A 56,313-nucleotide genomic window follows, 5' to 3' on the forward strand; every position below is an offset into this window, starting at 1 on the left:
GTGACGACGCCGGTCACGGGCTACGACGCGATGACCGCGCGGATCACCAACGCCTTCATGGTGCCGAGCCGCGACAACCTCCTGAACACCCTGAAGACGCAGCAGTCGAACCTGTGGCACTACCAGTTCGACTGGGCCCAGCTGCCGCCGCCCTGGAACGAGGTCTATGGCGCGGCACATGCCTTCGACCTGGGCTTCGTGTTCGGCAATTTCGGGCCGTCGCTGTTCTCCAACGCGAGCTTCAGCGCCGCCAACCGGCCGGGCAGGGAAGCGCTGTCCAACGCCATGATGGGCAGCATCGCCGCCTTCATGCGCAGCGGCGACCCGAACAGCGCGGCACTGGGCACGACCTGGGCGCCCTGGCCCTCGCGGCTGCTGCTCGACGCCACCCCCGGCGCAGCCAGCATCTCGACCCAATAGCCGGCCGTTCGCAGCCGGTCTCCTCGGGGACCCGACTGCGGGTTTCTGGCATTGCACTGCAACACGGATTTGAAGGATTCTCGGGACCAGCAGAGCGCCGGTGGTTACATTGGCTTTCCCCTCAGAATTACCAAGAATACTTACGCAAGGAGCTGATAGATGCTGGGTTTGATGCAGGACCAACCGTTGCTGATCTCGTCGCTGATCGAGTTCGCCGAGCGCCACCATGGCGACGCCGAAATCGTCTCGCGGCGGGTCGAGGGCGACATCCACCGGACGACCTGGCGCCAGGTCGCCGCACGTTCGCGGCAGGTCGCCAACGCGCTCGAGGACGAGCAGCTGCTGTTCAGCGACCGGGTCGCCACGCTGGCCTGGAACGGCTACCGCCACCTCGAGCTCTACTACGGCGTGAGCGGCTCCGGCCGCGTGCTGCACACGATCAACCCGCGGCTGCATCCCGACCAGATCGCCTGGATCGCGAACCACGCCGAAGACCAGATCCTGTGCTTCGACCTGTCGTTCCTGCCGCTGGTGCAGGCGGTCCACGCCAAGTGCACCACGATCCGGAAATGGATTGCGCTGTGTGATGCCGACAAGCTGCCTGCCGACACTGGCGTGCCGAACCTGGTGAGCTACGAAGCCTGGATGGGCCAGCGCTCCGATGTCTATCCGTGGCCCAGCTTCGACGAAAACTCGGCGTCGAGCATGTGCTACACGAGCGGCACGACGGGCAATCCGAAGGCCGCGCTCTACAGCCACCGCTCGACCCTGCTGCACGCCTACGCCGCCGCGCTGCCCGACGTGATGTGCATTTCGGCGCGCGATTCGGTGCTGCCGGTGGTGCCGATGTTCCACGTCAACGCCTGGGGCATCCCGTATTCGGCGGCCCTGGTCGGCGCCAAGGTAGTGTTCCCCGGCCCGGCGCTGGACGGCAAGTCGGTCTATGACCTGATCGAGGCCGAGAAGGTGACCTTCGCGGCCGGCGTGCCGACCGTCTGGCAGATGCTGCTGGGCCACCTGCAGGCCAACGGCCTGAAGTTCTCGAGCCTGAAGCGTACCGTGATCGGCGGCTCGGCCTGTCCGCCGGCCATGATCCACGCCTTCCAGGAGCTCTACGGGGTCGACGTGCTGCACGCCTGGGGCATGACCGAGATGTCGCCGCTCGGCACCCTCTGCACGCTCAAGAACAAGCACTTGGCGCAGAGCCCCGAGCAGCAGACCGCGATCCGCATGAAGCAGGGCCGCGCGATCTTCGGCGTCGACATGAAGATTGTCGACGGCAATGGCGAGGAACTGCCCTGGGATGGCAAGGCCTACGGCGACCTGCTCGTCAAGGGTCCGTGGGTGGTCAAGGAATACTTCAAGGGGGAGGGCGGCAACCCGCTGGACACCGACGCCGAGGGCCGCGGCTGGTTCCCGACCGGCGACGTCGCCACCATCGATGCCGACGGCTTCCTGCAGATCACCGACCGCAGCAAGGACGTGATCAAGTCGGGCGGCGAATGGATCAGCTCGATCGACATCGAGAACATCGCGGTGGCGCACCCGGCGATCGCGATGGCGGCCTGCATCGGCGTGTTCCATCCCAAGTGGGACGAGCGGCCGATCGTGGCGGTGGTGAAAAAGCCGGGCGGCGAAGTCTCGCGCGACGAACTGCTCGCCTTCTACCAGGGCAAGACCGCCAAGTGGCAGATCCCCGACGACGTGGTGTTCGTGGAGGCGATTCCGATCGGTGCCACCGGAAAGATCCTCAAGACCAAGTTGCGCGAATTGCTGCGCGACTACAAGCTGCCGGGGGTCTGAAAACGAGCCCATCCTACCGCCGAGTAGCACCAGCCCGAACGGGGCTGTCGCATGGGTGATAGAAACCGCCCCGGCAGCCTCGTCCTTACGGGCATTCCCTGACGGGCGGGTCCTCAAAGACTTGTAATCTCGCCCAGCCCTGACAGCCTGAACTAGGAGACAAGAAATGAAATTCACCCTCAAGATCGCCACCGCCGCCATCCTCGTCGCGAGTGCCACCGGCGCCTTCGCCCAGAAGGGCGAGACCGTGAAGATCGCCTGGCTCGATCCGCTGTCCGGCCTGATGGCCGCCGTCGGCACCAACCAGCTGAAGACCTTCCAGTTCCTGGCCGACGAGTTCAACAAGAAGAACGCGGCCGGGGTCAAGTTCGAGATCATCGGCATCGACAACAAGCTGAGCCCGCAGGAAACCACCAGCGCCCTGCGCTCGGCCATGGACCAGGGTGCACGCTACGTGGTGCAGGGCAACGGCTCCGGCGCCGCGCTCGCGATCATCGACGCGCTCGAGAAGAACAACGCCCGCAACCCGGGCAAGGAAGTGCTGTACCTGAACTACGCGGCGGTCGATCCCGACCTGACCAACAGCAAGTGCAGCTACTGGCACTTCCGCCTCGACGCCGACACCTCCATGAAGATGGAAGCGCTGACCACCTTCATGAAGGACCAGCCGGACGTCAAGAAGGTCTACCTGCTCAACCAGAACTACTCGCACGGCGTGCAGGTGGCCAAGTACGCCAAGGAGAATCTGGCGCGCAAGCGGCCTGACGTCCAGATCGTCGGCGAAGACCTGCATCCGCTCGCGCAGGTGCGCGACTTCTCGCCGTACATCGCCAAGATCAAGGCCTCGGGCGCCGACACAGTGATCACCGGCAACTGGGGTTCCGACCTGTCGCTGCTGATCAAGGCGGCCAACGACGCCGGGCTCAACAACGTCAAGTTCTACACCTACTATGGCACGGTCAGCGGCACGCCGACCGCCATGGGCGCGGCTTCGGACGGCAAGGTGTTCCAGGTCGGCTACGGACACTACAACATGGGCGGCGAGATCCAGCGCCTCTCCGTCGACTTCAACAAGAAGTTCAAGGAAGACCTCTACACCTCGGCCGCCTACACCTCGCTGCAGATGCTGGTCGACGGCTTCGTCAAGGCCAAGTCGACCGATCCGGTCAAGGTGGCGGCAGCCCTCGAGGGCATGCGCTTCAAGAGCTTCAACGGCGAGGTCGAGATGCGCAAGACCGACCACCAGCTGCAGCAGGGCCTTTACGTGTCGAAGTGGGAGAAGGCCGGCGGCAAGTTCCCGATCGACTCCGAGAACACGGGCTACACCTTCGTGCCGGTCAAGTACTACGAGCCCTACGTCGCCAGCACGCCCACCACCTGCGAAATGAAGCGGCCCAGCCCCTGAGGCATGACTTCGCGCTGACCGGTCGAGGCCCGACTTCAACACTCGGGCCTCTTTTCTTTTCCACGTGACCCCGAGGACCGATGAACGTCGAATTTTTCGTCATCTCGCTGCTCAACGGCGTGAGCTACGGCTTGCTGTTGTTCATGCTGAGCTCTGGCCTGACGCTGATCTTCAGCATGATGGGTGTGCTCAATTTCGCGCACACCAGTTTCTACATGCTGGGGGCCTACGTGGCCTACACGCTGTCCGGCATCATCGGCTTCTGGCCGGCGCTGTTCATCGCGCCGCTGCTGGTCGGGGCGCTCGGCGCCGGCTTCGAGCGCTACAGCCTGCGGCGGGTCCACAAATTCGGCCATGTACCCGAACTGCTGGTGACCTTCGGTCTCTCGTTCCTGATCCTCGAGGTCGTGCAGCTGGTCTGGGGCCGCTCCACCGTCCCCTATGCGCTGCCGAGCCAGCTGCAGGGCCCGCTGTTCACGATCTACGGCACCCAGTTCCCGAAGTCGCGCTCCTTCATCATGCTGGTCGCCTTGTTGATGCTGCTGTCGGTGTGGCTGCTGCTCACGCGCACCCGCATCGGCCTTGTGATCCAGGCTGCGCTCAAGCATCCTGAAATGGTCGAGGCGCTCGGCCACAACGTGCCGCGCGTCTTCATGCTGGTGTTCGGCGGCGGCGCCGCGCTGGCCGGGCTGGCCGGCGTGGTGGGCGGCAACACCTATGTCACCGAGCCGGCCATGGCCGCGTCGGTGGGCTCGATCATCTTCGTGGTGGTGGTGGTCGGGGGCCTCGGCTCGCTGGCCGGCGCCTTCCTGGCGTCGCTCCTGATCGGCATCGTCCAGACCTTCGCGGTGGCGATGGACCAGTCGATGGCCGGCGGCCTGCAGGCGATGGGCGTGGCGGTGACCGAAAGCAGCTTCGGCTACCCATTGCTCAAGCTCACCATCTCGCAGGTGGCGCCGATCCTGCCCTATCTGTTCCTGGTCCTGATCCTGATCTTCAGGCCCAAGGGCCTGCTCGGCACGCGCGAAGACTGATCCGATGACGAATACGCAGTACTACCGCTTCAAGCCCCTGAACCTCGGGCGCTTCTTCATCTGGTCGCTGTTCGCGATCGTCCTGATCGTCGCGCCGATGGTCTTCAAGACCAGCCTGGCGCTGACGATGCTCTCGCAGATGGGCTATCTCATCATCATCTGCCTGAGCTACAACATCCTGCTCGGGCAGGGCGGCATGCTGAGCTTCGGGCATGCGGTCTATGTCGGGCTCGGCTCCTTCATCGCGATCCATGCGATGAACCTCGCGAGCAAGGGCGCCTTGCCGATCCCGCTGGTGCTGATCCCCGTGGTGGGGGGGCTGGCGGGCATGTTCTTCGCGATCATCCTGGGCTTCGTCACGACCAAGAAGTCGGGCACCACCTTCGCGATGATCACGCTGGGCATCGGCGAGCTGGTGGCGTCCATGGCGCTCATGTTCCCGGGCTTCTTCGGCGGCGAGGGCGGCATCACGACCGACCGCGTCTACGGTCGGCCCTTCTTCGGCCTGACCTTCGGGCCGCAGATCCAGGTCTACTACCTGATCGCCGTCTACTGCTTCATCTGCACCGCGCTGATGTACGCCTTCACCGGCACGCCGCTGGGCCGCATCCTGAACGCGGTGCGCGACAACCCGGAGCGGGTCGAGTTCATCGGCTACAACACCCAGCGGGTGCGCTACTTCGCCTTCATCATCGCCGGCTTCTTCGCTGGCGTCGGCGGCGGGCTGGCGGCGATCAACTTCGAGATCGTCAACGCGGCCGACAGCCTGAATGCGCTGCGCTCGGGCAGCTACCTGCTGTTCACCTTCCTGGGCGGGGCGATCTTCTTCTTCGGGCCGATCATCGGCGCGGTGCTGCTGGTCTTCGCCGCGGTGCTGCTGTCGGAGCTCTCCAAGGCCTGGCAGCTCTATTTCGGGCTGGTCTTCGTCTTCATGGTGATGTTCGCGCCGGGCGGCATCGCCAGCCTGGTGATGATGAACCTGCGCGTGGCCAAGTTCGGCAAGTTCAAGCAGTTCTGGCCGCTCTACGGCGGCCTGCTGGTGGCGATCATCCCGGTGGTGATCGGCGCCGCCGCCCTCATCGAGATGATCTATCACATCCAGCTCAATTCGGCCCTGGGGCCGAGCCTCCCGTTCATGGGCGTTTCGCTCGACACCTCCGGCGTGGCCAGCTGGCTCGGCGCGTCGCTGATCCTGGTCATCGGGCTCATCGCGCTCGAGTTCGCGCGGCGGCGCTTCGTGCGGGCCTGGGGCACCGCCCAGGAGCAGATCGAGGCCGAGATCAAGCGGAGGGAGCTCGCATGACCCACGCCCTGGAACTCAAGTCGCTGCGCAAGAACTTCGGCAAGACCGAGATCATCCGCGGCGTCGACCTGGCCGTGGAGGCCGGTGAGCGGATCGCCATCATCGGCCCGAACGGCGCCGGCAAGTCGACCCTGTTCAACCTGATCAGCGGCCGGCTCGCACCCAGCAGCGGCGAGGTGCTGCTCGACGGCCAGCGCATCGACGGCAAGAAGCCGTTCGAGATCAATCGGCTGGGCCTGTCGCGCAGCTTCCAGATCACCAACATCTTTCCGAAGCTCAGCGTCTTCGAGAACCTGCGCTGCGGGGTGCTGTGGAGCCTGGGCTACCGCTACAGCTTCCTGCGCTTCCTGTCGAACCTGCACGATGCCAACGCGCGGACCGAGGAACTGATCCACCAGGTCGGCCTCGACCGCAAGCGCGACGTGCAGGCCGTGAACCTCACTTATGCCGAGCAGCGGGCGCTGGAGATCGGCGTCACGATCGCCGGCGGCGCCAATGTCATCCTGCTCGACGAGCCGACCGCCGGCATGAGCAAGACCGAGACCTCGCACTTCATCGCGTTGATCAAGCAGGTGACGGTCGGCAAGACGCTGCTCACCGTGGAGCACGACATGGGGGTGGTGTTCGGCCTGGCCGACAAGATCGCGGTGGTGGTCTACGGCGAGGTGATCGCCTTCGACACCCCGGCCGCGGTGCGCGCCAATGCGCGCGTGCAGGAGGCCTACCTGGGTTCCTCGGTGGCCGATGCGCAGGGCGGAGCACACTGACATGCTGAAACTCCAAGACATTCACGCCTATTACGGCAAGAGCCATGTGTTGCATGGTGTTTCGTTCGACGTCGGTCCCGGCGAGATCGTCGCGCTGCTGGGCCGCAACGGCTCGGGCCGCTCGACCACCGCCAAGGCGATCATGGGCCTGGTCCATGCCGAAGGCACGCTGCGCTGGAAGGACAAGGACATCCTGCGCAAGAAGGCCTACGAGGTGGCGCACATGGGCATCGGCTACGTGCCCGAGAACCGCGACATCTTTCCCAAGCTCACGGTGCACCAGAACCTGCTGCTGGGCCAGAAGGGCAACGGCCGCGGCAGCCGCTGGTCGTTCGACGACATGTACGGCATGTTCCCGCGGCTCAAGGAGCGCCAGCACACCGAGGCCGGCGTGCTGTCGGGCGGCGAGCAGCAGATGCTGACCCTGTGCCGCACGCTGATGGGCGACCCCGACCTGATCATCATCGACGAGCCGACCGAGGGCCTGGCGCCGAAGATCGTCGAGCTGGTCGGCCAGTACCTGCGCACGCTCAAGGACAAGGGCATCTCGGTGCTGCTGATCGAGCAGAAGCTGACCATCGCGATGCAGATCTCCGACCGGGCCCTGGTCATGGGGCACGGCAGCATCGTGTTCGACGGCACGCCCGACAGCCTCAGGGCCGATGCCACTACCCGGAAGGAATGGCTGGAGGTCTAATCCTCCTCGGCGCCTTGTCCCGGCAGCGACTTGGCATGGTTGCCCGGTCCCTCGAAACGCCTAGAATTCGATAAAAAAGAACACTCGTGCTTTTTGTGAGCGGGGTCTTGGCGTCTGATCGCGCCATGGCCCTCGAACCCGTTTTTTCGATCCTCTCCCATCCCAAAGGAACGCAGCATGACGGCTGAATACAAAGTGCTCGGCGACGTCGCCGTGATCACGCTGAACAACCCCCCGGTCAACGGCCTCGGCTTCTCGACCCGGGTCGGCATCACCGACGGGCTTTCCAAGGCCATCGACGACCCGGCCGTCAAGGCGATCGTCATCACCGGCGAGGGCAAGGCCTTCTCGGGCGGCGCCGACATCAAGGAATTCGGCACGCCCAAGGCGCTGCAGGAGCCCAACCTGCTGAGCGTCATCCTGGCGCTCGAGGCTTCCACCAAGCCGATCGTCGCGGCCATCCATTCGGTCTGCATGGGCGGCGGCCTCGAACTGGCCCTGGGCTGCCACTACCGCGTTGCGGCACCCGGCACCAGCGTCGCGCTGCCCGAGGTCAAGCTGGGCCTCCTGCCCGGCGCCGGCGGCACCCAGCGCCTGCCGCGCGTGCTGGGCGTGGAGACCGCGCTCAACATGATCGTCAGCGGCGAGGCCGTCAAGAGCGAGGTGCTGGCGTCGATGCCCGGCCAGAAGCTGTTCGACAAGCTCTCGGGATCGGCCGAGTCGCTGTTCGACGAAGCGCTCGAACTCGCCAGGCACGTGGCCGGCAAGACCGGCGATGCACTGCCGCTGGTGCGCAACCTGCCGTGCAAGCACCCGCAGGGCGACGCCTACTTCCAGTTCGCCAAGAACATGGTCGGCGGCATGTCCAAGAACTACCCGGCGCCGCTCAAGTGCGTCGATGCCGTGCAGGCCGCGACCCAGCTGAAGTTCGACCAGGGCATGGCCGAGGAGCGCCGGCTCTTCACCGCGCTGATGTTCACGCCCGAATCGATGGCGCTGCGCCACCTGTTCATGGCCGAGCGCGCGGCATCGCGCATTCCCGATGTGCCCGAGGACACGCCGCAGCGCGCCATCAAGTCGGTCGGCGTGATCGGCGCCGGCACCATGGGCGGCGGCATCTCGATGAACTTCCTGAACGCCGGCATCCCGGTCAAGATCCTCGAGATGAAGCAGGAAGCGCTCGACCGCGGCGTGGCCACCATCAAGAAGAACTACGAAGCCCAGGTCAAGAAGGGCAAGCTCAAGCAGGACAAGTACGAGCAGCGCATGGCGCTCTTGAGCACCACGCTGAGCTACGACGACCTGAAGGATGTCGACCTGGTCATCGAGGCCGTGTTCGAGGAACTCGGCGTCAAGGAAGCGGTGTTCAAGGAACTCGACCGCGTCGCCAAGTCCGGTGCCATCCTGGCGTCCAACACCTCGACGCTCGACGTCGACAAGATCGCCGCCTTCACGAAGCGTCCGCAGGACGTGGTCGGCATGCACTTCTTCAGCCCGGCCAACGTGATGAAGCTGCTCGAAGTGGTGCGCGGCAAGAAGACCGCCAAGGACGTGCTGGCGACGGTGATGTCGCTGGCCAAGAAGATCAAGAAGACCGCGGTGGTCTCGGGCGTCTGCGACGGCTTCATCGGCAACCGCATGATCGAGCAGTATTCGCGCCAGGCGGGCTTCCTGCTGGACGAAGGCGCGACGCCGCAGCAGGTCGACCGCGCGATCGAGAAATTCGGCTTCGCGATGGGCCCGTTCCGCATGGGCGACCTGGCCGGCAACGACATCGGCTGGGCCATCCGCAAGCGCCGCGCGACCGAGATCGCCGACATGAAGTACAGCCGCACGGCCGACAAGCTCTGCGAGCTGGGCCGCTTCGGCCAGAAGACCGGGGCAGGGTGGTACGACTACCAGGCCGGCAAGCGCGATGCGATCCCGTCAGAGCTGGTCAACAAGATGATCGAGGACCACCGCAAGGAGCTCGGCATCACGCCGCGCAAGATCTCCGACGACGAGATCGTCCAGCGCCTGGTCTATTCGCTGGTCAACGAAGGTGCCCGCATCCTCGAGGACGGCATCGCCTCGAAGTCGGGCGACATCGACATGGTCTACCTCACGGGCTATGGCTTCCCGATCTGGCGCGGCGGCCCGATGCACTACGCTTCGCAGGTCGGCCTGTTCAACGTGGCCGAGTCGATGAAGCGCTTCGCGAAGAATCCGCGCGACGACGCGAGCTTCTGGCAGCCGGCCGCGCTGATCCAGAAGCTGGTGGCCGAAGGCAAGAACTTCAGCTGAAGACGGAAGGCGACCGCTCATGGTGAAACGCGTCTTCCTGGCGTTGCTGCTGGTGCCGGTGGCGCTGGCGGCAGCCGTGGCGGTCAATACCTGGCGCACGCCGTCGCGGCAACTTGCCGTGGCGCCGGCGCCGAAGCTCGCGATCGACGTCCAGGCTGCCGCCAGGCGGCTGGCGGGCGCGATCCCGTTCCGCACGGTGTCCAGCCTCGACAACCCGACCGGCAACGACGCCGAGTTCGACAAGCTGCATGCCTACCTGGCCGAGCAGTTCCCGAAGGTCCATGCCACCCTCAAGAAAGAGGTGGTGGGCCAGAAGGCGCTGCTCTACACCTGGGCCGGCAGCGACCCGACCGCCAAGCCGATCGCGCTGATGGCGCACCAGGACATGGTGCCGATCGCGCCGGGCACCGAGAAGGCCTGGTCGGTCGACCCGTTCGGCGGCGCCATTCAGGACGGCTTCGTCTGGGGCCGCGGCACGCTCGACAACAAGGGCAACCTGTTCGCGCAGATGGAAGCCATCGAGTTGCTGATCGGGCAGGGCTTCAAGCCCACCCAGACGGTCTATCTCGTGATGGGCGACGACGAGGAGGTCAGCGGCCTGCGCGGCGCGCTGCCGATCGCCGAACTGCTGAAGTCGCGCGGCGTGCGCCTGGACTGGGTGCTCGACGAAGGCCTGCTGGTGCTGGACGGCGTGCTGCCCGGGCTGTCAAAGCCGGCGGCGCTGATCGGCCTGGCCGAGAAAGGCTACGGTACCTTCTTCCTCTCGATCGACACCGCCCCCGGCCACTCGTCGATGCCGCCGCGGCACAGCGCGATCGGCAGCATGAGCGCCGCACTGGCGCGGCTCGAGGCGAAGCCGATGCCCGGTGGCATCCAGGGCGTGGCGGCGCAGATGTTCGGCGCGCTGGCCCCCGAGATGAGCGGCCTGAACCGCGTGATGCTGTCCAACCTGTGGCTCACCGGGCCGCTCGTCGAGGGGCAACTCGAGAAGAGCCCGAGCAGCAATGCGATGCTGCGCACCACCACAGCGCTCACCATCGTGCGGGCCGGCAACAAGGACAACGTGCTGCCGGGCCGCGCCGAGGCGGCGGTCAACTTCCGCATCCTGCCGGGCGACTCGATCGACAGCGTCGAGAAGCACCTCAAGGGCGCGCTCGGCAACGACGCGATCCAGGTCAAGCGCTACCCGGGCAATTCCGAGCCGTCGCCGGTGTCGCCGACCGACAGCACCGGCTACCGCGCGATCGAGCGGGCGGTGCGGCAGACCTTCCCGGACGCGGTCGTGGCGCCGGGCCTGATGACGGCCGCCACCGACTCGCGCCACTTCAGCCTGGTGAGCGATGCGGTCTACCGCTTCTCGCCGTTCCGGGCCAAGGCCGAAGACCTGCCGCGCTTCCATGGCACCAACGAGCGCGTCTCGATCGCCAACTACGGCGAGATGATCCAGTTCTATCAGCAACTGCTGCGCGATACGCAACAGCCCCAGTAACCGTCATTCCTCTTTCTCAAAGGACCTCACCATGACCCGCGCCGTCATCGTCTCCACCGCCCGCACGCCGCTCGCCAAGAGCTGGAAGGGTGCCTTCAACATGACGCACGGCGCCACGCTCGGCGGCCACGCGGTGCAGCACGCGGTGCAGCGCGCCGGCATCGACCCGGCCTCGGTCGACGACGTCATCATGGGCTGCGCCACGCCCGAAGGCGCCACCGGCTCGAACATCGCGCGCCAGATCGCGCTGCGCGCCGGCCTGCCGATCACGACCTCGGGCATGACCATCAACCGCTTCTGCTCCTCGGGCCTGCAGACCATCGCCACCGCGGCCCAGCGCATCATCGCGGGCGAAGGCGAGGTCTACGTGGCCGGCGGCGTCGAGAGCATCTCGTGCGTGCAGAACGAGGCCAACAAGCACATGCTGGCCGACCCCTGGCTGGTGAAGCACAAGCCCGAGATCTACTGGAACATGCTGCAGACCGCCGAGCAGGTCGCCAAGCGCTACAACATCGGCCGCGACGCCATGGACGAATACGGCGCCGCCAGCCAGCAGAAGGCCACCGCCGCGCTGGAAGCCGGCCGCTTCAAGGACGAGATCGCACCGATCACCGTGCTGGCCGGCGTGGCCGACGCGGTGCTGGGCCTGCGCACCAAGGAAGTCACGATCGAGAACGACGAAGGCATTCGTCCCGGCACCACCAAGGAAGGCATCAGCGGCATCCGCCCGGCGATCCCCGGCGGCCTGATCTCGGCCGGCAATGCCAGCCAGTTCTCCGACGGCGGCGGCGCCTGCGTGCTGGTCGACGAGAAGTACGCCGAGCAAAAGGGCCTGAAGCCGCTGGGCCGTTTCCTCGGCTTCGCGGTCGCCGGCTGCGAGCCCGACGAGATGGGCATCGGTCCGGTGTTCGCGATCCCGAAGGTGCTGAACCGCCTGGGCCTGAAGGTCAGCGACATCGACCTCTGGGAGCTCAACGAAGCCTTCGCGGTGCAGGTCATCTACTGCCGCGACAAGCTGGGCATCCCGGCTGACCGTCTCAACGTCGACGGCGGCGCGATCGCGGTCGGGCATCCCTACGGCGTGAGCGGCCAGCGCCTCACGGGCCACGCGCTCATCGAAGGCAAGCGCCGCGGCGCCAAGAAGGTCGTGGTCACGATGTGCATCGGCGGCGGCATGGGCGCGGCCGGCGTGTTCGAAGTCCTCTGACGGGCGAGCCTCGCGGGCAGGTCCGTACCTGCGAGGCCTTCACGGTCAACGACGGGCAAAAGAAGCCCTGGGCGCTCGCCCGGGGCACCATTGCACATCTGCCATCGGCACCGGATGCTGCGGCAGAATCGAAATCCAACCTCTCGCCCAGCGATCCTCGCCATGAGCCTTCGTCCCACCCTCGACTTTCTTCTCTACGACTGGCTCGACGCCGAGTCGCTCAGCGGCCGCGAGCGCTTCGCCGACCATTCGCGCGAGACCTTCGACGCCGTGCTCGACACCTGCGAGCGGATCGCGCGCGAGAAGTACGCGCCGAGCAACCGCATCGTCGACACCCAGGAGCCGCACTTCGACGGCGAGAAGGTGATCCTGCCGCAGGCCACCCACGATGCCCACAAGGCCTTCGTCGAATCCGGCATGCTGAGCGCCGCCCAGGACTACGACATCGGCGGCATGCAGCTGCCCTACACCCTGTCGGCGGCGGCCAACAGCTTCTTCGCCATGGCCTCGGTCAGCATCGGCTCGAACATGCTCACCAGCGGCAATGCCAACCTGCTGATGGTGCATGGCACCGAGATGCAAAAGGAAGTCTTCGCCAAGAACGAGTTCGCCGGCCGCTGGTCGGGCACCATGTGCCTGTCGGAGCCGCAGGCCGGCTCCAGCCTCAGCGACGTCGCCACCCGCGCGGTGCCCGACGGCCCCGATTTCCAGGACGATCCGCTGGGCCCTCGCTTTCGCCTCACCGGCAACAAGATGTGGATCTCGGCCGGCGACCACGAGCTGACCGAGAACATCGTGCACATCGTGCTGGCCAAGATTCCCGACGAGAACGGCAAGCTGATTCCGGGCACGCGGGGCATCTCGCTGTTCATCGTGCCGAAGAAGATGGTCGGCACCGACGGCCAGCTGACCGGCGAGCGCAACGACGTGGCACTCGCCGGCCTGAACCACAAGCTCGGCTGGCGCGGCACCACCAACACGCTGCTCAATTTCGGCGAGGGCAAGTTCCCGGTCGGCGGCAAGGCCGGCGCGGTGGGCTACCTGGTCGGCCAGCCCGGCAAGGGCCTGCACTGCATGTTCCACATGATGAACGAGGCGCGCATCGGCGTCGGCACGGCCGCGACCATGCTCGGCATGGCGGGCTACTTCGCCTCGCTCGACTACGCGAAGAACCGGCCACAGGGTCGGCCCGCGGGCCCGGCCGGCAAGGACGCCGCCAAGCCGCAGGTGCGGATCATCGAGCACGCCGACGTGCGCCGCATGCTGCTGGCCCAGAAGGCGTACTGCGAAGGCGCCCTGGCGCTGGAGCTCTATTGCGCGCGGCTGGTCGACGAGCAGAAGACCGGCGACGCGCAGGCGGCCGACGATGCGCGGCTGCTGCTCGAGGTACTGACCCCGATCGCCAAGAGCTGGCCCAGCGAATGGTGCCTGGAAGCCAATTCGCTGGCGATCCAGATCCATGGCGGCTACGGCTACACGCGCGATTTCCCGGTCGAGCAGTACTGGCGCGACAACCGTCTCAACATGATCCACGAAGGCACCCACGGCATCCAGGCGGCCGACCTGCTCGGACGCAAGGTGCTGATGGAAGACGGCCGCGGCTTGCAGCTGCTGGTCGGACGGGTCGGCCAGACGATCGCCCGCGCCGCCGCGGTGCCGGCGCTGGCCGCCCACGCCAAGGCGCTCGGCGAGGCGCTCGAGCGCGTCGGCTCGGCCACCCGGGCCGCCTGGGCCACCGGCAACCCGCAGGAGGCGCTGGCCAATGCGGTGCCGTACATGCAGGCCTTCGGCCATGTGGTGCTGGCCTGGATCTGGCTCGATGTCGCGCAGCACGCGCTGGCGCGCGACGGCGCCAAGGCCTTGCCGGCCACGGTCGGGCGCCTCGGTGCGGCCGACTTCTTCTTCCACTATGAATTGCCGAAGATCGGTGCCTGGCTGCAGGTGGTCGAGCGCCGCGACCCGACCTGCGCGGCGCTGCCCGAGGAGGCCTTCTGATGGCCGGCGCGTCCCAGGCGAAGCCGCATGCGACGCTCGAGAAATGGATCTGGATCCTGATCTTCGGCGGCCTCTTCGGCGTGGTCATCGGCATCGCCGTCGGCCGTGCCGACGAAGCGCTGGGCTGGGCCCTGGCCGTGCCCGGCGCCGCGCTGGTGGCCGTCGGCGTGGTGCTGATCTATGTCCGTTCCCGGTTCCCCGACAGCAAGGATTCACCATGATCAAGCACGTCGTGATGTGGAAGCTCAAGAACCCCAAGGACGCCGCCGCGTTCAAGGCCCGGCTCGACAGCTGCCAGGGCCTGGTGCCGGGCATGCGGCAGTTCGAGGTCGGCGTGCGCACGCCCGGCCTCGAGGCCAACTGCGACGTGGTGCTGAACTCGGCCTTCGACGACGAGGCGGCGCTGCAGGCCTACCTGGAGCACCCCCGGCACGTCGAGGTGTCGGCCGTCCTCGGCAGCCTGCGCGAGTCGCGCAGCGTGCTCGATTATCAAACCCCCTGAATTTCCCGGAGACACCATGACTGCACGCAGCATCCAGAAGCTTTTCGACCTCAGCGGCAAGACCGCGCTGATCACCGGCGGCTCGCGCGGCCTGGGCCTCCAGATGGCCCACGCGCTCGGCGAGGCCGGCGCCCGCATCATGCTGAGCTCGCGCAAGGCCGACGACCTCGAGCAGGCCACGGCCGAACTGCAGGCCGCCGGCATCGACACCCGCTGGATCGCGGCCGACTGCTCGAAAGAGGAGGACACCCGCCGCCTCGCCACCGAGACGCTCGAGCGCATGGGCGCGATCGACATCCTGGTCAACAACGCGGGCGCCAGCTGGGGCGCGCCGGCCGAAGACCATCCGGTCGAAGCCTGGGACAAGGTGATGAACCTCAACGTCCGCGGCTACTTCATCCTGGCGCAGCAGGTCGCCCGCGCCTACATGATCCCGAAGAAGGCTGGCCGGATCATCAACATCGCCTCGATCGCGGGCCTCAACGGCAACCCACCCGAGATGCAGACCATCGCCTACAACACCTCCAAGAGCGCGGTGATCGGCTTCACCCACACGCTGGCCGCCGAATGGGGCAGGTACAACATCAACGTCAATGCGATCTGCCCGGGCTTCTTCATGACCAAGATGGCGGCGGGCCTGATCAAGTCGATCGGCGAAGACAAGATGGCCTCGCACGCACCGCTGGGCCGGCTCGGCGACGACGAGGACCTGAAGGGCATCACGCTGCTGTACGCCAGCGACGCCGGCAAGCACATCACGGGCCAGTGGCTGGCCGTCGACGGCGGAGTGAGCGTGGTCCTTGGCGCCTGACATGACCGATTCCGACGACAGCATCAACCTGCGCTCCTACACGGACCAGATTCCGTTCGCGCGCCATCTGGGCTTCGAGATCACGAAATTCGAGGGCGGCGAATCCGAGCTGCGCTACACCGCGAAGCCCGAGCACCTGAACACCTTCGACGTGACGCACGGCGGCGCCGTCATGACCATGCTCGACATCGCGATGGCCGCCGCCGCGCGCAGCGAGACGCCCGAGATCGGCGTCGTCACGATCGAGATGAAGACCACCTTCATGGCGCCGTCGGTCGGCCCGCTGATCGCACGCGGCAGCCTGCTGCACCGCACCGCGACGATGGGCTTCACCGAGGCCAAGATCTACGACGCCCAGGAACGCGTCTGCGCCCATGCCACCGGGACCTTCAAGTACGTGAAGCGCCGCCTGCCCACGGGCCCGGCCAGCGCCAATGCGATGCGCCCGCCCTCGACCGACTGACCCCTTTTCTCCGGAGACCTCCATGCCCACCAACAGACAACAGATCCTCGACAACCGCCCCGAGGGCGAAGCCGTCGCCAGCAACTTCAAGCTCGTCAGCACCGAGACCCCGGCGCTGAAGGACAACCAGGTGCTGGTGCGCCACCACTACATGAGCCTCGACCCCTACATGCGCGGCCGCATGAACGATGCCAAGAGCTACGCCCAGCCGCAGCCCCTGGGCCAGGTCATGCAGGGCGGCACGGTCGGCGAGGTGGTCGAGAGCAAGCACCCCAAGTACGCCGTCGGCGACAAGGTGGTCGGCTTCGGCGGCTGGCAGGAATACAGCGTGGTCGACGCCTCGCAGCCCGGCGCGCTCAAGAAGGTCGACACCACGCATGTGCCGCTGTCGCACTACCTGGGCGCGGTCGGCATGCCTGGCGTCACGGCCTGGTATGGGCTGGTGAAGATCATCGCGCCGAAGGCCGGCGAGACCGTGGTCATCACCGCCGCCAGCGGCGCGGTCGGCAGCGCTTTCGGTGCGCTGGCCAAGGCGCGCGGCTGCCGCGTGGTCGGCATTGCAGGCGGTCCCGACAAGTGCAAGTACGTCACCGACGAGCTCGGCTTCGATGCCTGCATCGACTACCGCCAGCACCCCGACGTCAAGAGCATGAGCGCGGCGCTCAAGGAAGCCTGCCCGAACGGCATCGACGGCTACTTCGAGAACGTCGGCGGCTACATCTTCGATGCGGTGCTGCTGCGCACCAACGCCTTCGCGCGGATCGCGCTGTGCGGCATGATCGCCGGCTACGACGGCCAACCGCTGCCGCTCGCCAATCCGGCACTGTTCCTGGTCAACCGGCTCAAGCTCGAGGGCTTCATCGTCAGCGAGCACATGGAGGTCTGGCCCGAGGCGCTGGCCGAACTCGGCGCGCTGGTCGCCAGCGGCAAGCTTCGGCCGCGCGAGTCGGTGGCGCAGGGCATCGAGGCAGCACCCGAAGCCTTTCTCGGCCTGCTGAAGGGCCGGAATTTCGGCAAGCAGCTGGTCAAGCTGATCTGAAAATCGAAATGAACAGGAGGCTGGCATGGACACCACGCACGAGGTCTTCAACCAGCCGGCGCCGTTGGCCGGCTACAACCTGTTCGAAACCAATCGGCCGCTCGGCGATGCACTGAAGCACAACGCGCCGCAGCTGCAGCTCGATCCGCTGCGCAGCCTCGGCGCCGAGATCGGCAGCGTCGGCATGCAGACCCATGCGCGGCTGGCCAACATCCACCCGCCGGTGCTCCACACCCACGACCGCTTCGGCCGCCGCATCGACGAGGTCGAATTCCATCCGAGCTATCACGCGCTGATGGCGGCGGCGGTCGGCGCCGGGCTGCACGGCACGCCCTGGACCGGTGAATCGCAGTCGCCGCACGTCGAACGGGCGGCCGGCTTCATGCTGTTCACCGAGCTCGAGCCCTCGATGCTGTGCCCGATCTCGATGAGCTATGCCGTGACGCCGGCGCTGCGCGGCAATGCCGGCGTCTACGCCGACTGGGGCCCGAAGCTCGCCAGCCGCTGGTACGACCCGAGGCTCCTGCCCTGGCACGACAAGCCGGGCGTGACCATGGGCATGGGCATGACCGAGAAGCAGGGCGGCTCGGACGTCCGCGCCAACACCACGCAGGCGATGCGTGCCGGCAGCGACGGCTGGGGCGAGCGCTACGCGATCACCGGCCACAAGTGGTTCTTCTCGGCGCCGATGTGCGACGCCTTCCTGGTGCTGGCGCAGGCGCCGGCCGGCCTGTCGTGCTTCTTCCTGCCGCGCGTGCTGCCGGACGGCAGCCGCAACGAGATCCGCATCCAGCGCCTGAAGGACAAGCTCGGCAACAAGGCCAACGCCAGCTCCGAGGTCGAGTTCCATGGCGCCAGCGCCTGGCTGGTGGGCGAGGAGGGGCGCGGCATTCCGCAGATCCTCGAGATGGGCACCATGACCCGGCTCGACTGCGCGCTCGGCACCAGCGGGCTGATGCGGCAGGCCCTCAGCCTGGCGCTGAACCACACGGCGCAGCGCCAGGCCTTCGGCCGCCCGCTGATCGAGCAGCCGCTGATGAAGAACGTGCTGGCTGATCTTGCGCTCGAGAGCGAGGCCGCGACCGCGCTGGCGATCCGGCTGGCGCGCGCCTTCGACCATCCCGGCGACGAACACGAGCGCCTGATGGCCCGGCTGCTGACGCCAGTGGCCAAGTTCTGGATCTGCAAGCGCGGCAGCCACTTCGCCCAGGAGGCGATGGAATGCCTGGGCGGCAACGGCTATGTGGAAGAGGGCGGCGAGGGCGTGATGGCGCGCGTCTACCGCGAGATGCCGCTCAATTCGATCTGGGAGGGCGCCGGCAACATCATGGCGCTCGACCTGCTGCGCGGGCTGCGCAAAGGCGACGCCGTCGCCGCGCTGGCGCACGAACTGGCGCCGGCGCGCGGCAGCGATGCCGCGCTCGACCGGCTGGCCGACGCGGTGCCCGCGCGCATCGAGGCGATGGCGACCGAGGTCGAGGCCCGTCGGCTGGCGCAGGATGTGGCCCTCGCGGTGCAGGCCGCGCTGCTGGTGCGGACCGCGCCGCCGGCCGTGGTCGGCGGCTTCTGCGCCTCGCGCCTCGGCGGCGACTGGGGCCATGCCTTCGGCACGCTGAGCGCCGGCGTCGACCTCGATGCGATCATTTCCCGCGCGCGGCCCCAGTGACGGCGCAACTTCGAAAGACCCCATGGCCGACCTGATCCTCCACCATTACGCCACCTCCCCCTTCTCGGAGAAGCTGCGGCTGATCCTCGGCTACAAGAAGCTGGCCTGGAAGTCCGTGATCATTCCGCAGATCGCGCCCAAGCCCGAGCTGGTGGCGCTCACGGGGGGCTACCGCCGCACGCCGGTGCTGCAGATCGGCGCCGACATCTACTGCGACACGGCGCTGATCTGCGACGTGCTCGAACACCTGGCGCCGCTGCCGTCGATCTACCCGGAGCCAGGCAAGGGCCTCGCGCGGGTGCTCGCGCAATGGGCCGACAGCACGCTGTTCTGGGCCGCGATGGCCTACAACTTCAGCCCCAAGGGCGCGGCCGACATGTTCGGCAAGGCGCCCCCGGAGGTGGTCAAGGCCTTCACCGAAGACCGTCGCGCGATGAGCGGCAGCATGGTGAGGCTGCGGCCGGCGGATGCCGCCGCGGCGTACAAGTCGTACCTGCGCCGGCTGTCCGACATGCTCGACGACACCGACTACCTGCTGGGTGCCTTCCCGACCGTGGCCGATTTCGCCTGCTACCACCCGCTGTGGTTCACGCGCAAGCGCACGCCCTCGATGGCTGGCATCCTGCAATTGACGCCCGCCGTGGGCGACTGGATGGACCGCATGGCGGCCATCGGCCACGGCACGATGGAAGTCTTCGATGCCGCCCGGGCGCTCGAGGTCGCGACCGCGTCGACCCCCCACACGCTGCTGTCCGACAGCACCTTCCAGGACGAGCACGGCATCGCGCTCGGCTCGCCTGTCACGATCGCCGCCGAGAGCTTCGGGCCCGAGGCCACCGAGGGCGAACTGGTCGCGGCCACGCGCACCCACTACACGCTGCGCCGCACCGATCCGCGCGCGGGCACGGTGCATGTGCACTTTCCGCGAATCGGGTATGTGTTGCGGGCGGTGTCCCCCTGAGCGTGAAGCACCTGCGCGACTCCGATTTCGCCGGTTTCGTATTTCAATAGCGCCTCAACGCCAAACCCAACACAAGAGACGAAAGGACACGCGCAAATGATCCAGGACTTCAAGGGCACGACGGCCGTTCTCACCGGCGCCGGCTCCGGCTTCGGCCTCGAATGCGCGCGCATCGGCGCGGCACGCGGCATGAACCTCGTGCTGGTCGACGTCCAGCAGGATGCGCTCGACCGGGCGCAGGCCGAGATGGAAGCCGCCGGCGCGCAGGTGCTCGCGCGCAAGGTCGACGTCGCCGACGCGGCCCAGATGGAAGCACTCGCCAAGGCGGTGCAGCAGCGCTTCGGCGCACCGCATTTCGTCTTCAACAACGCCGGCGTCGGCGCCGGCGGGCTGGTGTGGGAGAACAGCGTTGCCGACTGGGAATGGGTGCTCGGCGTCGACTTGTGGGGCGTGGTGCACGGCGTGCGCCTGTTCACGCCGATGATGCTGGAAGCGGCGGCCAAGGACCCGGCGTACCGCGGCCACATCGTCAACACCGCCAGCATGGCGGGCCTGCTGACGCCGCCCAACATGGGCATCTACAACGCGGCCAAGGCCGCGGTCGTGAGCCTCACCGAGACTCTCTACCAGGACCTGAAGCTGGTCACCGACCAGGTCGGCGCGAGCCTGCTGTGCCCGTACTTCGTGCCCACCGGCATCACCCAGAGCGAACGCAATCGCCCGGGCGCGCTGGCCGGCGGTGCGCTCACCAAGAGCCAGCTGATCGGCCAGGCGATGAGCAACAAGGCGGTCAGCAGCGGCAAGGTCAGCGCCGCCGAGGTCGCCCAGATGGTGTTCGATGCGATCACCGCCAACCAGTTCTACGTCTTCAGCCACCCGAAGGCGCTCGGCAACGTGAAGAGCCGGATGGAGAACATCGTGTCGATCACGAACCCGGCCGACCCCTTCCTGGAGCGGCCCGAGATCGGCATCAAGCTGCGCGAGCAGCTGCGGGCCGGTTGATCAGGGCGGCAGCAGCCAGGGCACCAGCAGCACGCTCACGGCCCCTACCATCACCGCGAGCGGCAGGCCGATCTTGACGAAATCGCCGAAGCTGTAGTTGCCGGCGGTGCTGACCAGCGTGTTGACGGGTGACGAGATCGGCGTCATGAACCCGGCCGACGCGGCCAGCGCCACCATCATCGCGAACGGGTAGGGCGATGCGTCGAGGTGCTGGGCCAGCGCCAGCGCGACCGGCGCCATCAGCACTGCGGTGGCGGTGTTGGCGATCACCAGGCCGATCAGCGAACACAGCACGAAAAGACAGGCCAGCACCGGACGGATGCCGTAGCTGCCCACCAGCGCCAGCAGGCCGTCGGCCGCCAGGTCGATGCCGCCGGTGCGCTGCAGCGCCAGCGAGAAGGGCAGCATCCCGATGATCAGGATCAGGCTGCGCCAGTGGATCGCCCGGTAGGCCGAGTCGAGGTCGATGCAGCGGAACAGGCCCATCAGCAGGCAGCCGGCGATCGCAGCCTGCACGTTGGGGACCGCGCCCGACAGCATCAGCCCGATCACCAGCAACAGGCAGAACACCGCGTGCGGCGCGCGGCGCGGCGCGGCCAGCAGCGCCCCGCCTTCCTGGGGCAGGCTCAGGCCGACCAGGTCGTGGCCGTCGGTCTGCAGGGCCCGGATCGCTTGCCACGGCCCGACCAGCAGCAGCGTGTCGCCGACCTTGAGGCGCGCGCTCTCCAGGCCGTGCGCGTGGGTGACCCGGCCCCGGCGCAAGCCCACGACCGTGAGGCCGTGCTGCGCCAGCAGGCGCGATTCGCTGCCGGTGGTGTCGACCAGTGTCGAGTCGACCGGGATTACCGCCTCGGCCATGCCGACGTCGCGCGATTGGTCGGTGAAGTAGGCGCCGGAGATCGGCAGCTTGTGCAGCGCATAGCGCTCGCACAGGGCCGGGACGTCGAAGGCCTTCGACTCGACGTCGAGCAGCAGGATGTCGCCGGCCCGGATCTCGGTGTCGGCCGAGACCCGCAGCACCTCGCGCCGCAGCGTGTGCTGGCGCTCGAGCGCGATCACGTGGGCATCGGAGGCAGGGCCGAGTCCCAGGCCTTCGAGGCTGCGCCCGACCAGCGGCGAGTCGGCTTGCACCGCGAGGCGGAAGGCGCGGTCGTGCAGCTTGTATTGGTCCACCCAGTCGTTCAGGCTCGGCCGGCCGCCGCTCGTCGAGCCGCTCTCGCCGCGCAGGCGCCGCCTGGCCACCGCCATGTAGGCGATCGCGAGCAGCAGCACCGGCACGCCGATCGGCGTGATGGTGAAGAAGCCGAAGCCTTCGGCCCCGTGGCGCATCAGCTCGCTGTTGACGATCAGGTTGGGCGTGGTCGCGACCAAGGTCATCATCCCGCTGATCAGGCCCGCCACGCTCACGGGCATCAGCAGTTGGCCGGCCGCGACACCGGTCTGCTGGGCGATGCGGATCACGATCGGAATGAAGATCGCGACCACGGCGGTGGAACTCATGAACGAGCCCATCAGGCCGACCGCCAGCATCAGCAGCGCCAGCAGGCGGGTCTCGCTGCTGCCGCCGTGCTTCACCAGCCAGTCGCCGACGTGCTGGGCCACGCCGGTGCGCACCAGGCCTTCGCCGAGCACGAACAGGGCAGCGACCAGCACGATGTTCGGATCCGAAAACCCCGCCAGCGCCTCGTTCATGTCGATGATGCCGGTGAGGGGCAGCAGCACAATCATGATCAGCGCCACGGCATCGAGGCGCGGCCGGCCCGAGATGAACATGGCGATCGCGACGCCCAGCAGGGCGAGCACTTGGACCAGCTCAGACGACATGGAACCACCCGCGAGAATGAGAGACCGGATTCTGCGCGATCCGGCCGCCGCATCGGCCGTCTCGCAATCCCGCATCCCGATGGGGGGCTTGGCCACCACTGCGGAATGCATATACTGAACCTCACGGTTCTGTGTATGTTCGATTCGCAGCAAGGAGACCTTCCATGGCCTATGTCGACGGCTACGTGCTTCCCCTCAAGAAGAACAAGATCGATGCCTACCGCCAGATGGCGGCGCTCGCCGGTTCGGTCTGGCGCGAGCATGGCGCGCTCGAATACCGCGAGTGGATCGCCGAGGACGTGAAGGCCGGCGAGCACACCTCGTTTCCACAGGCCGTGAAGCTCGAGGACGACGAGATCGTGGTGTTCTCGTGGATCGTCTTCGAGTCGCGCGACCACCGCGACGAAGTCAACGCCAAGGCCATGAGCGACCCGCGCCTGGCCGGCATGATGGATCCGAAGTCGATGCCCTTCGACGGCAAGCGGATGTTCTGGGGCGGCTTCGAGCCGCTGGTTGCGCTCTAGCGGGTGGGCTGCACGGCGACCGGACTGCGCTCCGCGAACTGGCCGTTCCAGTAGGGGTAGTAAGGGTAGGGCGGCGTCGTGGCGCTGGCGGCATCCAGCCGTGCGATCTGGTCGGCCGTGAGCTCCCAGCCCAGCGCGCCGAGGTTCTGCCTGAGCTGCGCTTCGTCGCGCGCCCCGATCAGCACCGACGAGACGGTCGGCCGCCGCAGCAGCCAGTTGAGTGCGATCTGGGGCAGCGTCTTGCCGGTCTCCTCGGCCACCTGGTCCATGGCGTCGACCACGCGGAAGAGGCGCTCGTCGTCCACCGGCGGCGCGGAGCCGGCGGTGTCGTTGAGGCGGCTCGCCGCCGGCAAGGGCTGGCTGCGCCGGATCTTGCCGGTCAAGCGGCCCCAGCCGAGCGGGCTCCAGACGATCGCACCGATGCCCTGGTCGAGCCCGAGCGGCATCAGTTCCCACTCGTAGTCGCGGCCGACCAGCGAGTAGTAGGCCTGGTTGGCGACGTAGCGCGACAGCCCGAGCCGATCGGACGCCGCCAGCGATTTCATCAGCTGCCAGCCCGAGAAATTCGACGCGCCGATGTAGCGGACCTTGCCCGCGCGGATCAGGTCGTCAAGGGTGCGCAGCACCTGCTCGACCGGCGTCATGGCGTCGAAGGCATGCAGTTGCAGCAGGTCGATGGTGTCGGTGCCCAGGCGCCGGAGCGCGGCATCGACGCCCTGGACCAGATGATGACGCGAGGCACCGACGTCGTTCGGCCCGTCGCCGGCGCGCAGAGCGAGCTTGGTCGACAGGATGACCTTGTCGCGCCGGCCCTGGATGGCCGCGCCGAGTATCGATTCGGAAGCGCCGCTCGAGTAGACGTCGGCGCTGTCGAAAAGATTGACGCCGGCGTCGAGGCAGATGTCGACGATGCGGCGCGCCCCGGCGACATCGGTGTTGCCCCAAGCGCTGAACAGCGGGCCTTCGCCGCCGAAAGTTCCGGCCCCGAAGCAGAGGGCCGGGACCTTGAAGCCCGAGTTTCCGAGATAGCGATATTCCATGGTGCGTCCTTGTGTGCGGTGGGTGTGAAAGGGTGGGTGGTTCAGGCGCAGGCGGTGACGGCGGCCGCCGGAAGCCGGCGATCGAGCGCCCGGCTCCAGAGCGCGATCGCCAGCCCGGCCAGGGTCAGCAGCGCCGCCACCCAGCCCAGCGCCTGCAGGCCGGGCCCGCGCTCGATGACGCCGCCGCCGGCCCAGGCACCCAGCGCGTTGCCGAGATTGAAGGCCGCGATGTTGAGGCTGGAGGCCAGGTTCTGTCCGGCGCCCGCCGCCTTGTCGAGCACGCGCAGTTGCAGCGGGGCGACAGTAGCGAAGGCGGCGATGCCAAGCAGCAGCACGAACACCACCGCGGTCCAGGGCCTGTGGACCAGCCACTGCATCGCGCCGAGCACAGCGGCCAGTGCTACCAGCGAACCCAGGAGGGACGGCATCGGCGCACGGTCGGCCAGCCAGCCGCCCAGCAGGTTGCCGACGGCCAGACCTCCGCCGAACAGCAGCAGGATCGGCGACACCGCCGCCGCCGATACGCCGGTGACGCGGGTCAGCAGCGGCTGGATGAAGGTAAAGACGGCGAACACGCCGGCAAAGCCCAGCACCGTGATCGCCAACCCGAGCAGCACCTGCGGCCGGGCCAGCACGGCGAGTTCGTCGCGCAGTGCGGCCGGTGCGGCGTCGGCCCGGCCGCCGCGCGGCACGAACAGCGCCAGTACCGTGAAGGCGGCGACCCCGATCAGCGCCACCGCCCAGAAGGTCGAGCGCCAGCCGAAGTGCAGGCCGAGCCAGGCACCGGCCGGCACGCCGAGCAGCGTCGCCGCGGTGAGCCCGGTGAACATGACGGCGATCGCCGAGGCGCGTCGCTCCGGCGGCACCAGGCCGGTGGCCACCACGGAGCCGACGCCGAAGAAGGTGCCGTGCGCCAGCGAGGTGACGACCCGCGCGGCCATCAGCAGCTCGTAGCTGCCGGCCATGGCGCAGGCGATGTTGCCGAGCGTGAAGATGGCCATCAACCCGAGCAGCACGGTCTTGCGCGGCAGGCGGCGGCTGGCGATGGTCAGCAGCGGCGCGCCGACCGCGACGCCGAGCGCGTAGCCCGAGATCAACAGGCCGGCAGCCGCGATCGAGACCTGGAGATCGGCGGACACCTGCAGCAGCAGGCCCATGATGACGAATTCGGTGGTGCCTATTCCGAAGGCACCGGCGGTGAGGGCGAGGAGGGCGATGGGCATGATGGCCATGACTGTGCCGGTTCCGCGGCAGCATGAATAGAATGCCGATTCGACATGCTCTTGTGAATTGAAGTCACAAATGCCCCGCTCCGAGATCAATCGTTCCGGCGAGATGGAAGCCTTCGTGCAGGTGGTCGATCGCGGCAGCTTCTCGGCCGGCGCCCGCGCCCTGGGAATGACCCCGTCCGCGGTCAGCAAGCTGATCGGGCGGCTCGAGGCGCGGCTCGGCGCCCAGCTGGTGCACCGCTCCACGCGCAGGCTGCATCTCACGGCCGAAGGCCAGCTTTTCTACGAGCGCAGCGTCCGCGTCCTGGCCGACATGGACGAGGCCGAGCGCTGCGCCGCAGCCGGCGCGGCACCGAGCGGCCGGGTCAGCATCAACGCCAGCGTTCCTTTCGGGCAGCAGGTGCTGATCCCGCTGGTGCCGCGCTTTCTCGAACTGCACCCGCAGATCACGCTCAACATCGTGCTGACCGACCGCGTGGTCGACCTGATGGAGGAGCGCGCCGACGTGGCGATCCGCTGGGGCGCATTGCCGCCGTCCGATCTGGTGGCCCGGCGACTCGGCGCCACCGGACAGGCGATCGTCGGCGCGCCCGCCTATCTCGCCCGATGCGGCACGCCCCACACGCCGGAAGAACTCGAAGCGCACAACCGGCTCGGCTTCACCTACCGGCGCAGCGTCCCCGACTGGCCGCTCTCGGTTGACGGCAGGGTGGTCGACATCCCGGTCAACGGCAACGTCAGGGCCGGCGATGGCGAGGCCCTGCGCGCGCTGCTGCTGGCGGGCGTCGGCCTGGGCCGGTTGTCGCTCTACCAGGTGCAGGCCGACATCGATGCCGGCCAGCTGGTGCCGGTGCTGGAGGACTTCAACCCGGGCGACACCGCGCCGATTCATGCCGTCTACCTCGGCAAGCCCGGTCGCTTGCCGGCCAGGGTGCGGGCGCTGCTGGACTTTCTCTCGGCTCACGTCCTGGCCGATGGGCGGCCGCGCCTTGCGCGTGCGGATTTCGGAAATTTCCATGGGCAATAGAGGAATCGTCGGCGTCTCGCCTTCGCGGACCGGGCGCGCGGCGGCCGGAAAATCGTCCGGTGCCTCCCGGCGCCTGCGTTCCGCCCCCGGAATCGGCCGGCCGCAGGAACGAAGCGTTGGCGCCCCCAGCCGCTGAACGGCCGCGAGCCGGTGGAAGAGACCGCCGGCGAACAGGTCGCAGCAGCGGCTTTGCGCTTGCCTGACAATAGCTGCGCAAATCCATGAAAGAAGTCCCCGACGCCATCGTCTGCGAAGGCTGCGACGCGGTTTATCGCCGCGTGCGGCTGCGTCGGCGCGAGGTCTCGCATTGCCCGCGCTGCAGCACCGAGCTCGACCGCCATCCCGGCGACCAGAGCGCCCGCGTGCTGCCGCTCACCGTCGCCTGCCTGATCCTGTTCGCCATCGCGAACCTGTTCCCGATCGTCGAGATCGAACTGCAGGGTCTCAGCAACGAGACCACGCTGGCGGGCGCGGTGGTGGCGCTGAGCGCGGGTGGGATGTCGCCGGTGGCGCTGCTGGTGCTCGCGACCACCTTGCTGTTCCCGCTGCTCCAGCTGTGCATCCTCTTCTACCTGCTGGTGCCGATGCGCTACGAGCGGCGGCCGGCGGGTTTCGGGGTGCTCGTCAATGCCCTGGTGGCGTTGCGGCCCTGGGGCATGATCGAAGTGTTCCTGCTCGGCGTGCTGGTGGCGATCATCAAGCTGAGCAGCATGGCGCAGGTGATCGCCGGTCCGGCGCTCTGGGCCTTCGTGGGGCTCACGGTGCTGCTGACGGCGGTGCTGTCCTTCAACCCCCGGACCTTCTGGGAAATGGCTTTCGAGCCGCGGCCGGGTCAGGTCGGATGAGCGACCCCGGCGTCGAGACCGCGGCCGCCCTGCGCCTCGTGGCCTGCCACCATTGCGGCACCACCTGGCAAGATGCGCTCGACGGCGAAGCCTGCGACCGCTGCGGCACCCGCCTGCACGCGCGCAAGCCCGACAGTATCAACCGCACCTGGGCCTACCTGATCGCCGCCGCGATCCTCTACCTGCCGGCCAACCTGCTGCCGGTGATGATCACCAAGAGCCTGCTGGGCACCCAGCAGGACACCATCCTGAGCGGCGTCATCTATTTCTGGGTCTCGGGCGCCTACGGGCTGGCGGCGCTGATCTTCGTTGCCAGCTTCCTGGTGCCGCTGTTCAAGCTGACCGCGCTGGTGCTGCTCAACATCACGGCGCAGCGCCGCAGCAACTGGCGGCAGCTCGAACGGGCCAAGCTCTATCGCATCCTCGAGGTGATCGGGCGCTGGTCGATGCTCGACGTCTTCGTGGTGGCGCTGCTGGCCGGCCTGGTGCGCATCCAGGGCTTCGCCGAGATCACGGCCGGGGTCGGCATCGCCGCCTTCGGCGCGGTGGTGGTCCTCACCATGCTGGCGTCGCTGAGCTTCGATCCGCGCCTGACCTGGGACACCGGACCGGATGCCCCGGCGGATGAAATGAAAATGGACAATGAACCGATATGAATGACGAAAGCACCCGGCCCGAGCCGCAGCCGCCCCGGGCTGCGCCGAAGGTCGTCAGGCGGCGCAACTGGCTGCCCTCCCTGATCTGGCTGATCCCGATCGTGGCGGCCATGGTCGGGGTGGCGCTGGTGGCGCGCATCCTCATGGACCGCGGACCCGAGATCGTGCTGACCTTCAAGAGCGCCGAAGGCCTCGAGGCCAACAAGACCGTGGTCAGGTACAAGGACGTCCAGATCGGCACCGTCACGCACATCCGCCTGGCCACCGACCGTTCGCATGTCAGGGTGCTGGTGCAGCTCAAGAAGGAAGCCAGCGCATTCACGGCGCAGGACACCCGGTTCTGGGTGGTCCGCCCGCGGCTCGACACCTCGGGCATCTCCGGTCTGGGCACCTTGCTCTCGGGCGCCTACATCGGCGTCGATGCCGGCACCTCCGAAGAAACCTCGGGCGAGTTCACCGGGCTCGAGACGCCCCCGATCGTCACCCGCGACGACTCCGGGCGGCAGTTCCTGCTGCGGGCCCGCGACGTCGGCTCGCTGGACATCGGCTCGCCGGTGTACTTCCGCCGTATCAAGGTGGGCCAGGTCGCCGCCTACGAGCTCGACCCGGATGGCCACGGCGTGACGCTGAGGGTCTTCATCAATTCGCCCTACGAGAAGTTCGTCGGCGTCAACACGCGCTTCTGGCATGCCAGCGGCTTCGACATCGACCTGAACGCCAGCGGCCTGAAGATTCGCACCCAGTCCCTGGTCACGGTGCTGATCGGCGGCATCGCCTTCCAGGCGCCCGACGACCAGAACGGGCCGGTGGCCGGGGAGAACACCGCCTTCGTGCTGGCCAGCGACGAGACCACCGCGATGAAGGAACCCGACGGGCCTTCGCAGACCATGCTGCTGTACTTCAACCAGTCGCTGCGCGGCCTGTCGCCGGGGGCGCCGGTCGACTTCCGGGGCGTCGTGATCGGCGAGGTCAAGTCGATCGGGGTCGAGTTCGACCGGGGCGAGCGCGCCTTCAGGATGCCGGTGGTGATCCAGGTCTACCCGGACCGCATGCGGCGCCGTTCCGCCACCGATCCGGACGCTCGCATCTCGTCGTTCCAGCGCTGGCAACTGCTGGTCAGCAAGGGGATGCGGGCCCAGCTGCGCACCGGCAACCTGCTGACCGGCCAGGTCTACGTGGCGATGGATTTCTTCAACGACGCCAAGCCGGCGAAGCTCGAGCCGAACCAGGTTCCGCTCGAGCTGCCGACCCAGCCCAACCGGCTGGACGAGCTGCAGTCGCAGGTGGCCGACATCGCGCGCAAGCTCAACCAGGTGCCTTTCGAGGAGATCGGTGCCGATCTGCGCAAGAGCCTGGCCTCCCTCGACAAGACCCTCAACAGCACCGAGCAGCTCGCCAGGCGCCTGAACAACGACGTCACGCCCGAGATGGCTGCGGCCTTGAAGGACGTGCGCCAGACCCTGCGCTCGGCCGAGAAGACCATCGCCGACGATGCACCGCTGCAGCAGGACCTGCGCCAGACCCTGCAGGAAGTCACGCGGGCGGCGGGGTCGCTGCGCGTACTGACCGACTACCTGGAGCGCCACCCCGAATCCCTGATCCGCGGCAAGCCGGAGGACAAGCAGAAATGAAGACGACCCACTTCCGGCTCGCGGCCGCAGCCCTCGGCGCGGCCTGGCTCGTGGCCGCCTGCGGCAGCAGCGGCGGGCCGCAGTACTACAGCCTGGCCGACAGCGTGGCGCCGGCCCGCGCGCCGGTGTTGGCGGGCGGCGCACCGGCCTACATCGAACTGACGCCGATCGCCATGCCGGAGCGCTTCGCCCGGCCGCAGCTGGTGGTGCGCAAGAAGGACGCGCCGGACAGCCCGGCGGTCGACATCCTCGAGCAGCACCGCTGGTCGTCCTCGTTCGAGAACGAGCTGCGCGACAGCCTGGGCAGCGGCATCGCGAGCCGGCTGGGCGCCGTCGACATTACCAAGTCCGGCCGTTCACGGGGCCAGCCGGCGACACGCATCGCGGTCCAGCTGGAGCAGTTCGACGCCATCGAGGGCAAGCGGGTCGATGCCAGCTTCACCTGGACGGTGCGCCGCACCGACGAAGGGCCGGCGACCGGCTGCCGGCTGTCGCTGTCGGAACCCGTGGGCGGCGGCTTCGACGCCCTGGCCCAGGGCGCCCAACGTCTCACGTCGCGGCTGGCGGAGGCCATCGCGGCCAGCGTTCCCGCGCCGCCGGGCACTGCGAAGTGCGCGGCCTGACATAGAGACAGGGCGGTGGCCATGGCCCCGAACGGCTTCGCACTCTTCGCCACGGCCATCGGCGCCTGCGGCATCGCCTGGGGGCCGGGCGGCATCGTCGGCGTGCAGTTGCCCGAGGGCGGGGAGGACGCCACGCGTGCGCGCATGCGGCGGCGCTTTCCGAACTGGCCGGAGCAGGACGCGCCGGCCGACGTGGTGCCGGCGATCGAGGGCATCCGCGGCCTGCTGGCCGGCGCAGCGCTCGACCTCGCCGAGATCGTGCTCGACCTCGAAGGTGTCAGCGACTTCCATCGGCGCGTCTACGAGATCGCGCGCCGCATTCCACCCGGGCGCACCCGCACCTACGGCGACATCGCGGCCGAGCTCGGCGACAAGGGCCTGGCGCGCGCGGTCGGGCAGGCGCTCGGCCTCAATCCCTTCGCACCGGTGGTGCCCTGCCACCGGGTGCTCGCCGCTGGCGGCCGCTGGGGCGGCTTCTCGGCCCACGGCGGTGCGGCGGCGAAGCTCCGGATGCTGGCGATCGAAGGTGCCAGGCCGGACAGCGAGAGCGGTGATTTGTTCTGAGGCCTAGCACAGGCCGACGCGTCGCGCTGCCGACGGTTCATCGCCGCCTTGGCGACAATCGGGCGATGACTTCTTCGCGCTTCTTCAAGATCGCGCTCGTGCTCGGCCTGTTGTCGGCCATCGGCCCGTTCGCGATCGACATGTACCTGCCGGCGCTGCCCGAGATCGGCAGCAGCCTGCAGGCCGGCATCGGGCCGGCGCAGATGAGCCTCACGGCTTTCTTCATCTCGCTCGGCGTCGGGCAACTGCTCTACGGACCGGTGTCCGACATGGTGGGGCGCAAGCCGCCGCTCTACTTCGGCCTGGGCCTGTTCGCGCTGGCCAGCATCGGCTGCGCGCTGGCCACCAGCATCGAGATGCTGATCGCGCTGCGCTTCGTCCAGGGCCTGGGCGCCGCGGCCGGCATGGCCATCCCGCGCGCCGTGGTGCGCGACCTGCACACCGGCACCGACGCGGCGCGGCTGATGTCGCTGCTGATGCTGGTCTTCAGCGTGTCGCCGATCCTGGCGCCGCTGGCCGGCAGCGCGGTGATCGCCTTCACCGGATGGCGCGGCGTGTTCTGGTCGGTGACCTTGGCGGCCGTGGTCGGACTGGCGACCATCGCCATGGTCCTGAAGGAGACCCGGCCGGCCGAGGAGCGGGTCGAGAGCAGCCTGGGCAGCGCGCTGGCCGCCTACGGCGTGCTGCTGCGAGACACCCACTACCTCGGGCTGGTCTTCATCGGTGCCTTCGCGATGGCGGGTTTCTTCACCTACCTGGCGAACTCGTCCTTCGTGATGATCGACCACTACGGCCTGTCGCCGGTGATGTACAGCGTGGCCTTCGGCGTCAACGCGGCCGCCTTCTTCGCCGCCGCGCAGCTCAACGGCCCGCTGTGCGAGCGCTTCGGAATCGAACGGGTGGTGAAGACCGGCGTCGCGGCCTGCGGCGCGGTGATGCTGGCCATGTTCGCCTATTTCGCCGGCGGCGGCGACCGGCTGGCGGTGCTGATCGTGCTGTACTTCATCGCCAGCGGCCTGATGGGCCTGGTCATTCCGACCACCTCGGTGCTGGCCCTCGAGAAGCACGGCGCCATCGCCGGCACCGCGTCGGCGCTGCTCGGCACCTTGCAGATGCTGACCGGCGCGGTGGTGATGGCGGTGGTCGGGCTGTTCACCGACGGCCGGCCGCTGCCGATGGTGACCGGCATGGCGGGCGGCGCGCTGATCGCGGTGGCCCTGACCTGGCTCACGCTCGATGGCCGGCGCCAGCCCGTCGGGCAGGCGGGCTGAGCGATGTCGTCCATCCCCGTCGCCCAGACCGCTCACACCGCACGCGATGGCCTGCCGCAGCCGCAGCGCCGCCACGCGATGGTGGTGGTCATCCTCGGCATCGCGGTGGCGGTGCTCGATGGCACCATCGTCAATCTCGCGCTGCCCGGAATCGCGCGCGAGCTGCAGGCGGACCCGGCGCACGCGATCTGGGTCGTCAACGCCTACCAGATCGCCGCGCTGGTGATGCTGCTGCCGCTGGCCTCTTTGGGCGACCGGATCGGCTATCGCCGCGTGTACCTCACGGGCATGGCCCTGTTCGCGGCTGCGTCGCTGATCGCGACACTGTCCCATTCGCTCGGCATGCTGATCGCGGGCCGTGCGCTGCAGGGGCTCGGCGCGGCCGGCATCATGAGCGTCAACGCAGCGCTGGTGCGGCTGATCTACCCCAGGAAGCAGCTTGGGCGCGGCATGGCAATCAATTCGATGGTCGTGGCCACCGCCTCGGTCGCGGGCCCCTCGGTGGCGGCCGGCATCTTGTCGATCGCGTCCTGGCCCTGGCTGTTCGCGCTCAACGTGCCGCTGGGGGCGCTGGTGTTGGTGCTCGGGCTGCGTTCCTTGCCGTTCAACGAGGCGAAGGCGTCGGGGGTGCGGTTCTCGCTGCTGGACGTGGCGCTCAACGTGGCGATGTTCGCGCTGGTCTTCGTCGGCGCCGACCGGCTGGGCGTGCGCGGCGAGGCCGGGCAGGGCGCCAGCCCGATGGCCTGGCTGCTGCTGCTGGCCGGCCTGGCGGTCGGCTTCGTCTACCTGCGGCGGCAGGCCGCGCAGGCGGTGCCGCTGTTCCCGGTCGACCTGCTGCGCATCCCGGTGTTCGCGCTCTCGATGGGCACCTCGGTCGGCGCTTTCTGCGCCCAGATGCTGTCCTTCATCGCGCTGCCGTTCCTGCTGCTCGACACCTATGGCCGCTCGCACTTCGAGGCCGGCCTGCTGATCACCGCCTGGCCGCTGGCGATCGTGGTGATGGCGCCGATCGCCGGCCGGCTCATCGGCCGCTGTCCGGACGGACTGCTCGGCGGCATCGGGCTGGCCATGCTGGCCACCGGCCTGGCGCTGCTGGCGGCGCTGCCGGCCCAGCCGGGCAACGCCGACATCGTCTGGCGCATGGTCTTGTGCGGCGCCGGCTTCGGCCTGTTCCAGTCGCCCAACAACCACACCATCGTGACCACGCCGCCGCCCCAGCGCAGCGGCGCGGCGAGCGGCATGCTGGGCACCGCGCGGCTCACGGGCCAGACCCTGGGCGCCGTGCTGCTGGCCGGCATCTTCAGCGTCTGGAGTCCGCACGACGGCAAAGGCCAGGTGATCGCATTGGGCCTGGCCGCCTGCTGCGCGGCGGTGGCCGCGGTCTGCAGCACCTTGCGCACGCGGGCCCGGTAGCGGACCGGCTCAGGGCGGCGGCAGGGTCTGCGCGATGCGCTCGGCCATGAAATCGTAGAACGGATTCGACGACAGCCGCGTGAGCGAATCCAGGCTGACGATCAGGCCGCCGCGCTCGCCACGCATCGCCAGGGCCCCGAGGTTGACGCCGAAATCGTCGCTGTCGTCGGGCCGCAGGCCGTACAGCGGGTCGGTGAGCGGAAACGGCAGCGCCAGGTGCGAGAGCGAAAACACCTCGAGCGGAAACTCGAGCCCGATCGGCCGCGTCTGGACCGTGGTGGCGCCGGCCTCAGTGACCTGCTCGACCACCTGCCGGCTGTGGACGTCGGCATTGGTGACGAGGGTCGTGCGGAAGCGCCGCGGCGCCGGCGGCAGCACCCGGTCGGGCCGCAGGTCGCTGCCGGAGCGCAGCAGCGGCCCGAACTTGACGCTGCGGTTGAGGTCGAACAGCACCAGCTCGCTGCCGTTCGCGGGCAGCCGTGCATAGAGACCGGTGACGATCGCGCGGGTGCTCACCGTGAAGTCGATCAGCGACTGGAAGGTGAGGGTCGGCGGCATCTGGTCGAGCCGCCCGTCGCGCTCCTCGCGGGCCACGTGGGCCTGCAGGTCGCGCGTGAGCAGCGACGACTGGCGCGCCCCGTTGACCGGGAACGAGTTGTACTTGAAGGGGTTGAACTCCGGCACGATGCCGAGCCAGGCCGCCTTGGCGAAGGCCGGAAAGATCGCCGGCCAGCCGAACACGCCGGCGAAGCGCGACAGCTCGGTGATGCCGATCATCGGCGCGATCAGGATCAGGCGATCGGGCCGCGCCAGCTTCGGGTCGTCGATCGCATCGAGCGCGTACTTGGTCGCCAGTGCGCCGCCGTTCGAGAAGCCGACCACGTGCAGCGGCAGCGGCGCCGGCACGCGGCGGCGTGCTTCGCGCACCGCGAGCTCGGTCGCGGCCGACCAGTCTTCCCATTGCACGTGAGTGAGCCCGGCCGGCACGGTGCCGTGGCCCGGCATGCGGATCGCGACGACCGCGAAACCGCGGTCGCGGTACAAGGTGGCCACATGGCGCAGGCTGAAGGGGGAATCGGTCAGGCCATGGAGCAGCACCACCACGCCCTTGGGCGGGCCTTGCGGATCGAGCGTGTAGGAGCGGTTCCAGTCCTGGCGGAAGTGACCCGGGTAGATCGGGCTGCCGTCGAAATAGCGGTTCGACGGCGTGCGCAGTTCCGGCGGCAGCTTGTCGGTGACTTCGCGCCGGACCTCGTCGAAGGCCGCGTTCTCGGCCGCCAGCCAGGCCGGCCAGTCGGCCTGGCGGATCTGCTCGCCCGACAGTTCGTGCGGCACGTGCGTGTGCCACGGCTCGAGCGGGGGGCCGCGCTGCACGTCGTAGGTGCGCACGGCGAGCAGTGTGACGAAAACGATGCCCAGCAACAGCGCGGTGCGCTTCAGCATCCTGGCCAGCCAGGGTCCCATTCCGTTTCCTCTTGCGTTCTTGTTCGGGCAGGCGTTTCGCGGGAAACGTCCTGCCGCCCAATCTATCACGCGGCCCCGGGGCGCCGGCTCGCGATCCGGCCCAGTGTCGCGATCGCCTGCTCGGCGCGTTCGTCCCACGGGTGGCCGTAGTTGAGGCGCAGGCAGTTCGTGAAGCCGCGCTGGGCCGAGAAGATCGGCCCCGGGGCGACGCTGATGCCTTGGGCGAGCGCCTGCCGATGCACCTCGAGGGCATCGACGTGCCCCGGCATCTCGACCCACAGGAAATAGCCGCCCGCCGGCCGGGTGGCACGGGTGCCGGGCGGGAAGTGCTCGGCGATGGCCTGCGCCAGCAGGGTCTGCTGCCCGGCCAGCGCGCGCCGGAGCTTGCGCAGGTGCTTGTCGAAGCCGCCCTTCTCGAGGTAGGTCGCCAGTCCGTTCTGGGTCGGCGCCGAGGCGCCCAGCGTGGTGGTCAGCTTGGCGCGGGCCACCGCCCGCGTGAAGCGTCCCGGCGCCGCCCAGCCGATGCGGTAGCCGGGCGCCAGGCACTTCGAGAACGACGAGCAGTGCATCACCAGGCCCTGCGTGTCGAAGGCCTTGGCCGGCAGCGGCCGCTTGTCGTCGAAATAGAGCTCGCCGTAGACGTCGTCCTCGATCAGCGGCACCTGGTGGCGGGCCAGCAACTCGACCAGCGCCTTCTTCTTTGCGTCGGGCATCAGGCTGCCGAGCGGGTTCTGGAAGTTGGTCATGAGCCAGCAGGCCTTGGGCCGATGGCGCTGGATCGCGCGCTCGAGCGCGTCGAGCGCCATGCCTTCGCGCGGATGGGTCGGCACCTCGATCGCCTCCAGGCCCAGTCGCTCGAGCGCCTGCAGCGCGGCATAGAAGGTCGGCGATTCGATCAGCACCGCATCGCCCGGCCGCGTGACGCTGGCGAGGCAGAGGTTCAGCGCCTCGAGGGCGCCGTTGGTGATGACGATCTCGTCGGTGTGGACCTGCACGCCGTCGGCCAGGTAGCGCAGTGCGATCTGCCGCCGCAGCCGCGCGTTGCCGGGCGTCAGGTCGTCCACGGTGCTCCATGGATCGAGGTTCTGGACACTGGAGGCCATGATGCGGCCGAGGCGGGCGAGCGGAAACAGCAGCGGGCTCGGGAAGGCCGAGCCCAGCGGCACCACATCGCGCACCATGGTCGACTCGAGGATCTCGAACACATGCTCGCTGACATCGAGCGGCACGGCGTCGTCCTCGGGCTGCGAGGCAGCCTCGGGCTCGGGCGGCAGTTGCCGGGCGCCTTCGGCCACGTAGTAGCCGGAGCGCTCGCGGGCCCGGATCAGGCCCTGGGCCTCGAGCAGGTAGTAGGCCTGGAACACGGTCGACGGGCTGACGCCGCGGCTGGCCCGCGCCTGGCGCACGGAGGGCAGGCGGTCGCCGGGGTGCAGCACCCCGGTGCGAATCGAATCGGCGATCTCGGCGGCCAGGGCCTGGTAGCGTGTCATGGAGCGGCGATTGTCCGGTACTGCGCGCGGCCTCATACTTTGGCGATGCCGCAGATCGGAAAGCCTCCCGGTGACGACAGCCTGATCCGGCACGGTTGCGAGGCCGCCGACTGCCCGCCGGCTTCGCGGCCCTGGGTGCTCGCCGCGGCCATCGTCGGATCGAGCATGGCATTCATCGACGGCACCGTGGTCAACGTCGCGCTGCCGGCGATCCAGGCCGACCTGCATGCCAGCGCCTTCCAGGCCCAATGGGTGGTCGAGTCCTATGCCTTGTTCCTGGCCGCGCTGCTGCTGGTCGGCGGCGCGCTCGGCGATCACTTCGGACGCCGCAGGATCTTCGCGCTCGGGGTCGCGTTGTTCGCACTGGCCTCGATGGCCTGCGCGCTGGCGGGCGACGTCTCGCAGCTGATCGCTGCGCGCGCGGTGCAGGGCATCGGCGGCGCCTTGCTGGTGCCCGGCAGCCTGGCGCTCATCAGCGCGTCCTTTCCCGAGAAGGAGCGCGGCCGGGCGATCGGCACCTGGTCCGGGTTCAGCGGCATCACGGCGGCCATCGGACCGGTGGTGGGCGGCTTCCTGGTCGACCACTATTCGTGGACCTGGGCCTTCCTGGTCAACCTGCCGATGGCGGCCGTGGTGCTGCTGATCGTCTGGCGCCACGTGCCCGAGAGCCGCGGCGGCGCGGCGGCTTCGGCGCGGCTCGATCCCTGGGGCGCGGCGCTGGCGACGGTGGCGCTCGGGGGCATCGTCTATGCATTCATCGAGGCGCCGACACAGGGCTGGCGCGCGCCCTCGGTGCCGTTCGCGCTGCTGGCGGGCATCGCGGCCAGCGTGGCCTTCGTGATGGTCGAGCTGCGCGTGCGCTCGCCGATGCTGCCGCTCGGACTGATGCGCGTCGGCAACTTCGGCGGCGCCAACCTGCTGACGCTGCTGCTCTATGCGGCGCTCGGCGGAGGGCTCTACTTCCTGCCGCTCAACCTGATCCAGGTCCAGGGCTACTCGGCCACCGTCGCCGGCGCGGCGCTGCTGCCGTTCATCCTGATCATGTTCGCGCTGTCGAGCTGGGCCGGGCAACTGGTCGACCGCATCGGAGCGCGCCTGCCGCTGGTGGTGGGCCCCGCCATCGCCGCCGCCGGGTTCGCGCTGTTCGCACTGCCGGGCGTCGGCGCCGATTACTGGACCTCGTTCTTCCCGGCGGTGGTGGTGCTCGGCTTCGGCATGGCGGTGACCGTCGCGCCGCTCACCACCACCGTCATGAACGCGGTCGGGCCGGAGCTCGCGGGCATCGCCTCGGGCGTCAACAATGCGGTCTCGCGCGCCGCCGCGGTACTGGCGATCGCGGTCTTCGGCGTCGTCATGGCCTGGGCCTTCGACGCCGGCCTGGGCCAGGGCCTGCTCGACATGGGGGCCTCGCCCGAGGCGGCAGCCTTCGTGCGGGCGCAGCGCAGCCAGCTGGCCGGCGCCACGCTGCCGCCGGGTGCCGACCCGGCTGTGGCGGCGGCGCTGCGGCACACCATCAACGCGGCATTCGTCTCCGGCTTTCGCTGCGTCATGCTGCTGTGTGCCGGCCTTGCCCTGCTGAGCGCGGTGAGCGCGTGGCTGCTGATCGGCCGCGCCGAGGCCATCGATCGCCATACGTCGCATGGCCGATAGCCAATAGGGGAGGCCCCCTCCACACTGCGCACTCGATGGCCCGTTCACCCAAGGTCTGGCCGCAGGAGGAATGGCAATGAACCAGGGTTTCCACCGCGCCGCTCGATGGTGGCCGCTGATTGCGTGCGTGCTGCTGGCGGGCTGCTCGAAGGGCCCGCAGCCCGGCGAGGTGCAGGACGAAGCGAAGCTCGCGGGCCGCGACGCGGCATCGTTCCCGCATGCCGGCGAGGACTACTTCCACGACATGGACAACGCAATTGCGCTGTCGCCGGAAGAGATCAAGGGCCGCAACATGTGGCTGGTGTGGAGCGGCGGCAACGACCGCTTCTGGACCCGGATGAGCGACTACACCTTCGGCGCCTTCGACCTGCTGAAGGTGATCAGCTCGCACCCCAGCCTGGGCTATTCGCGGGCCAATCGCTGGCAGTACTTCGGCCTGGTCAACGAACCCTGCTTCAACAACGCCGCCGGGCCCGACAAGGCGCGCCGCGGTCTCTGGCTGGACGTCCGCAGCAAGGACTGCGCGCCCGATCCGTTCGAGAACGAGAGCAAGTACCCGGGCGTCGCGATCGGCTCGCGCGGCAAGCCGCTGGGCGACGGCACGACGCAGCCGGTGGGCTCGTTCTACGGCTGGGGCACCGGAATCGCGGGACTGCGCCTGTTTCCGAATCCGGACTTCGACGAGAAGGCCGCCAAGGCATGGGACGCCGAGAAGTACTACACCGACCCGAGCTACTACAACCGCAAGGACCTGGTGCGTCCCTACCGGGTCGGCATGTCCTGCGGCTTCTGCCACGTCGGGCCGAGCCCGGTGAAGCCGCCGGCCGATCCGAACAACCCGAAGTTCGAGAACCTGAGTTCCTCGGTCGGCGCCCAGTACATGTGGGTCGACCGGCTCTTCATCTACAACGCCAACAAGCCCGAGGGCCGGACCAACTACATGTACCAGCTGGCCCACACCTACCGGCCGGGCGCGATGGACACCTCGCTGGTCTCGACCGACGGCATCAACAACCCGCGCACCATGAACGCGGTCTACGACTTCGCCTCGCGGCTCGAGATGGCCCGGCGCATCGGCCGCGAGAAGCTCGCCGGTGGCGAACTCGACAACAAGCAGTTCAACGACTTCATCGCCAGCGGGCCCTTGACCGAGTTCTTCTCGAAGGCCGACTCGATGGTCTACACGCCGCACGTGCTCAAGGACGGCGCCGACTCGGTCGGGCTGCTGGGCGCGCTGAACCGCGTGTACCTCAACATCGGCCTGTTCAGCGAAGAGTGGCTGCTGCACTTCAACCCGGTGGTCGGCGGCAAGACCATCACGCCGATCAAGATCGCGTCGGCGCAGAAGAATTCGAGCTACTGGCAGGCGACCGAGGCCGGGACGCCGAACACGGCGCTGTTTTTCCTCAAGGCCGCGCAGCCCGACCACCTGAAGGACGCTCCCGGCGGCGACAAGTACCTGGGCGCCGACGCCGCCACGCTGGAGCGCGGCAAGCTCGCTTTCGCCGACACCTGCGCGCGCTGCCATTCGAGCAAGGCACCGCCGCTGCCGGCATCGCTCGAACTCTCGCCGCAACGGTGCGCGGGACCGGGCTACGTCGACTGCTTCAAGCGCTACTGGGGCTGGACCCAGACCGAGGACTACAAGGTGCAGATGCGCAAGATCGTCCAGGCGCCGAACTTCCTGCAGAACAACTACCTGTCGACCGAGGCGCGGATCCCCGTCACCTTGCTGCGCACCAATGCCTGCAGCCCGCTGGCGACCAACGCGCTGGCGGGCAATATCTGGGACAACTTCTCGTCGCAGACCTACAAGAGCCTGCCCTCGGTCGGCACCGTGACGCTCGCCGATCCCTTCACCGGCGCCCCCAAGCCCTACGAAATGCCAGCGGGCGGACGGGGCTACACGCGGGTGCCGTCGCTGATCAGCGTCTGGTCGACCGCGCCTTTCCTGCTCAACAACACGGTCGGCGAGGCCAACGGCGATCCGTCGGTGGACGGCCGCATGAAGGTCTTCGACCAGGCGATCGAGCAGATGCTGTGGCCCGAGAAGCGCAAGGCCGACGCCCTGCTCGGCGCCAAGGTCGGCGGCACCATCGACCGCACCACCGAGCGCAGCGTCGTTACCATCCCGACCGGCTACGCCCCCGAGGCGCTGCAGCCGCTGCAGGGCGCCTTGCACCGCTGGCTGCCGTGGCTGGTGCAGAAGGACGGCGACATCGTGCTGGGTCCGATCCCGGGCGGCGTGCCGGTGAACCTGCTGTCCAACCTCAAGCTGCGTGCCGAGAGCGACGATCTCGGCGACAAGGCCCAGCACGTGAAGGACGCGGGCGCGCTGCTGGTCAAGCTCAAGCTGGCGCTCGCCAGCGCGCCGGCCGGCGCTTCCGACGAAGAACTGCGCCAGCACTTCGCCAACCTGGCCGAGCCGATGCTCGAACTCAGCAAGTGCCGCGACTTCGTGGTCAACCGCGGCCACTACTTCGGCACGGCGGAGTTCAACCGGCAGGAGGGACTGAGCGCCGACGAGAAGGCCTTCGGCCGTGAACCCGAGCTGAGCGACGAGGACAAGCGGGCGCTGGTCTCGTTCCTGAAGACCTTCTGAGCCCAGCGAAACGCCACGCATGCAGGGCGCTGATCCGACGACGAGCGACTGGGACTACGTGATCGTCGGTGCGGGCGCGGGCGGCGGCCCGTTGGCGGCCCGGCTCGCCGAACACGGCATGCGGGTCATGCTGCTCGATGCCGGCGGCGATCCGCGCAGCGGCGATGCCCGCCTGCCCGACGACTACGACGTCCCGGCCTTCCATGCCTTCGCCTGCGAGAACCCGGCGCTGCGCTGGGACTTCCGCATCCGCCACTACGCCGACGAGGCGCAGCAGGGGCGGGACTGGAAGTACCAGGCCGGGCAGGGCGTGCTCTACCCGCGCGCCGCCGGCCTTGGCGGCTGCAGCGCGCACAACGCGATGATCTTCATGCCGCCGCACGCCTCGGACTGGGACCGGATCGCGCGGCTGACCGGGGACCCGTCATGGCGCGCGGTGCGCATGCGCCGCTATGCGCAGCGCGTGGAAGATTGCCGCCACCGGCCGGTCTGGCGTGCGTTCAGGCACCTCGGGCTCGATCCGACCGGCCATGGATGGGGCGGCTGGCTGCAGACCGAGAAGTCGATCCCGCTGTCGGTGCTCGGCGACCAGGGCCTGCTGCGGGTGCTGCGCGAGAGCGCGCGCAGCTTCACCCACGACCTGCCGACGCCGCTGCTGAGCACGCTGCGCTGGCTGGGTGGCGGCCTCGGCGATCCGAACGCGAGGCGCTGGCGGCCCGGCAGCTTCGAGGGCCTCTGCTACACGCCGCTCGCGACCGCCGGCCACCGCCGCAGCGGCGTGCGCGAACGCCTGCTGGCGGTGGCAGCGCGCCATCCCGATCGGCTGCACATCGAACTCGATGCGCTGGCGACCCGGGTGCTCTTCGATGCCGAGGGCGGCGCCGTCGGCGTTGCCTACATCAAGGGCGCGCGGCTCTACCGTGCGCATGCGGCGCCGAGCGAGCAGGCGGGCGAGGCGCGCGAGGCGAGGGCGCGGCGCGAGGTGATCCTCTGCGGCGGCGCCTTCAACACGCCGCAGCTGCTGATGTTGTCGGGGATCGGCCCGGCCGCAGAGCTGGCGGCACACGGCATTCCGCTGCGGGTCGACCTGCCCGGCGTCGGGCGCAACCTGCAGGACCGCTACGAGGTCGCGGTCACGCACCGGATGCAGCTGCCGTGGAAGGCGCTCGAGGGCGCGCGCTTCGAGCGCGACGATGCGCTGTGGCGCCGATGGCAGAAAGACCGCGGCGGCATGTACGCGTCCAACGGCGCCGCGCTCGGCGTGGTCCAGCGCTCGCGCGGCGCGGCGGGACCGGACCAGGAGCCGGACCTCTTCTGCATGGCGCTGCTGGCCCGCTTCGAAGGCTATTTCAGCGGCTTCTCGCACTGGATCCGCGACCATCCCGACCAGCTGACCTGGGCCGTGCTCAAGGGCCACACGCGCAATCGCGCCGGCACCGTGCAACTGCATTCGGCCGATCCGCGCGACATGCCGCTGGTGAACTTCCACTACTTCGAAGAGGGCGACGATGCCGCTGGTGTCGACCTGAAGGCGGTGGTCGAGGCGATCCGCTTCGTGCGGCGCATGACGGCGCCGCTGAGGGAGAAGGGATGGATCGCCGAGGAAGTGGCGCCCGGCACCGCGGTCGACAGCGACGCGGCACTGGCCGACTATGTGCGGCAGACCGCGTGGGGGCACCATGCCTCGTGCACGTGCGCGATCGGTGCTGTGGACGCGGGCGGCGTGCTCGACAGCGCGTTCGCCGTGCATGGCGTGAAGCGGCTGCGCGTGGTCGACGCCTCGGTGTTTCCGCAGATCCCGGGCTTCTTCATCGCCGCGGCGATCTACATGATCGCGGAGAAGGCGGCCGATGTCTTGCTCGAGGAGGCGCGTCGAACACCTCTTTCGGCAAGTTGACGAAGCCCATCGAAGGGCTGACACTTTCTGAACGGCGGGGCTTCCCCGGAGGAGAGAGCAGATGGCCTATGACGTCCAACAGTTGCTCGACATGTCGCAGCAGCAACTCGACGAACTGTTCCGCGCCAGCCCGCCCGGAGAGATCCCGAACGGCGAGGCCGCCGGCACGGCGATCATCGCGCCCGGCACCCATTACACCGAGTCGATCGCGAAGATCATCAACTTCTTCGGCTGGCAGGGGAAGGTGTTCGATGCCGCGAACGGCGTGCTCAAGAACAAGGTCAGCGTTCTCGGCGTGGAGGCCATCGTCGCCAAGGTCTACCTGGGCAGCAGCTGGCTCGACAACAAGCCGTGCATCGTGCTCGACTACTCCGAGACCTCTTTCGTGGCCCAGTGGATCCGCGACGAGATCCGGCTCATCTCCCCGAACTTCTACCTCGGCAAGGTCTATTGGGGCAAGGATCGGTTGATCGACTTCTGCCTCCAGTTCTGAGATGCGGTGACACCCCAATCGCATTTCATGGTGGTCGCGGCCGTCGCGAGCGGCCGGGAGGCCGGCCTCCGCAAGCTGCTGGACAGTCTGAACCTGAAGCCCGGCATGGTCGACCCGGACAACGCGCTGGTGCCCTTCGGCCGCTTCGATCGACTGCATTACGCGCGGTTCGCGCTCCTCACCGACACCACGCTCGGCGATCTCGAGGCCTTCGAACTGCCGCGGCCTCGCGTGCCGCTCTACCTGAGCTTTCTGGGCGAATGCGACGGCCCGGCCAACGACCAGCTGGCCGAGTTCGCGCAGGTCGCGGGCGATGGCCTGCGCAGCATCTTCGCGCACTGCGAAGGCTTCGACGTCGACGGCAACCTGTTCGCGTGGCTCAAGGCGCGCTCGCTGCCGGTGGCCGCGGGCTACGTCAACCGCATCGGCCGCACCGTGCGGCAGGTGCGCGAAGACAGCGCGCTGCAACGCGCGCTGGCCTCGCAGGTGCCGCGCGACATCGCCACCGAAGCCGAGGACCCGCAGGCGCTGCGCCATCGCCTGCTGGCCTTCGTGCAGGCCGAGCAGCTCGAGGGGCGGCTGCTGCTGACCTCGCCCGAACGCACGCCCACCGGCTGGTGGCTGCGCAACCTGCTGCATGCCGTTGCACCGTTCGCGGTCCTGCTGGTGGCTTTGCTGCTGGTGTACAGGCAGCCGCTGCTGCTGCTCTTGCTGGTGCTGCTGGCAGCCTGCCTGGTCTGGCAGCTGCGCCGCCGCGAGAAGAGCGACCCCGAGTTCTGTCCGCGCCCGGACCGCGAGGCGGTGCAGGAGATGCAGCGCCTCGAAGACCACGACCTCACCAACAGCTTCACCGCCCTCGGTCCCGTCAAGCCGGGGCTGTTCCGGCGCTGGCTCACGCAACTGATCCTCTACGCCATCGACTACGCCTGCCGCCATGTCTTCGGCCGCGGCCACCTGGCGCGGGTGCAGACCATTCACTTCGCACGCTGGGTGTTCCTCGACGGCAAGACCCGGGTGCTGTTCGCGAGCAACTACGACGGCAGCCACGAAAGCTACATGGACGATTTCATCAACAAGGCGGCCTGGGGCCTGAACCTGATCTTCAGCAACGGCTTCGGCTGGCCACGCACCGACTGGCTTCTGAAGGGCGGGGCGCGGCACGAACTGCGCTTCAAGTACTACCAGCGGCGGCACCAGCTGCCGACCCAGGTCTGGTACAAGGCCTACCCCGGCCTGACCTTGACCGACCTGGAGCGCAACCGGCGCATCCGCGAGGGCTTCGAGATGCACCAGGTGACGGACGCCCAGGCGCTCGAATGGCTGAGGCTGCTATGAGCGTTCCGGCAGTCGAATACGACGACATCCAGGGTCTGGTGCGCTTCGGCTACAGGCGCTTGACCCAAGCCTGCTTTCTGTTGTTGCGCGTGACCGATGCGCAGGCCGCACGCGATTGGCTCGCACGCGCGCCCATCAGCAGCGCCATGACGCAGGAGCCGCCGCCGACGACCGCCCTCCAGGTGGCTTTCACCTGCGCCGGGCTGCAGGCGCTCGGCGTGCGCCCGGACGTCGTCGAGGGCTTCTCGCACGAGTTCATCGTCGGCATGGCGAGCGACGCCAGCCGCGCGCGACGGCTCGGCGATCTCGGCGCCAACGATCCGGGCGGCTGGCAATGGGGCGGCTCGCCGGAACGGCTGCCGCACGTGCTGTTGATGCTCTATGCGGCGCCGGGCGGCCTCGACGACTGGCAGCGCATCGTGCTGGCGCAGTGCGAGCAAGGCTTCGAGCAGCTCGGCTACCTCGATACCGCGGACATGGACGGGGTCGAGCCCTTCGGCTTCGCGGACGGCATCTCGGAGCCTTCGATCGACTGGCTGCGCGAACGCCCGGCACGCGACGAGGAGGTCGACCGCTACAGCAACCTGTCGTGCCTCGGCGAGTACCTGCTGGGCTACCCGAACGAGTACGGCGCCTACACCGACCGGCCGCTGCTCGATGCCGACCGCGATCCCGAAGCGCTGCTGCCGCGCGCCGAAGACGCGCCCGACAAGGTCGACCTGGGCCGCAACGGCAGCTACCTGGTGCTGCGCCAGCTGCAGCAGGATGTCTCCGGCTTCTGGCGCTTCATGGATGCGCAGGTCGGAGGCGACCCGGCGCTGCGCAAGCAATTGGCCGAGGAGATGGTCGGCCGCACGATGGAAGGCGAGCCATTGGTCGGACGCACGGGCGAACGCATCCCGGGCGAGCAGGACCCACGCAACAGCTTCACCTATGGCGGCGACGGCGAAGGCCTGCGCTGCCCGATCGGCGCCCATATCCGGCGCAGCAATCCGCGCAATGCCGACCTGCCGCCAGGCAGACCGGGTTTCTATTCGTGGGCCAGGCGGACGCTGGGTTTCGATGCCACCGCCCTGGCGGCCGACAAGGTCTCCTCGACCCGCTTCCACCGGCTGCTGCGGCGCGGCCGCGAATACGGCAGCGCGGTCTCGGTCGAGCAGGCCCTGTCGCCGGCGAACCCGGGCGACGGCACCGGCCTGCACTTCATCTGCCTGGGCGCAAATATCGCGCGCCAGTTCGAATTCGTGCAATCGGCCTGGCTCGCGGGCCTGCGCTTCGATGGCTTGCCTGGCGACAGCGACCCGCTGACCGGCAACCACCTGCCGCGCGACGACGGCACGCCGACCGATGGCTTCGCGATTCCGCTCGACTCCGGCCCGGATCGCCGTGTCTGCGGGCTGCCGCAGTTCGTGACAGTGCGCGGTGGGGCCTATTTCTTCCTGCCCGGCCTGCGGGCCTTGCGCTACCTGTCGAAGGTGCAGCCATGAACTCGAATGCCAGCCGTCCGACGCCGCGGGCCAACACCGGCTCGGCCTGGCGCAACTTCGTCAGCGATTCGGGGATGGCGCTGATCCGGCTGGAGCGCCGCTTCGATCCGCTGCTGCGGCCGGCCTTCGACGCCTTTCTGCGCGATCCGCTGGCGCGCTTCACGACCGCGCTGATCAACCGGCGGCGCACCGACGAGGGCCTGGCGATCGCCGAGGAGCGGCTGCTGCCCGACGAGGAGAGCTTCACCGACTCGATCGTCAAGAGCTTCACGCGCCAGATGACCGACCTCTGGAAGCCCGGTGGCTTCGAGCGCGGCGGCAACACCAAGACCCAGGGCATCGTGCGCGGCGAGTTCAGGGTGCACGACGACATCCCCCCGCACATGAAGCGCGGCATCTATGCCGAGCCGCGAAGCTTCCGCTGCTGGGTGCGCTTCTCGGGGCCCGGTCCCTACATCACGCCGGACATCGACGATGTGGGCTTCATGAGCATCAGCATCAAGCTCATGGGCGTGCCGGGGCCGAAGCTGATGGAGGAAGAACAGCACACGCTCGACATGTTCGCGGTCTCGACCCCGACCTTCGTCACGCCCGACGCAAAGTGCAACGCGGCGCTGCAGCGCGAGAGCGTGAAGAACGCGCAGATCTTCTACTTCGTGAACCTGCACGACCCGCATGTACTCGACCTCATCATGCAGTCGCTCTTCATCAAGACCCAGAGCAGCCCGTTCGAGGCGCCGTATTTCAGCTGCGTGCCCTACCTGATGGGCGAAGGCCAGGCGATGCAGTACTCAGTCTGGCCGAAGACCCGGCAGCGCACGCCGATCCCGCGGCTGCCGCTGCGTCCGCCCGACGACTACCTGCGCCAGGCGATGGTGTCGGCGCTGGCCAACGACGATGTGGAGCTCGACTTCCGGGTCCAGATGCAGACCGATCCGCACCTCATGCCGATCGAGAATGCCGGCGTGCTGTGGCCCGAGAAGCTGTCGCCGCGCGTCAGCGTGGCGACGCTGCGGCTGCCGCGCCAGACCTTCGATTCGCCGGCACAGATGGAATTTGCGAAGCGACTCTCGTACAACCCGTGGCACACGATCGCGGAGCACCGGCCGCTCGGCAACCAGAGCCGCGCGCGCCGGCGGATGTACTGGGAGCTGGCCAAGCTGAGGCACACGATGAACGCGGTGCCGCATTACGAGCCGACGGGGGATGAGGTGTTCGAGTAGGCCTCTAATGATCGTCCACACCTTCGGCCCGGCCTGGAACGCCATCGACCTGAGTCCCTTCGCCGTCAAGCTCCTGACCTGGCTGCGGATGGCGCAGCTGCCGTGCACCACGCAGGTCGCCAATGTGCGAAAGATGAGCAACAGCAAGCTGCCGGCCCTGACGCTGGACGACGGCAGGCTCGTCAACGACTCGCGGCAGATCATCGAACTGCTGCGCCAGCTACACCAGGACCCACTGGACGAGCAGCGCTGGAGCCCTGCCGAGCAGGCGGTCGCCTGCGCCTGGAGGTCGCTGTTCGAGACCGACCTCTATTTCGCCGCCTACTACCAACGCTGGGTGCCCGAGCGGAACTTCGCGATCCTGAGGCCGGTCATGGCCGACTACATGGGCGCGCTGGGCGTGCCCGCCTTCGTGCGTCCCTTTGCGGTGAAGACGGTGCGGCGCAACGTGCTATCCCAGCTTGAGGCACAGGGTACCGGACGGCGCCCGATCGAGCAGATCCACGCGATGGCGGACCGCGGCTATGCGGCGGCCAGCGACTTCCTGGCCGACAAGCCCTACTTCATGGGCGACCGGCCGAGCGCGCTCGACGCCACGGTCTTCGCCTTCCTGCACACCCTGCTGTTGCCGCCGTTCGAGTCGCCGCAAAAGGCGCTGGTCGCCAGCCGTGCGAACCTGGTGCGCTACCACCAGCGGATGCTGCAACGGTACTGGCCGGAGCGCTACGCGGCGCCGGGTTGACCGGGCGGGAAACCGATGCCGGGCTGGCCGCTTCGCCACGGCGCGTGCTTCGCCATCACGCGCTCGAAGACCGGCGCTTCGAGCCGAGCCTGCAGCCATCCGCGCAAGGCGGGCCACGGCTGCAGGTCGAACCACGCCGCATCGACCTGCGCGAACTGCCGCACGAAGGGCGCGATCGCCATGTCGGCCAGCGCGGCGTGCTCGCCGTGCAGGCAGCGCGTGGCCTGCAGGCGAGCCTCCAGCCGGGCTAGGAAGAGGGCGCCTTGCGCCCGATGCGCTTCGGCATTTGCGCCCGGCTGCCGCTCGGGGTACTTGTACCCGTCCAGGTCGCGCTTGAAATTGCCGTCGCAGTCGGCGATCAGTGCGAGCATGTCTTTCAGCGTGCCGCGCGAGGGTCGCAACCAGCCGTCGGGGTCGCCGCGTTCCAGCGCCCACAGCATGATGTCCAGGCTCTGGTCGATCACGCGGCCGTCGGTGTCGACCAGCACCGGCACCGTGCCCTTCGGCGATGCGGCCAGCAGCTCGGCCGGCTTGTCGCGCAGCACGACCTCGCGCAGTTCGCAGCGCTGGCCGCTGACCGCGATCGCCATCCGCGCCCGCATCGCATAGGGACAGCGCCGGAACGAGTACAGGACCGGCAGCGCGGCCGGCCTCAGATCAGTCTTCTGATCGCCTTCTTGCGCCATACGAACCGGTAGTAGCAGGCCTGCAGCGTCAGCATCGCGCTGAACGCCACCGGGTAGGCTACCCAGATGCCGTTGAGCCCGAAGCGCCGCCCCAGCCACCAGGCGACCGGCACCTCGATCAGCGCGATGCAGAAGACCGAGATTGCCGTCGGCACCAGCACCGAGCCGCTGGCGCGCATGATCCCCGACAGCGCCGAACCCATGCCGAAGATGACGGTGCTCCACAGCATGATGTGCAGCAGCGTCTGGGCCACCTCGATCACCGGTTCGCTGGTGATGAAGAAGCCCATCAGCGGCCGCGAGAACAGGTAGCCCAGCAGCACCAGCGAGCCGGTCAGCACCAGGTTCATGAGGAGCGCGGTGCGGGTGATGGCGCCGAGGCGATGCGCCTGGCCGGCGCCGATCGCCTGGGCGCCGAGGATCGACGCCGTGATGGCGATCGAGATCGCCGGGAACTGCACGTAGGCCACCACCTGGTTGACCGCGCCGTAGGCCGCCGTGGCGTGCGAGCCGTAGGCGTTGACGAAAGACAGCAGCGCGATCTCGGCCAGCGAAACCACGATCATCTGCACGCCGGTCGGAACGCCCACCTTGAGCACCGCCTTCAGCAGCGCCGGGCGGACCCGCAGGTGCCGCATGAAGTCGGCATCGGGCGCGAGCACGCTCTTCTTGCGCCGCAGGTGGAAGCCCAGCCAGGCCGTCGCCACCACGAAGGACACGACGGTGGCGCAGGCGCCGCTGGCCACGCCGAGCTGCGGCAGCCCGAACCAGCCCTTGATCAGCGCGGGAGTGATCAACAGGCCGAGCGCGGTCGAGATCATCAAGGTGTAGAGCGGCGTGACGGTGTCGCCGACGCCGCGCAGCATCGCGGTCGACAGCAGGAACACGAACAGCCCCGGCATCGCGATCAGGATGATGCGGGCGTAGCGCGTGGCATCGGGGAGGATGTCGGCCGGCGTGCCGAGCAGCTTCAGCATCGGCTCGGTGAAGACGCCGCCGAAGAAGGCGACGCCGAGGCCGAACAGGATGCCCACCGTGAGGGTGGTGCCGGCCACGGCGCGCGCCTTGTCGGGCTCGCGGGCGCCCCAGGCCTGGCCGATCAGCACCGAGGCGCCGGCGCCCAGCCCGATGGTGAAGGCAATGAAGAAGAACATCACCGGAAAGAAGCCCGACACCGCCGCCAACGCGCCGACGCCCAGCATCTGGCCCAGGTAGATGTTGTTGATCGTGCCCGACAGCGACTGCAGGATGTTGCTGAGCAGCATCGGCGCGAGGAACAGCAGGAACACCTTCCACAGCGGCTTGGAGGCCATCGCCGCCAGGCGCGGATTGACGGGCGGCGCCTTCTGCAACGGCGCCGGGTCGGCGAGCACGGCCGGCTCGGGGCTGCTCATGCTTCGCTCCAGGCCGGGGCGGAGAGTCGCCGAAGCTGCTCGACCACGTCCTCGGGCCAGGCGGCGATCAGATCGCCGAAGCGGGCCCGCTCGCCCGCGAACAGGGCGCGGGCGGCTTCTTCGAAACCGGGCAGGTCGCCGGCGATCGCGGTCATGAAACGGTAGGCGGCTTCGCGTGCGGCCCGCTGCGCGTCGCGGTCGGCATGCACGTGACGGGCCTCGTCGACCAGCTTGCGCAGGGCCACCGAGGCGCCGCCGGGCTGGCGGTTGAGCCAATCCCAGTGGCGCGGCAGCAAGGTGACTTCGCGCGCGACCACGCCCAGCTTTGGACGGCCGACGCCACGTGCCACCGGGTCGTCGCAGTGCCCGGGGGCCGGCGCTGTTTCAGCGCCCGCGCGCAGGTCGAGGTCGAGGCGCTCGCCGGTCAGGTCGTCGAAGACCAGGGGCGGCGCGCCGTCGGCAGTGGACTCGATCTCGCGCAGCCGCGCGATCACTTCGGGGCGCGGGCCGGAGGCAATGCGACGGAAGCCTGCGAACGCGGACAGGGTAGGTTCAGGGGTGGGGGAAGGCATGGGGCGCGAATAATACCCGGGCAAAAAACATTTGGCAATCTACCCGGACAAAATTAATAGACGAATTCAGGAGGTGTGGCGCACCGCATGCCACCAGCGGCGCAAGCCAGACCTTGCGCGGCGGACCGCACGCCAGGGGGCGCTGAGGCGAACGCGCTCGAGGACGCCGTCCTTCCAGCCCTTCCAGCGCGGGTAGAAGCGGGCGAACCACGGCAATTGCATCAATGCCGGCTCGACCAGCTGGAACAGCCGGGCCAGGATCGCGGTCCCGACCAGCTTGGCGACCAGCAAGAGCAGCAGCGCGCTCATCGCGTGGCCCTCGCCGAGCAGGAAGAGTCCGAAAAGCTTGACCGGCAGCAGCATCAGCGCCGGCAGAAAGAAGGCCAGCACCGCTCCCCAGGGCGGCAGCGAGCGCACCGCCACCTCGATGCGCGCCCAGACGCGCAGCTTGGCCAGGCGGGCCGTTGCGCGGGCCAAGGGCTCCCAGCCCCACTCCTCGAAGAGCAGCACCGGAATGAGGAGGGCCGCCGCGACAGCGCGCAGGAGTTTGGCAGGGTGGCGCATGGCCGATGCATTGTGATCGCTGGGCGGTGCGGGTTACCAGGTTGGTGGTCACGGATCGTGGGGCTCGCTGATTCTTCCTATGGCAAACTTCCTGGCTTTATCCGGCGGGCCGCCAGGCGGCCCCGGCCCCAGGGACGCCCTTCAGACATGCAGAAAATCATTCGCCAGCTCGCGGCCGAGATCAAGGTCGGCGAGCACCAGGTGAAGGCCGCCGTCGAACTGCTCGACGGGGGTGCCACCGTGCCCTTCATCGCCCGCTACCGCAAGGAGGCCACCGACGGCCTCGACGACACCCAGTTGCGTGAGCTCGAAGCGCGCCTGTCCTATCTGCGAGAGCTGGAAGACCGTCGCGCAGCGGTGCTGAAGAGCATCGACGAGCAAGGCAAGCTGACGCCCGAGCTGCGCGCCGCGATCGACGCAGCGCCGACCAAGCAGGAGCTCGAAGACCTGTACCTGCCGTTCAAGCAGAAACGCCGCACCAAAGGCCAGATCGCCCGCGAGTTCGGCATCGAGCCGCTGGCCGACAAGCTGCTGGCCGATCCGACGCTCGATCCGGCGGTCGAGGCCAAGGCTTTCCTGCAGCCCGCGACCACGCTGGACGACGGCAAGCCGGGGCCCGATTTCTCGACCGTGCCGGCGGTGCTCGACGGCGTGCGGGACATCCTCTCCGAGCGCTGGGCCGAGGACGCCCCGCTGGTGCAGCGCCTGCGCGAATGGCTCTGGGCCGAAGGCCTGCTCAAGTCCAGCCTGATGGCGGGCAAGGACGAGAACAACGCCGACGTCGCCAAGTTCCGCGATTATTTCGACTACGACGAGCCGATCGGCCGCGTGCCCTCGCACCGCGCACTGGCGGTCTTCCGCGGCCGCGCGCAGGAGATCCTCGATGCCAAGCTGGTGTTGCCGGTCGAGCCCGAACCCGGCAAGCCCTCGATCGCCGAAGGCAAGATTGCGCTGCACCTGGACTGGAGCCATGCCGGCCGCGCCGCCGACGACCTGATCCGCAAGTGCGTGGCCTGGACCTGGAGAGTCAAGCTGGCGCTGTCGACCGAACGCGATTTGTTCACCCGACTTCGCGAGGATGCCGAGAAGGTCGCGATCAAGGTCTTCGCCGACAACCTGCGCGACTTGCTGCTGGCGGCGCCGGCCGGTCCGCGCGTCGTGATGGGCCTGGACCCGGGCATCCGCACCGGCGTCAAGGTGGCGGTGGTCGATTCGACCGGCAAGCTGGTCGAGACCGCGACCGTGTTCCCGCACGAGCCGCGCAAGGACTGGGAAGGCTCGCTGCACACGCTCGGCAAGCTGTGCGCCAAGCACGGTGTCAACCTGATCGCGATCGGCAACGGCACCGCCAGCCGCGAGACCGACAAGCTGGCCGCCGACCTGATCAAGCTGCTGGCCAAGATGACGGCGCAAGCCGGCGCACCGGCCGTCAACGTCGACAAGGTGGTGGTCAGCGAGGCCGGCGCCTCGGTCTACTCGGCCAGCGAATTCGCCTCGCAGGAGATGCCCGACGTCGACGTCAGCCTGCGCGGCGCCGCCAGCATCGCGCGGCGGCTGCAGGACCCGCTGGCCGAGCTCGTCAAGATCGACCCGAAGTCGATCGGCGTCGGCCAGTACCAGCACGACGTCAACCAGAGCGAACTCGCGCGCACGCTGCACGCGGTGGTCGAGGATTGTGTGAACTCGGTCGGCGTCGACCTCAACACGGCCAGCGTGCCGCTGCTGTCGCGGGTCTCGGGCCTGTCTGCCAGCGTCGCCAAGGCCGTGGTGCGCTGGCGCGAAGCCAACGGCGCCTTCGCCAGCCGCCAGCAACTGCTGGACGTCAGCGGCTTCGGCGCCAAGACCTTCGAGCAGAGCGCGGGCTTTCTGCGCATCCGCGGCGGCAGCAACCCGCTCGACATGACCGGCGTGCACCCCGAGACCTACCCGGTGGTCGAGCAGATGATCGAGAAGACCGGCAAGCCGGTGGCCGAGCTGATGGGCCGCGCCGACATGCTCAAGACCCTCAAGCCCGAGCTGTTCGCCAACGAGAAGTTCGGCGTCATCACGGTCAAGGACATCCTCGGCGAACTCGAGAAGCCGGGTCGCGATCCGCGCCCGGACTTCAAGGTGGCGCGCTTCAACGACGGTGTCGACGACATCAAGGACCTGGTCGAGGGCATGGTGCTCGAGGGCACGGTCAGCAACGTGGCGCAGTTCGGCGCCTTCGTCGACCTCGGCGTGCACCAGGACGGCCTGGTGCACGTGAGCCAGCTCTCGCACAAGTTCGTCAACGATGCGCGCGAGGTCGTGAAGACCGGCGACATCGTCAAGGTCAAGGTGATGGAGGTCGACGTGGCGCGCAAGCGCATCGGCCTGTCGATGAAGCTCGACGCCGCGCCGGCGCGCCGCGACGGCCCGCGCGACAACCGCTTCGAAGGGGCAGGGCGGGGCCAGCAGGGCCCGCGCCGCGACAACTCGCCGCCGCCGGCCGGACAGATGGCCTCGGCCTTCGCCAAGCTGCAAGGGCTGCGCAAGTAAATGGCGCCTGCCCGCGACAGCGCTCGGTTCTTGCCTCTCGTCCAGGCATGAAGGCGCTTCGCATCTACGCCGGCCCGGCCGCCCGCGAGCACATCGCCGCCCATGGCCTGCGCCCGCAGGACGTGCGCACGGTGCCGGGCGCGGCCGGCGGTCCCAAGGGGCTGGTGCTCGGCCCGATCGACCGTTTCCTGTTCGGCGACTGGCTGCCGCGGAGTACGCAGGCCGTCGACCTGGTCGGTGCATCGATCGGCGCCTGGCGGTTGGCCAACGCCTGCCTTGCCGACACGAAGACCGCCTTCGAGCAGTTCGAGCAGGGCTACATCCACCAGCATTTCGAGCTGCCGCCGGGCCAGAAGCGCCTGAGCGCGAAGCAGGTCAGCAGCCAGTTCGGCGAGGGCCTGCGCAGCTTCTACGGCGGCCGCACGGCGGAGGTGCTGGGGCATGCGCGCTACCGGCTGCACGTGATCACTTCGCGCGGCCGGCACATCCTCGGGCGCGAGGGCCGGGCCCGCACGCCGGTGGGCTACCTCGGAGCCTTCCTCACCAACAGCGTGCACCGCAAGAGCCTCGGGGCCTGGCTGGAGCGCGTGGTGTTCTCGACGCCGGGCGCGGCGCTGCCTTTCGGCACGCACGACTTCCGGACCCGGCAGGTGAACCTGGTCGAGGCCAACTTCGAGCTCGCGCTGCAGGCCTCGTGTTCAATCCCGTTCATGCTCGAGGCGGTGCACGACATTCCGGGCGCGCCCGCCGGGGCCTACTGGGACGGCGGCATCACCGACTACCACCTGCATCTCGACTACGGCAAAGCCGAGGGCATCGTGCTGTACCCGCATTTCCAGCAGGCCGTGGTACCGGGCTGGCTCGACAAGGGCCTCAAGTGGCGGCACAAGCCGACCGGTTTCCTGGACCGCATGGTGGTGCTGGCGCCGGATCCGGAATGGGTCCGGACGTTGCCCAACGGCAAGCTGCCCGATCGCAACGACTTCATCCGCTACGGCAACGACCTGCGCGGGCGCATCAACGCCTGGAGCACCGCGGCGCAAGAGTCGCGCCGGCTGGCGGACGAGTTCGCGCAGTGGCTGGACCAGGGCTGCGGCGTGCAGGACGTGCGACCCCTCTAGCCAGAAAGCCTCCCCATGAACCCGCTGCGAATCCTCGGCCTGATCCTGATCTTCGCCGGCCTGCTGGCACTGGCGCTCGGCCATGTCAGCGTCACCAGTTCGACCCACCAGATCAAGATCGGGCCGGTCGAACTGGCGGTGAAGGAGAAGCGGGACATCGAGCTGCCGGTCTGGGCCGGTATCGGCGCGATCGTGGTGGGTGGGGTGCTGGTGGTGCTGGGCGGGCGCAAACGCTGACGTCAGCCGAAATCGCGCTCTTGCAAGGCGATGGCGTGCCCGTGCGGCGTGCGATCCGCCGCCCGGTCCCAGGCCTGCCGATAGCGTTCGAGTTCCACGGCCGAACTCGCGCCCTTGTCCGCGACCAGCGATTCCAGTGCCGCGAGCCAATGGCGGTAGTAGGTGTCGCCGAGGTCGGCGTCGCCGGCCGCCCGGGCGGCACCGATCTGCCGCGCCAGCGCATCGGCCCATTCGGGCCAGGTGAAGAGGCCGCGCTGGTGGAGCGAGACGGCGAGGGCGAAAGCGTGCGCTTCCCAGGGCTCGCGGAACACCGGCTCGGTGCCGTCGTCGCTCGGCATGCCGGGCAGCAGCGGGATGGCTTCGTTCATGCGGCCGGCTCCAGGTAGCTTTCCCAGGCGTCGACCGAGACGCTGAGCCCAGGCTCGGCGCTTTCGCCCCACAGCGCCACGCCGTCGAAGACGACCGTGTAGAGCCATTGCGGTTGTTCGCCCAGTCCCTGCGCGTGCGCATCGGCGAACACATGCATGCCGTGCAGGTGCTCGATGGTGCCGACCTTGCCTTGCACGTAGCCGGGCAGGCGGGTGTGGTGTTCGACCGCACCGCTGCGCGTGCGCACGCGCTCTCCGGGCGCGAAGCGCGCCGGCACGGTGGCGGGGCGTTCGGTGGCCGTCCCCCGGGCCAGGGCGGCCGGCACGTCGGCGGCCCGCAGCACGCGCTTGACCGGCTGCGGTGCATGCAGCATCCGGCCCGCGGCCAGCTCGTCGGGCTGCAATTGCAGTCGCTCGGCCATCAACTTTTCGAGCGCCGAAAGCCATATCTGGTAGTAATTCAGCTCGGCGTAGTCGGGCAGGGTCTCGCGCGCGCTGCGGCTGGCATCGATGTTCCAGGAGCCGGTGCCGCCCATCGCCAGCGTCAGGGCCAGCGCACGGGCTTCCCAGGGCGCATGGAAGGTTTCGCCTTCGGGTTCGGGGATGATCCCGCCGGGCAGATCGCGGCCGCCGAGGTCGGCATGAGAGAGGTAGCTCATGGCGCGGCCTCCGGCATGCGGGCGAGGCCGGTGCCGATCATCGAATCCCGCGTCACGAGTCCGGCCAGGGCTTCTTCGCTCCAGCCCTCGGTGCCGTCCGGACGCTGCGGAATCACGAGATAGCGCACCTCGGCCGTGGAGTCCCAGACCCGGATCGCGGTCGATGCGGGCAGCCGCACGTCGAACTCGGCCAGCACGCCGCGCGGGTCCTTCACGGCCCGCGAGCGGTAGGGCGCGCTCTTGTACCAGGTCGGCGGCAGCCCCAGCACCGGCCAGGGGTAGCAGCTGCACAGGGTGCAGACGACCATGTGGTGC

The 56,313-nt window shown here is 68.6% G+C and carries 51 protein-coding genes and 1 pseudogene (2 of these 52 only partly in view); 39 read left to right on the forward strand and 13 right to left on the reverse strand.

What is annotated here, in order from left to right:
* The 19 genes from QZH52_RS22490 to QZH52_RS22580 form a co-directional block, all read left to right on the forward strand.
* On the forward strand, nt 1–420 hold the 3' portion of the coding sequence (locus QZH52_RS22490) for a carboxylesterase/lipase family protein (RefSeq protein ID WP_436411619.1). Its footprint begins 1,383 nt before the window's first position; 420 of the gene's 1,803 nt are visible here — the last part of the coding sequence; the start codon falls outside the window, past its left edge; it ends in the stop codon at nt 418–420.
* A gap of 159 nt (nt 421–579) precedes the next feature.
* Nucleotides 580–2,223: a 3-(methylthio)propionyl-CoA ligase gene (locus QZH52_RS22495; RefSeq protein WP_286527630.1), complete on the forward strand. Its 1,644-nt coding sequence runs from the start codon at nt 580–582 to the stop codon at nt 2,221–2,223.
* A 166-nt stretch (nt 2,224–2,389) separates the two neighbouring features.
* Nucleotides 2,390–3,628 carry a branched-chain amino acid ABC transporter substrate-binding protein gene (locus QZH52_RS22500; protein ID WP_286527629.1) on the forward strand — a complete coding sequence of 413 codons (1,239 nt, stop codon included), beginning with the start codon at nt 2,390–2,392 and terminating at the stop codon, nt 3,626–3,628.
* Between the two features lie 80 nt (nt 3,629–3,708).
* Nucleotides 3,709–4,662: a branched-chain amino acid ABC transporter permease gene (locus tag QZH52_RS22505; RefSeq protein ID WP_301812789.1), complete on the forward strand. Its 954-nt coding sequence runs from the start codon at nt 3,709–3,711 to the stop codon at nt 4,660–4,662.
* 4 nt (nt 4,663–4,666) lie between these two features.
* Nucleotides 4,667–5,965, forward strand: a complete 1,299-nt coding sequence (locus QZH52_RS22510; protein ID WP_301812790.1) for a branched-chain amino acid ABC transporter permease — start codon at nt 4,667–4,669, stop codon at nt 5,963–5,965.
* Nucleotides 5,962–6,732, forward strand: a complete 771-nt coding sequence (locus QZH52_RS22515; RefSeq protein WP_301812791.1) for an ABC transporter ATP-binding protein — start codon at nt 5,962–5,964, stop codon at nt 6,730–6,732. The genes QZH52_RS22510 and QZH52_RS22515 overlap by 4 nt, the downstream gene beginning before the upstream one ends.
* Before the next feature lies 1 nt (nt 6,733).
* The gene (locus QZH52_RS22520; protein WP_286531928.1) at nt 6,734–7,429 is read left to right on the forward strand and encodes an ABC transporter ATP-binding protein; all 696 of its coding nucleotides are present in this window, start codon (nt 6,734–6,736) and stop codon (nt 7,427–7,429) included.
* A gap of 177 nt (nt 7,430–7,606) precedes the next feature.
* Nucleotides 7,607–9,712, forward strand: coding sequence for a 3-hydroxyacyl-CoA dehydrogenase NAD-binding domain-containing protein (locus QZH52_RS22525; RefSeq protein ID WP_301812792.1), 2,106 nt, complete (start codon nt 7,607–7,609; stop codon nt 9,710–9,712).
* 19 nt (nt 9,713–9,731) lie between these two features.
* Entirely contained in the window at nt 9,732–11,201 is a 1,470-nt protein-coding gene (locus QZH52_RS22530) for a M20 family peptidase (protein ID WP_301812793.1), read from the forward strand.
* Nucleotides 11,202–11,232: 31 nt separating this feature from the next.
* Nucleotides 11,233–12,408 carry an acetyl-CoA C-acyltransferase gene (locus QZH52_RS22535; protein ID WP_286531925.1) on the forward strand — a complete coding sequence of 392 codons (1,176 nt, stop codon included), beginning with the start codon at nt 11,233–11,235 and terminating at the stop codon, nt 12,406–12,408.
* Between the two features lie 162 nt (nt 12,409–12,570).
* Complete coding sequence (locus QZH52_RS22540; RefSeq protein ID WP_301812794.1) at nt 12,571–14,403, forward strand: acyl-CoA dehydrogenase; 1,833 nt, start codon at nt 12,571–12,573, stop codon at nt 14,401–14,403.
* Entirely contained in the window at nt 14,403–14,624 is a 222-nt protein-coding gene (locus QZH52_RS22545; protein WP_301812795.1) for a hypothetical protein, read from the forward strand. The genes QZH52_RS22540 and QZH52_RS22545 overlap by 1 nt, the downstream gene beginning before the upstream one ends.
* Nucleotides 14,621–14,905: a Dabb family protein gene (locus QZH52_RS22550; RefSeq protein ID WP_286531923.1), complete on the forward strand. Its 285-nt coding sequence runs from the start codon at nt 14,621–14,623 to the stop codon at nt 14,903–14,905. Before QZH52_RS22545 ends, QZH52_RS22550 begins: the two co-directional genes overlap by 4 nt.
* 16 nt (nt 14,906–14,921) lie before the next feature.
* The gene (locus QZH52_RS22555; protein WP_286531922.1) at nt 14,922–15,716 is read left to right on the forward strand and encodes an SDR family oxidoreductase; all 795 of its coding nucleotides are present in this window, start codon (nt 14,922–14,924) and stop codon (nt 15,714–15,716) included.
* A gap of 1 nt (nt 15,717) precedes the next feature.
* Nucleotides 15,718–16,179, forward strand: coding sequence for a PaaI family thioesterase (locus tag QZH52_RS22560; protein WP_301812796.1), 462 nt, complete (start codon nt 15,718–15,720; stop codon nt 16,177–16,179).
* A gap of 22 nt (nt 16,180–16,201) precedes the next feature.
* A complete protein-coding gene (locus tag QZH52_RS22565; RefSeq protein ID WP_301812797.1) occupies nt 16,202–17,218 on the forward strand; it encodes an NADP-dependent oxidoreductase in 1,017 nt (338 codons plus the stop codon).
* Nucleotides 17,219–17,243: 25 nt separating this feature from the next.
* Nucleotides 17,244–18,884: an isovaleryl-CoA dehydrogenase gene (locus QZH52_RS22570; protein WP_301812798.1), complete on the forward strand. Its 1,641-nt coding sequence runs from the start codon at nt 17,244–17,246 to the stop codon at nt 18,882–18,884.
* Nucleotides 18,885–18,906: 22 nt separating this feature from the next.
* A complete protein-coding gene (locus tag QZH52_RS22575) occupies nt 18,907–19,845 on the forward strand; it encodes a glutathione S-transferase family protein (protein ID WP_301812799.1) in 939 nt (312 codons plus the stop codon).
* Nucleotides 19,846–19,941: 96 nt separating this feature from the next.
* Complete coding sequence (locus QZH52_RS22580) at nt 19,942–20,847, forward strand: SDR family oxidoreductase (RefSeq protein WP_286527612.1); 906 nt, start codon at nt 19,942–19,944, stop codon at nt 20,845–20,847.
* Here the strand turns inward: QZH52_RS22580 and QZH52_RS22585 are convergent, their stop codons facing one another.
* Nucleotides 20,848–22,671, reverse strand: coding sequence for an SLC13 family permease (locus QZH52_RS22585; protein WP_301812800.1), 1,824 nt, complete (start codon nt 22,669–22,671; stop codon nt 20,848–20,850).
* Nucleotides 22,672–22,835: 164 nt separating this feature from the next.
* Here QZH52_RS22585 and QZH52_RS22590 point away from each other — a divergent pair, with 164 nt between their 5' ends.
* A complete protein-coding gene (locus tag QZH52_RS22590) occupies nt 22,836–23,195 on the forward strand; it encodes a DUF1428 domain-containing protein (RefSeq protein ID WP_286527607.1) in 360 nt (119 codons plus the stop codon).
* Here the strand turns inward: QZH52_RS22590 and QZH52_RS22595 are convergent.
* Both QZH52_RS22595 and QZH52_RS22600 read right to left on the reverse strand, forming a co-directional pair.
* The gene (locus tag QZH52_RS22595; protein WP_301812801.1) at nt 23,192–24,235 is read right to left on the reverse strand and encodes an aldo/keto reductase; all 1,044 of its coding nucleotides are present in this window, start codon (nt 24,233–24,235) and stop codon (nt 23,192–23,194) included. The genes QZH52_RS22590 and QZH52_RS22595 overlap by 4 nt on opposite strands.
* Nucleotides 24,236–24,276: 41 nt before the next feature.
* Nucleotides 24,277–25,458, reverse strand: a complete 1,182-nt coding sequence (locus QZH52_RS22600; RefSeq protein ID WP_301812845.1) for an MFS transporter — start codon at nt 25,456–25,458, stop codon at nt 24,277–24,279.
* Between the two features lie 79 nt (nt 25,459–25,537).
* On the opposite strand from QZH52_RS22600, the gene QZH52_RS22605 reads away from it, so the two are divergent.
* The 8 genes from QZH52_RS22605 to QZH52_RS22640 all read left to right on the forward strand — a co-directional run bounded on the left by QZH52_RS22605 (nt 25,538) and on the right by QZH52_RS22640 (nt 33,494).
* Nucleotides 25,538–26,491, forward strand: coding sequence for a LysR family transcriptional regulator (locus tag QZH52_RS22605; RefSeq protein WP_301812802.1), 954 nt, complete (start codon nt 25,538–25,540; stop codon nt 26,489–26,491).
* Nucleotides 26,492–26,712: 221 nt separating this feature from the next.
* Entirely contained in the window at nt 26,713–27,336 is a 624-nt protein-coding gene (locus QZH52_RS22610; protein ID WP_301812803.1) for a paraquat-inducible protein A, read from the forward strand.
* Nucleotides 27,333–27,992, forward strand: a complete 660-nt coding sequence (locus QZH52_RS22615) for a paraquat-inducible protein A (protein ID WP_301812804.1) — start codon at nt 27,333–27,335, stop codon at nt 27,990–27,992. Before QZH52_RS22610 ends, QZH52_RS22615 begins: the two co-directional genes overlap by 4 nt.
* Nucleotides 27,989–29,623 carry a PqiB family protein gene (locus tag QZH52_RS22620; protein ID WP_301812805.1) on the forward strand — a complete coding sequence of 545 codons (1,635 nt, stop codon included), beginning with the start codon at nt 27,989–27,991 and terminating at the stop codon, nt 29,621–29,623. Before QZH52_RS22615 ends, QZH52_RS22620 begins: the two co-directional genes overlap by 4 nt.
* Entirely contained in the window at nt 29,620–30,246 is a 627-nt protein-coding gene (locus tag QZH52_RS22625) for a PqiC family protein (RefSeq protein WP_301812806.1), read from the forward strand. The genes QZH52_RS22620 and QZH52_RS22625 overlap by 4 nt, the downstream gene beginning before the upstream one ends.
* 21 nt (nt 30,247–30,267) lie before the next feature.
* Nucleotides 30,268–30,810 carry a methylated-DNA--[protein]-cysteine S-methyltransferase gene (locus QZH52_RS22630; RefSeq protein ID WP_301812807.1) on the forward strand — a complete coding sequence of 181 codons (543 nt, stop codon included), beginning with the start codon at nt 30,268–30,270 and terminating at the stop codon, nt 30,808–30,810.
* A gap of 65 nt (nt 30,811–30,875) precedes the next feature.
* Nucleotides 30,876–32,081, forward strand: a complete 1,206-nt coding sequence (locus QZH52_RS22635; RefSeq protein WP_301812808.1) for a multidrug effflux MFS transporter — start codon at nt 30,876–30,878, stop codon at nt 32,079–32,081.
* A gap of 3 nt (nt 32,082–32,084) precedes the next feature.
* Nucleotides 32,085–33,494, forward strand: coding sequence for an MFS transporter (locus QZH52_RS22640; protein WP_301812809.1), 1,410 nt, complete (start codon nt 32,085–32,087; stop codon nt 33,492–33,494).
* A 9-nt stretch (nt 33,495–33,503) separates the two neighbouring features.
* On the opposite strand, the gene QZH52_RS22645 is transcribed toward QZH52_RS22640, so the two are convergent.
* The 3 genes from QZH52_RS22645 to QZH52_RS22655 form a co-directional block, all read right to left on the reverse strand.
* Complete coding sequence (locus QZH52_RS22645) at nt 33,504–34,958, reverse strand: alpha/beta hydrolase (RefSeq protein WP_301812810.1); 1,455 nt, start codon at nt 34,956–34,958, stop codon at nt 33,504–33,506.
* A gap of 65 nt (nt 34,959–35,023) precedes the next feature.
* Nucleotides 35,024–36,448: an aminotransferase-like domain-containing protein gene (locus QZH52_RS22650; RefSeq protein WP_301812811.1), complete on the reverse strand. Its 1,425-nt coding sequence runs from the start codon at nt 36,446–36,448 to the stop codon at nt 35,024–35,026.
* A 32-nt stretch (nt 36,449–36,480) separates the two neighbouring features.
* Nucleotides 36,481–36,624 (reverse strand): hypothetical protein, encoded by a 144-nt coding sequence (locus QZH52_RS22655; protein WP_301812812.1) that lies wholly within the window; start codon nt 36,622–36,624, stop codon nt 36,481–36,483.
* Between QZH52_RS22655 and QZH52_RS22660 the strand changes: the two genes are divergently transcribed.
* From QZH52_RS22660 to QZH52_RS22695, 8 genes are all read left to right on the forward strand, one after another.
* Nucleotides 36,614–38,098 carry an MFS transporter gene (locus tag QZH52_RS22660; RefSeq protein ID WP_301812813.1) on the forward strand — a complete coding sequence of 495 codons (1,485 nt, stop codon included), beginning with the start codon at nt 36,614–36,616 and terminating at the stop codon, nt 38,096–38,098. The two genes, QZH52_RS22655 and QZH52_RS22660, sit on opposite strands and share 11 nt — an antisense overlap.
* Before the next feature lie 76 nt (nt 38,099–38,174).
* Nucleotides 38,175–40,700 (forward strand): hypothetical protein, encoded by a 2,526-nt coding sequence (locus QZH52_RS22665; protein WP_301812814.1) that lies wholly within the window; start codon nt 38,175–38,177, stop codon nt 40,698–40,700.
* A gap of 19 nt (nt 40,701–40,719) precedes the next feature.
* Complete coding sequence (locus tag QZH52_RS22670) at nt 40,720–42,597, forward strand: GMC family oxidoreductase (RefSeq protein WP_301812815.1); 1,878 nt, start codon at nt 40,720–40,722, stop codon at nt 42,595–42,597.
* A 61-nt stretch (nt 42,598–42,658) separates the two neighbouring features.
* Entirely contained in the window at nt 42,659–43,090 is a 432-nt protein-coding gene (locus tag QZH52_RS22675) for a hypothetical protein (RefSeq protein ID WP_301812816.1), read from the forward strand.
* Between the two features lie 6 nt (nt 43,091–43,096).
* Entirely contained in the window at nt 43,097–44,425 is a 1,329-nt protein-coding gene (locus QZH52_RS22680) for a hypothetical protein (protein WP_301812817.1), read from the forward strand.
* The gene (locus QZH52_RS22685) at nt 44,422–45,912 is read left to right on the forward strand and encodes a Dyp-type peroxidase (RefSeq protein ID WP_301812818.1); all 1,491 of its coding nucleotides are present in this window, start codon (nt 44,422–44,424) and stop codon (nt 45,910–45,912) included. Before QZH52_RS22680 ends, QZH52_RS22685 begins: the two co-directional genes overlap by 4 nt.
* Entirely contained in the window at nt 45,909–47,135 is a 1,227-nt protein-coding gene (locus tag QZH52_RS22690) for a catalase family protein (RefSeq protein ID WP_301812819.1), read from the forward strand. The genes QZH52_RS22685 and QZH52_RS22690 overlap by 4 nt, the downstream gene beginning before the upstream one ends.
* A 7-nt stretch (nt 47,136–47,142) precedes the next feature.
* The gene (locus QZH52_RS22695; RefSeq protein WP_301812820.1) at nt 47,143–47,877 is read left to right on the forward strand and encodes a glutathione S-transferase family protein; all 735 of its coding nucleotides are present in this window, start codon (nt 47,143–47,145) and stop codon (nt 47,875–47,877) included.
* Here QZH52_RS22695 and QZH52_RS22700 read toward each other — a convergent pair.
* The 4 genes from QZH52_RS22700 to QZH52_RS22715 form a co-directional block, all read right to left on the reverse strand.
* The gene (locus QZH52_RS22700; RefSeq protein WP_301812821.1) at nt 47,859–48,563 is read right to left on the reverse strand and encodes a glutathione S-transferase; all 705 of its coding nucleotides are present in this window, start codon (nt 48,561–48,563) and stop codon (nt 47,859–47,861) included. The two genes, QZH52_RS22695 and QZH52_RS22700, sit on opposite strands and share 19 nt — an antisense overlap.
* Nucleotides 48,530–49,885, reverse strand: coding sequence for an MATE family efflux transporter (locus QZH52_RS22705; protein WP_436411622.1), 1,356 nt, complete (start codon nt 49,883–49,885; stop codon nt 48,530–48,532). The genes QZH52_RS22700 and QZH52_RS22705 overlap by 34 nt, the downstream gene beginning before the upstream one ends.
* A 68-nt stretch (nt 49,886–49,953) precedes the next feature.
* Nucleotides 49,954–50,529, reverse strand: a complete 576-nt coding sequence (locus QZH52_RS22710) for a DUF2239 family protein (RefSeq protein WP_301812822.1) — start codon at nt 50,527–50,529, stop codon at nt 49,954–49,956.
* A gap of 66 nt (nt 50,530–50,595) precedes the next feature.
* Nucleotides 50,596–51,093 (reverse strand): hypothetical protein, encoded by a 498-nt coding sequence (locus QZH52_RS22715; protein WP_301812823.1) that lies wholly within the window; start codon nt 51,091–51,093, stop codon nt 50,596–50,598.
* A 147-nt stretch (nt 51,094–51,240) separates the two neighbouring features.
* Here QZH52_RS22715 and QZH52_RS22720 point away from each other — a divergent pair, with 147 nt between their 5' ends.
* Genes QZH52_RS22720 through QZH52_RS22730 form a run of 3 tightly spaced genes read left to right on the forward strand, consistent with a single transcriptional unit; the run spans nt 51,241 to nt 54,971 of the window.
* Entirely contained in the window at nt 51,241–53,613 is a 2,373-nt protein-coding gene (locus tag QZH52_RS22720) for a Tex family protein (RefSeq protein WP_301812824.1), read from the forward strand.
* Nucleotides 53,614–53,660: 47 nt separating this feature from the next.
* On the forward strand, nt 53,661–54,734 hold the full coding sequence (locus tag QZH52_RS22725; protein ID WP_301812825.1) for a patatin-like phospholipase domain-containing protein: 1,074 nt from the start codon (nt 53,661–53,663) through the stop codon (nt 54,732–54,734).
* A gap of 15 nt (nt 54,735–54,749) precedes the next feature.
* On the forward strand, nt 54,750–54,971 hold the full coding sequence (locus QZH52_RS22730; protein ID WP_301812826.1) for a hypothetical protein: 222 nt from the start codon (nt 54,750–54,752) through the stop codon (nt 54,969–54,971).
* A gap of 2 nt (nt 54,972–54,973) precedes the next feature.
* On the opposite strand, the gene QZH52_RS22735 is transcribed toward QZH52_RS22730, so the two are convergent.
* From QZH52_RS22735 to nthA, 3 genes and pseudogenes are all read right to left on the reverse strand, one after another.
* Nucleotides 54,974–55,339, reverse strand: coding sequence for a nitrile hydratase accessory protein (locus tag QZH52_RS22735; RefSeq protein WP_286531890.1), 366 nt, complete (start codon nt 55,337–55,339; stop codon nt 54,974–54,976).
* Entirely contained in the window at nt 55,336–55,998 is a 663-nt protein-coding gene (nthB, locus tag QZH52_RS22740; RefSeq protein ID WP_301812827.1) for a nitrile hydratase subunit beta, read from the reverse strand. The genes QZH52_RS22735 and nthB overlap by 4 nt, the downstream gene beginning before the upstream one ends.
* Nucleotides 55,995–56,313: pseudogene (gene nthA / locus QZH52_RS22745) on the reverse strand (nitrile hydratase subunit alpha); it runs 309 nt beyond the window's last position. Before nthA ends, nthB begins: the two are co-directional and overlap by 4 nt.

Source organism: Variovorax ginsengisoli (genome assembly GCF_030486595.1).
GTDB classification, from domain to species: Bacteria; Pseudomonadota; Gammaproteobacteria; order Burkholderiales; family Burkholderiaceae_C; genus Variovorax; species Variovorax ginsengisoli_B.

What these genes read in the sequence shown, in the direction of transcription:
- QZH52_RS22500 (WP_286527629.1), top strand. Translation starts at nt 2,390, where the DNA reads ATGAAATTCACCCTCAAGATCGCCACCGCCGCCATCCTCGTCGCGAGT.
- QZH52_RS22495 (WP_286527630.1), top strand. Translation starts at nt 580, where the DNA reads ATGCTGGGTTTGATGCAGGACCAACCGTTGCTGATCTCGTCGCTGATC.
- QZH52_RS22545 (WP_301812795.1), top strand. Translation starts at nt 14,403, where the DNA reads ATGGCCGGCGCGTCCCAGGCGAAGCCGCATGCGACGCTCGAGAAATGG.
- QZH52_RS22675 (WP_301812816.1), top strand. Translation starts at nt 42,659, where the DNA reads ATGGCCTATGACGTCCAACAGTTGCTCGACATGTCGCAGCAGCAACTC.
- QZH52_RS22505 (WP_301812789.1), top strand. Translation starts at nt 3,709, where the DNA reads ATGAACGTCGAATTTTTCGTCATCTCGCTGCTCAACGGCGTGAGCTAC.
- QZH52_RS22710 (WP_301812822.1), bottom strand. Translation starts at nt 50,529, where the DNA reads ATGCCTTCCCCCACCCCTGAACCTACCCTGTCCGCGTTCGCAGGCTTC.
- QZH52_RS22520 (WP_286531928.1), top strand. Translation starts at nt 6,734, where the DNA reads ATGCTGAAACTCCAAGACATTCACGCCTATTACGGCAAGAGCCATGTG.
- QZH52_RS22575 (WP_301812799.1), top strand. Translation starts at nt 18,907, where the DNA reads ATGGCCGACCTGATCCTCCACCATTACGCCACCTCCCCCTTCTCGGAG.
- QZH52_RS22555 (WP_286531922.1), top strand. Translation starts at nt 14,922, where the DNA reads ATGACTGCACGCAGCATCCAGAAGCTTTTCGACCTCAGCGGCAAGACC.
- QZH52_RS22655 (WP_301812812.1), bottom strand. Translation starts at nt 36,624, where the DNA reads ATGAATGCCATGCTCGATCCGACGATGGCCGCGGCGAGCACCCAGGGC.
- QZH52_RS22650 (WP_301812811.1), bottom strand. Translation starts at nt 36,448, where the DNA reads ATGACACGCTACCAGGCCCTGGCCGCCGAGATCGCCGATTCGATTCGC.
- QZH52_RS22720 (WP_301812824.1), top strand. Translation starts at nt 51,241, where the DNA reads ATGCAGAAAATCATTCGCCAGCTCGCGGCCGAGATCAAGGTCGGCGAG.
- QZH52_RS22525 (WP_301812792.1), top strand. Translation starts at nt 7,607, where the DNA reads ATGACGGCTGAATACAAAGTGCTCGGCGACGTCGCCGTGATCACGCTG.
- QZH52_RS22550 (WP_286531923.1), top strand. Translation starts at nt 14,621, where the DNA reads ATGATCAAGCACGTCGTGATGTGGAAGCTCAAGAACCCCAAGGACGCC.
- QZH52_RS22690 (WP_301812819.1), top strand. Translation starts at nt 45,909, where the DNA reads ATGAACTCGAATGCCAGCCGTCCGACGCCGCGGGCCAACACCGGCTCG.
- QZH52_RS22725 (WP_301812825.1), top strand. Translation starts at nt 53,661, where the DNA reads ATGAAGGCGCTTCGCATCTACGCCGGCCCGGCCGCCCGCGAGCACATC.
- QZH52_RS22715 (WP_301812823.1), bottom strand. Translation starts at nt 51,093, where the DNA reads ATGCGCCACCCTGCCAAACTCCTGCGCGCTGTCGCGGCGGCCCTCCTC.
- QZH52_RS22730 (WP_301812826.1), top strand. Translation starts at nt 54,750, where the DNA reads ATGAACCCGCTGCGAATCCTCGGCCTGATCCTGATCTTCGCCGGCCTG.
- QZH52_RS22695 (WP_301812820.1), top strand. Translation starts at nt 47,143, where the DNA reads ATGATCGTCCACACCTTCGGCCCGGCCTGGAACGCCATCGACCTGAGT.
- QZH52_RS22565 (WP_301812797.1), top strand. Translation starts at nt 16,202, where the DNA reads ATGCCCACCAACAGACAACAGATCCTCGACAACCGCCCCGAGGGCGAA.
- QZH52_RS22535 (WP_286531925.1), top strand. Translation starts at nt 11,233, where the DNA reads ATGACCCGCGCCGTCATCGTCTCCACCGCCCGCACGCCGCTCGCCAAG.
- nthB (WP_301812827.1), bottom strand. Translation starts at nt 55,998, where the DNA reads ATGAGCTACCTCTCTCATGCCGACCTCGGCGGCCGCGATCTGCCCGGC.
- QZH52_RS22570 (WP_301812798.1), top strand. Translation starts at nt 17,244, where the DNA reads ATGGACACCACGCACGAGGTCTTCAACCAGCCGGCGCCGTTGGCCGGC.
- QZH52_RS22605 (WP_301812802.1), top strand. Translation starts at nt 25,538, where the DNA reads ATGCCCCGCTCCGAGATCAATCGTTCCGGCGAGATGGAAGCCTTCGTG.
- QZH52_RS22530 (WP_301812793.1), top strand. Translation starts at nt 9,732, where the DNA reads ATGGTGAAACGCGTCTTCCTGGCGTTGCTGCTGGTGCCGGTGGCGCTG.
- QZH52_RS22615 (WP_301812804.1), top strand. Translation starts at nt 27,333, where the DNA reads ATGAGCGACCCCGGCGTCGAGACCGCGGCCGCCCTGCGCCTCGTGGCC.
- QZH52_RS22620 (WP_301812805.1), top strand. Translation starts at nt 27,989, where the DNA reads ATGAATGACGAAAGCACCCGGCCCGAGCCGCAGCCGCCCCGGGCTGCG.
- QZH52_RS22665 (WP_301812814.1), top strand. Translation starts at nt 38,175, where the DNA reads ATGAACCAGGGTTTCCACCGCGCCGCTCGATGGTGGCCGCTGATTGCG.
- QZH52_RS22735 (WP_286531890.1), bottom strand. Translation starts at nt 55,339, where the DNA reads ATGAACGAAGCCATCCCGCTGCTGCCCGGCATGCCGAGCGACGACGGC.
- QZH52_RS22630 (WP_301812807.1), top strand. Translation starts at nt 30,268, where the DNA reads ATGGCCCCGAACGGCTTCGCACTCTTCGCCACGGCCATCGGCGCCTGC.
- QZH52_RS22515 (WP_301812791.1), top strand. Translation starts at nt 5,962, where the DNA reads ATGACCCACGCCCTGGAACTCAAGTCGCTGCGCAAGAACTTCGGCAAG.
- QZH52_RS22595 (WP_301812801.1), bottom strand. Translation starts at nt 24,235, where the DNA reads ATGGAATATCGCTATCTCGGAAACTCGGGCTTCAAGGTCCCGGCCCTC.
- QZH52_RS22685 (WP_301812818.1), top strand. Translation starts at nt 44,422, where the DNA reads ATGAGCGTTCCGGCAGTCGAATACGACGACATCCAGGGTCTGGTGCGC.
- QZH52_RS22585 (WP_301812800.1), bottom strand. Translation starts at nt 22,671, where the DNA reads ATGTCGTCTGAGCTGGTCCAAGTGCTCGCCCTGCTGGGCGTCGCGATC.
- QZH52_RS22660 (WP_301812813.1), top strand. Translation starts at nt 36,614, where the DNA reads ATGGCATTCATCGACGGCACCGTGGTCAACGTCGCGCTGCCGGCGATC.
- QZH52_RS22590 (WP_286527607.1), top strand. Translation starts at nt 22,836, where the DNA reads ATGGCCTATGTCGACGGCTACGTGCTTCCCCTCAAGAAGAACAAGATC.
- QZH52_RS22670 (WP_301812815.1), top strand. Translation starts at nt 40,720, where the DNA reads ATGCAGGGCGCTGATCCGACGACGAGCGACTGGGACTACGTGATCGTC.
- QZH52_RS22625 (WP_301812806.1), top strand. Translation starts at nt 29,620, where the DNA reads ATGAAGACGACCCACTTCCGGCTCGCGGCCGCAGCCCTCGGCGCGGCC.
- QZH52_RS22540 (WP_301812794.1), top strand. Translation starts at nt 12,571, where the DNA reads ATGAGCCTTCGTCCCACCCTCGACTTTCTTCTCTACGACTGGCTCGAC.
- QZH52_RS22645 (WP_301812810.1), bottom strand. Translation starts at nt 34,958, where the DNA reads ATGGGACCCTGGCTGGCCAGGATGCTGAAGCGCACCGCGCTGTTGCTG.
- QZH52_RS22560 (WP_301812796.1), top strand. Translation starts at nt 15,718, where the DNA reads ATGACCGATTCCGACGACAGCATCAACCTGCGCTCCTACACGGACCAG.
- QZH52_RS22700 (WP_301812821.1), bottom strand. Translation starts at nt 48,563, where the DNA reads ATGGCGCAAGAAGGCGATCAGAAGACTGATCTGAGGCCGGCCGCGCTG.
- QZH52_RS22510 (WP_301812790.1), top strand. Translation starts at nt 4,667, where the DNA reads ATGACGAATACGCAGTACTACCGCTTCAAGCCCCTGAACCTCGGGCGC.
- QZH52_RS22635 (WP_301812808.1), top strand. Translation starts at nt 30,876, where the DNA reads ATGACTTCTTCGCGCTTCTTCAAGATCGCGCTCGTGCTCGGCCTGTTG.
- QZH52_RS22640 (WP_301812809.1), top strand. Translation starts at nt 32,085, where the DNA reads ATGTCGTCCATCCCCGTCGCCCAGACCGCTCACACCGCACGCGATGGC.
- QZH52_RS22600 (WP_301812845.1), bottom strand. Translation starts at nt 25,458, where the DNA reads ATGCCCATCGCCCTCCTCGCCCTCACCGCCGGTGCCTTCGGAATAGGC.
- QZH52_RS22610 (WP_301812803.1), top strand. Translation starts at nt 26,713, where the DNA reads ATGAAAGAAGTCCCCGACGCCATCGTCTGCGAAGGCTGCGACGCGGTT.
- QZH52_RS22580 (WP_286527612.1), top strand. Translation starts at nt 19,942, where the DNA reads ATGATCCAGGACTTCAAGGGCACGACGGCCGTTCTCACCGGCGCCGGC.